The sequence below is a fragment of the Rhodococcus sp. 05-2254-5 genome, assembly GCF_002258575.1.
GTDB lineage: Bacteria > Actinomycetota > Actinomycetes > Mycobacteriales > Mycobacteriaceae > Rhodococcoides > Rhodococcoides fascians.
The window spans coordinates 115,344-156,204 of sequence record NZ_NOZG01000027.1 but is presented as its reverse complement, the minus strand read 5'-3'; the positions used below and the strand labels follow the sequence as shown (position 1 = coordinate 156,204).

Annotated in this window: 35 protein-coding genes, 1 tRNA gene and 1 pseudogene (1 of these 37 running past the window's edge); 23 read left to right on the top strand and 14 right to left on the bottom strand. The window is 65.0% G+C overall.

Annotated elements, in window-relative coordinates:
• Positions 1-111 precede the first annotated feature (111 nt).
• From CH278_RS18645 to dcd, 7 genes are all read right to left on the bottom strand, one after another.
• The gene (locus CH278_RS18645; protein ID WP_032374830.1) at positions 112-1,191 is read right to left on the bottom strand and encodes a fused (3R)-hydroxyacyl-ACP dehydratase subunits HadA/HadB; all 1,080 of its coding nucleotides are present in this window, start codon (positions 1,189-1,191) and stop codon (positions 112-114) included.
• An 83-nt stretch (positions 1,192-1,274) separates the two neighbouring features.
• Complete coding sequence (locus tag CH278_RS18640; protein WP_052053504.1) at positions 1,275-2,219, bottom strand: Hsp70 family protein; 945 nt, start codon at positions 2,217-2,219, stop codon at positions 1,275-1,277.
• Positions 2,220-2,380: 161 nt separating this feature from the next.
• Positions 2,381-2,668: an ANTAR domain-containing protein gene (locus tag CH278_RS18635; RefSeq protein WP_027495414.1), complete on the bottom strand. Its 288-nt coding sequence runs from the start codon at positions 2,666-2,668 to the stop codon at positions 2,381-2,383.
• A gap of 150 nt (positions 2,669-2,818) precedes the next feature.
• Positions 2,819-3,886, bottom strand: a complete 1,068-nt coding sequence (locus CH278_RS27660; protein ID WP_052060397.1) for a hypothetical protein — start codon at positions 3,884-3,886, stop codon at positions 2,819-2,821.
• An 82-nt stretch (positions 3,887-3,968) separates the two neighbouring features.
• Positions 3,969-5,408 carry a CYTH and CHAD domain-containing protein gene (locus CH278_RS18625; RefSeq protein ID WP_094622587.1) on the bottom strand — a complete coding sequence of 480 codons (1,440 nt, stop codon included), beginning with the start codon at positions 5,406-5,408 and terminating at the stop codon, positions 3,969-3,971.
• An 85-nt stretch (positions 5,409-5,493) separates the two neighbouring features.
• Complete coding sequence (locus CH278_RS18620) at positions 5,494-7,023, bottom strand: Hsp70 family protein (RefSeq protein WP_179274548.1); 1,530 nt, start codon at positions 7,021-7,023, stop codon at positions 5,494-5,496.
• Positions 7,024-7,128: 105 nt separating this feature from the next.
• Complete coding sequence (dcd, locus tag CH278_RS18615) at positions 7,129-7,707, bottom strand: dCTP deaminase (RefSeq protein ID WP_027495411.1); 579 nt, start codon at positions 7,705-7,707, stop codon at positions 7,129-7,131.
• Positions 7,708-7,847: 140 nt separating this feature from the next.
• On the opposite strand from dcd, the gene CH278_RS27655 reads away from it, so the two are divergent.
• The 5 genes from CH278_RS27655 (at position 7,848) to CH278_RS18595 (ending at position 13,880) form a co-directional block, all read left to right on the top strand.
• On the top strand, positions 7,848-8,576 hold the full coding sequence (locus CH278_RS27655; protein ID WP_051364987.1) for a hypothetical protein: 729 nt from the start codon (positions 7,848-7,850) through the stop codon (positions 8,574-8,576).
• Positions 8,573-10,687 (top strand): Rv1355c family protein, encoded by a 2,115-nt coding sequence (locus CH278_RS18610; RefSeq protein WP_179274549.1) that lies wholly within the window; start codon positions 8,573-8,575, stop codon positions 10,685-10,687. The genes CH278_RS27655 and CH278_RS18610 overlap by 4 nt, the downstream gene beginning before the upstream one ends.
• 143 nt (positions 10,688-10,830) lie before the next feature.
• The gene (locus CH278_RS18605) at positions 10,831-12,624 is read left to right on the top strand and encodes a putative bifunctional diguanylate cyclase/phosphodiesterase (RefSeq protein WP_094622576.1); all 1,794 of its coding nucleotides are present in this window, start codon (positions 10,831-10,833) and stop codon (positions 12,622-12,624) included.
• Between the two features lie 19 nt (positions 12,625-12,643).
• Positions 12,644-12,717, top strand: a tRNA-Gly gene (locus CH278_RS18600).
• 188 nt (positions 12,718-12,905) lie between these two features.
• The gene (locus CH278_RS18595) at positions 12,906-13,880 is read left to right on the top strand and encodes an esterase/lipase family protein (protein ID WP_094622586.1); all 975 of its coding nucleotides are present in this window, start codon (positions 12,906-12,908) and stop codon (positions 13,878-13,880) included.
• Between the two features lie 4 nt (positions 13,881-13,884).
• Here CH278_RS18595 and CH278_RS18590 read toward each other — a convergent pair whose 3' ends face one another.
• Positions 13,885-15,072, bottom strand: a complete 1,188-nt coding sequence (locus tag CH278_RS18590; protein WP_094622575.1) for a PucR family transcriptional regulator — start codon at positions 15,070-15,072, stop codon at positions 13,885-13,887.
• Positions 15,073-15,260: 188 nt separating this feature from the next.
• Between CH278_RS18590 and CH278_RS18585 the strand changes: the two genes are divergently transcribed.
• From CH278_RS18585 to CH278_RS18565, 5 genes are all read left to right on the top strand, one after another.
• The gene (locus CH278_RS18585) at positions 15,261-16,985 is read left to right on the top strand and encodes an aldehyde dehydrogenase family protein (RefSeq protein ID WP_256991939.1); all 1,725 of its coding nucleotides are present in this window, start codon (positions 15,261-15,263) and stop codon (positions 16,983-16,985) included.
• Between the two features lie 42 nt (positions 16,986-17,027).
• Positions 17,028-18,614: a GMC family oxidoreductase gene (locus tag CH278_RS18580; protein ID WP_032367075.1), complete on the top strand. Its 1,587-nt coding sequence runs from the start codon at positions 17,028-17,030 to the stop codon at positions 18,612-18,614.
• Between the two features lie 155 nt (positions 18,615-18,769).
• A complete protein-coding gene (locus CH278_RS18575; protein WP_094622573.1) occupies positions 18,770-19,468 on the top strand; it encodes a hypothetical protein in 699 nt (232 codons plus the stop codon).
• Positions 19,469-19,569: 101 nt separating this feature from the next.
• Positions 19,570-20,040, top strand: a complete 471-nt coding sequence (locus tag CH278_RS18570; protein WP_094622572.1) for a hypothetical protein — start codon at positions 19,570-19,572, stop codon at positions 20,038-20,040.
• On the top strand, positions 20,037-20,702 hold the full coding sequence (locus tag CH278_RS18565; protein WP_032367078.1) for a methyltransferase domain-containing protein: 666 nt from the start codon (positions 20,037-20,039) through the stop codon (positions 20,700-20,702). Before CH278_RS18570 ends, CH278_RS18565 begins: the two co-directional genes overlap by 4 nt.
• On the opposite strand, the gene CH278_RS18560 is transcribed toward CH278_RS18565, so the two are convergent.
• Positions 20,689-21,972, bottom strand: coding sequence for a hypothetical protein (locus CH278_RS18560; protein WP_230592039.1), 1,284 nt, complete (start codon positions 21,970-21,972; stop codon positions 20,689-20,691). The genes CH278_RS18565 and CH278_RS18560 overlap by 14 nt on opposite strands.
• Before the next feature lie 112 nt (positions 21,973-22,084).
• Here CH278_RS18560 and CH278_RS18555 point away from each other — a divergent pair, with 112 nt between their 5' ends.
• The 5 genes from CH278_RS18555 to CH278_RS27650 all read left to right on the top strand — a co-directional run bounded on the left by CH278_RS18555 (position 22,085) and on the right by CH278_RS27650 (position 25,573).
• A complete protein-coding gene (locus CH278_RS18555; protein ID WP_094622571.1) occupies positions 22,085-22,882 on the top strand; it encodes an S-methyl-5'-thioadenosine phosphorylase in 798 nt (265 codons plus the stop codon).
• Complete coding sequence (locus tag CH278_RS18550; protein WP_094622570.1) at positions 22,879-23,937, top strand: NAD-dependent epimerase/dehydratase family protein; 1,059 nt, start codon at positions 22,879-22,881, stop codon at positions 23,935-23,937. Before CH278_RS18555 ends, CH278_RS18550 begins: the two co-directional genes overlap by 4 nt.
• The gene (locus tag CH278_RS18545; protein WP_032369480.1) at positions 23,930-24,583 is read left to right on the top strand and encodes a glycosyltransferase family 2 protein; all 654 of its coding nucleotides are present in this window, start codon (positions 23,930-23,932) and stop codon (positions 24,581-24,583) included. The genes CH278_RS18550 and CH278_RS18545 overlap by 8 nt, the downstream gene beginning before the upstream one ends.
• Complete coding sequence (locus CH278_RS18540; protein ID WP_032369481.1) at positions 24,580-25,236, top strand: TIGR04282 family arsenosugar biosynthesis glycosyltransferase; 657 nt, start codon at positions 24,580-24,582, stop codon at positions 25,234-25,236. Before CH278_RS18545 ends, CH278_RS18540 begins: the two co-directional genes overlap by 4 nt.
• A 175-nt stretch (positions 25,237-25,411) precedes the next feature.
• Positions 25,412-25,573: a hypothetical protein gene (locus CH278_RS27650; RefSeq protein WP_167328661.1), complete on the top strand. Its 162-nt coding sequence runs from the start codon at positions 25,412-25,414 to the stop codon at positions 25,571-25,573.
• Between the two features lie 5 nt (positions 25,574-25,578).
• On the opposite strand, the gene CH278_RS18535 is transcribed toward CH278_RS27650, so the two are convergent.
• On the bottom strand, positions 25,579-26,013 hold the full coding sequence (locus CH278_RS18535) for a MarR family winged helix-turn-helix transcriptional regulator (RefSeq protein ID WP_032367083.1): 435 nt from the start codon (positions 26,011-26,013) through the stop codon (positions 25,579-25,581).
• A gap of 159 nt (positions 26,014-26,172) precedes the next feature.
• Here CH278_RS18535 and CH278_RS18530 point away from each other — a divergent pair.
• The 3 genes and pseudogenes from CH278_RS18530 (at position 26,173) to CH278_RS18520 (ending at position 29,819) form a co-directional block, all read left to right on the top strand.
• A pseudogene (locus CH278_RS18530) lies at positions 26,173-27,258 on the top strand (DUF4185 domain-containing protein).
• A 22-nt stretch (positions 27,259-27,280) separates the two neighbouring features.
• Complete coding sequence (locus CH278_RS18525; protein WP_094622568.1) at positions 27,281-27,904, top strand: class I SAM-dependent methyltransferase; 624 nt, start codon at positions 27,281-27,283, stop codon at positions 27,902-27,904.
• Between the two features lie 79 nt (positions 27,905-27,983).
• Positions 27,984-29,819, top strand: a complete 1,836-nt coding sequence (locus CH278_RS18520; RefSeq protein WP_027495393.1) for an acyl-CoA dehydrogenase — start codon at positions 27,984-27,986, stop codon at positions 29,817-29,819.
• 370 nt (positions 29,820-30,189) lie between these two features.
• Here CH278_RS18520 and CH278_RS27225 read toward each other — a convergent pair whose 3' ends face one another.
• The 4 genes from CH278_RS27225 to CH278_RS18500 form a co-directional block, all read right to left on the bottom strand.
• A complete protein-coding gene (locus tag CH278_RS27225) occupies positions 30,190-30,801 on the bottom strand; it encodes a hypothetical protein (protein ID WP_143536277.1) in 612 nt (203 codons plus the stop codon).
• A gap of 984 nt (positions 30,802-31,785) precedes the next feature.
• Positions 31,786-32,277: a flavin reductase family protein gene (locus tag CH278_RS18510; protein ID WP_027495391.1), complete on the bottom strand. Its 492-nt coding sequence runs from the start codon at positions 32,275-32,277 to the stop codon at positions 31,786-31,788.
• Between the two features lie 170 nt (positions 32,278-32,447).
• Positions 32,448-34,673 (bottom strand): VanW family protein, encoded by a 2,226-nt coding sequence (locus tag CH278_RS18505; protein WP_179274550.1) that lies wholly within the window; start codon positions 34,671-34,673, stop codon positions 32,448-32,450.
• A gap of 228 nt (positions 34,674-34,901) precedes the next feature.
• Complete coding sequence (locus CH278_RS18500; protein WP_052053499.1) at positions 34,902-36,206, bottom strand: PucR family transcriptional regulator; 1,305 nt, start codon at positions 36,204-36,206, stop codon at positions 34,902-34,904.
• 184 nt (positions 36,207-36,390) lie between these two features.
• On the opposite strand from CH278_RS18500, the gene CH278_RS18495 reads away from it, so the two are divergent.
• The 5 genes in view from CH278_RS18495 to CH278_RS18475 are tightly spaced (at most 26 nt apart) and all read left to right on the top strand, a layout consistent with a single transcriptional unit that may run on beyond the window.
• A complete protein-coding gene (locus tag CH278_RS18495; protein ID WP_052073988.1) occupies positions 36,391-37,176 on the top strand; it encodes an ABC transporter ATP-binding protein in 786 nt (261 codons plus the stop codon).
• Complete coding sequence (locus CH278_RS18490) at positions 37,166-37,888, top strand: ABC transporter ATP-binding protein (RefSeq protein WP_027495389.1); 723 nt, start codon at positions 37,166-37,168, stop codon at positions 37,886-37,888. The genes CH278_RS18495 and CH278_RS18490 overlap by 11 nt, the downstream gene beginning before the upstream one ends.
• A 26-nt stretch (positions 37,889-37,914) precedes the next feature.
• Positions 37,915-38,793: a branched-chain amino acid ABC transporter permease gene (locus CH278_RS18485; RefSeq protein WP_032374817.1), complete on the top strand. Its 879-nt coding sequence runs from the start codon at positions 37,915-37,917 to the stop codon at positions 38,791-38,793.
• Between the two features lies 1 nt (position 38,794).
• Positions 38,795-39,838, top strand: a complete 1,044-nt coding sequence (locus tag CH278_RS18480; RefSeq protein ID WP_032369486.1) for a branched-chain amino acid ABC transporter permease — start codon at positions 38,795-38,797, stop codon at positions 39,836-39,838.
• Positions 39,835-40,861 carry the 5' portion of an ABC transporter substrate-binding protein gene (locus CH278_RS18475; protein WP_094622566.1) on the top strand. The gene runs 293 nt beyond the window's last position, so only the first 1,027 of its 1,320 coding nucleotides appear in the window; the start codon lies at positions 39,835-39,837; the stop codon falls past the right edge of the window. The genes CH278_RS18480 and CH278_RS18475 overlap by 4 nt, the downstream gene beginning before the upstream one ends.

The window sequence follows — 40,861 nt, the reverse complement described above, 5'->3', positions numbered from 1 at the left end:
CCCACCCACACATCCACGCCCCCACCGACACATCAGCTCCCCACATTCGGAAACCCGACGCCGATCGGAGTCAGAAATCCGAAACCGAGGAGCCGATACGCGGCAACAGGCTCAGCCCAATTGCACTGTCGCAGTAGCGCGGTGGCCGAAGATTCGCTTGCCCTCGAAGGTCGCGCCGATCGAGATGACGGCCGTACGGGACTCCTCGTCCTTCGACTTGATCTTGCCGCCGAAAACGATTTCGGCCGGCTTGTGTGTGTCCACCGGGATCGGGGTGGTGAATCGAACGGTGTAGTCCTTCACCGCGCCTGGATCGCCGAGCCACTCGCTGATGAATCCGCCGCCGACACCCATGGTGAGCATCCCGTGCGCCAGGACGTTCTCGAGATCGATCATCTTGGCGAACTTCTCGTCCCAGTGAATCGGGTTCGCGTCACCGGCGACGCCGGCGTAGTTCACCAGATCTCCGCGAGTCAAACGCACAGTGCGCGAGGGCAACTCGTCGCCGACATTCACCTCGTCGAACTTCCGAGTGGGCTGACCCCGGTACTCCTCGACAATGAGCGGCTCGTGCTCCTGGGGAGTGGACAGGGTGTCGTGCTCACTCGCCTCGGCACTGCTGGTGTCGGTCGTCGCACCGAACATCACGATGTTGCGAGCCGCCTCGGAGATGGCCGGGTCGATCTCACCTGAGCGCCCGACGAGCAGCGTGGTGTACGTGGTCTGCACCAGTTCGTTCTTCTGGTTGGACACGACGTTCTTGGTGATCATCATGTCTCGACCCATGACCGTCTTGAACGCGTCGAGGGAAACATCACAGGTCAACTGGTCACCGGCCAGAATCGGCTTCTGGAACACCAGTACCTGATCGGTCTGCAGAATCTGGCTGAGGTCGTAGCCCTCGGCGATGGACTGCAACAGCTTCTTCTGCGCCAGAGTGCCGACCAACGACATGAACGTCAGCGGGGCCACCAGAGCGCTGTGGCCCAGTGCTGCTGCGGCATCGCCGTCCCAGTGGGCGGGGTGGAAATCCTGAACGGCACGGGCGTACTCGCGAACCTTCTCGCGGCCCACCTCGTAGTAGTCCTCGGTGCGGTAGTGATACCCGACCATGCTGCGCGCGTGCTCCGCCGGATCGAATGCTCCCGCATCGGATGCTGCTGCGCCGGACTCCGCTACCTGCTCTGCCACTGTTGCCCCACCGTCTCGTCCCTACTGTTCATCATTACCCGAGCAACCTACCCAACGACGACGCACGTTGGCCAGGAAGGGGCTCAGGCAGAACGGTGCCGCGGGGCGTCCCGGTACCCCACCATGCCCACCATCGCGGCCGGCTGAGTCAGCACCGACGCACTGCTCATCGCGCCGCGCGGACGGTGTTGGCGCGACGCGACCGCATCGATCGCCATCAGGGCAGCCCCGTGCGCAGTGAGGGACTCGGGATTGGCAGGCGCGACGACGGGCAACATCAGATCGCGTCGAAACATCCGACGAAGCGACGGCAGGTTGGCGCATCCGCCCACCATCACCAACGCGTTCACGGCGCAGGGTGCGTCGACGATGATGCTGGCCACCCAATCTTCCAGTGATCGGATACTGCGCTCGAGAACATCGTCGAACGTGTTGCGCCACAACCGGACCGGTCCGCCGACGAACGGCCCGGCGACCTCGGCCACCCGCAGGCGTGACAGCTGTTCGCGTGCCGTGCGAACCGACACCAGCAACTCCGCGCGTGCCCGTTCCGAGGCCAATTCGTCTGCCCCGTAGACGGACAGAAGGTAACGCGAGATCTGGGCGTCACACCCGATCCCGCCGAACAACGTGGTGCGGACCGAACTGTGCACCGCTCCCGTGGCGGGGTCGGCAATGGACACGGTGGTTCCCGACGCCCCGATGTCGCACACGGCCACGGTGCGCGCACCCTCGAGCATCCCCGTGCCGCGTAGATACCGAAGTTGCGCCCCGAGCTCCGACGCCACCAGCAGACGATCGGCCTCGTACGTGGAATACGCCGACGTGCGTCCGCGCGCACCGGGATCGTCCGGAACGGCGAGAACGATGTCCGGTCGATCCACCATCTGATCCCGCGACATCGAATCCAACAGATCGAGCGCGACCTGCAGATGGTCGTCGGGATCGAACGATCGCACGACATGCGCAGAACGTACCGACTCGTCCGACGCATCCAGGGCTACACCCCGGGCAATGGCTGAACCCACCGAGACACCAAGGACAGATCTCATGTTCCCTCGACTCGCCTAGCTACTCCGACCTGGCGATCGTAGCGCCTCGAACCGTCGAGGAGTCGGTAAATGCCCTGTTCTATTCAACTTTCGGTTTGTTTTGGGATTCGTTACAACAACTCGGGCGACGAATTGGGTCAGGCGACGTGCCCGAACCCGTCCCGACGGTCGGCGAGCAACGAGCCCCACTCCTCCTGCGCCGACGACATCGCGGCACAGCCCACGCCGTTGTCGGAGTCCATTCCTCGTGCCGCAGTGACGATGGACCGAGCCGACTGCACGAGAGAAACATCGAAACGGAAACTGTGCGCTGCCAATTCGGCGAACGCCTCATCCGGACTGCAGCCGCGCAAGGCAATGAGGACACCCACCGCCCTGTCGATGGTCGTGCGCGTCACCGGTTCTACTGCGGATTTGTCGGTCATCGAGAACTCACCGTCTACTGGTCGATCACCCGATGGTAGCCAGGCTCGAGCAGAAGTTCAGGTGTCCGAGTCGAATTCACACACCTGTCACACCACGGACTTTTCGAAGTAGCGAACCCGCTCGCTCACAACGGATTATCGACAAAATCGTCACTCGGCCGGATCGATGACAGGTGGTTCCTCCGTCCGAGGCGCGGGATCCGTCGGCCCCGAAGGGTCCGTGGGTTCGGTCGGCTCCGTGGGCTCCACGGGCTCGGTCGGCCCCGTGGGCTCCGTCGGCTCCGTGGGCTCGGTCGGACCCGGTTCCGTGGGATCGGGGACGTCCGTATCGGTGGGAGCTGTGGTTTCGTCGTCGGTCGGCGGAGTCTCGGTCTCGGGCTTCGAGATCTCTGTTTTCGTATCCCGACCGCCGGGGGCGGAATTGCCGCCACCCGAGTTGCCCCGTCCCGTCGACGACGAACTCGGTGCGTTCGACGTCGCACTCGGGGCCGCCGGGACCGCGTCGATCCAGATGTCGCCCGACCCGGAGCCGACGGTCGACACATCCAGAACACCCGCGCCGATCGGTGGAACCGCGGACGGCCCAGCCACAGGAACAACCGGCCCGGCGTTCGACGCCGGCCGACCGGGCGCCGATGGGGCGATGCTGGAATCTGCGGTATCGAGTACTGCGTCCTGAGTCGGCGCGGGCGAGGAGAACGCCCACACGGTTGCCCCACTCAGAGCAGCCAGCACGGCCACACCCAATCCGACCATGGTCCATCGAGATCCCCGCGACGCAGCATCGAATTCTCCGGCCCGATCGTCCAAGCCGGGTTGCCCCGCAGCGATCTCGTCACCCGTCGGGCGGCCCGTCCTGGACGCGGCACCGACGACGGCGGCGGCCACGTCCAACGGGTACTCGTCGGGCAACCGCGGATCGTCCATCGCCAAGACCTCGACGTCGACGACGCGGTGGTCGGCCAGCGCGGCCCGAACGATCTCGCCGTGCAGAAGGTTGTCGCAGACCACGGCGGCACCGTCGACGATCAGGTCTCGTTGAGCTGCCTGTACACGCATGATTCCGAGAACCGTCGCAACGGCGTCACCGATTCCGCCGGGGGCAGCGGCGATCGACACGGGTCGCGAGGTGACCGGGCCCAGACCGGGCAGATCGGTTTCGACCAAGACGGCCGAGATCTCGTCGGTTCCGACGTGAACGCCCAACGCAACGGACATACCCGTCGACCCCCCTACTCGATTCGGCCTCACAGTACACTTCGAGGGCACAAACGGGGAAAACGACGGTTTGTGTGCGGGGTCAGAACTCCAGCTTGCTCGCCTCGTCACGAGCTAGTTCGGCTGCACGGCGCTCACGCTCGAAGAGGAGTCCGAACGTGAACCCGTTCTCGCCGGAGGTGGTTCCCGCTCGAGCCCCGAGGGTGCGCAGAATCTCCGCCGCGATGACGGCATCCTGATGCTCGCCCAGAACTTCTTGAATCTGCTTGTATCTCTTGATATTCGACTTGGACACCTTCTTGTCCACGACGGGTGCCACCAACTCGGCCGCATACCGAGCCCGCTTCGAGGCCTTCCTCGCGCGGTGCAGTTGCTCATCGTCGGTGCCTCGCACAGCCTTCTCGGTGCGGTCTACGGCCTTCTTACCGGCCTTGCGCGCCAGCTTGATCAGCAACCGCTCGCTCACCTCGCCATCGATCGGCAATCCCCTCGACCAGGCAGCCACGGTCGTGAGCAACTCTCGGTAGCGCTCGCCGTCGAGCTCGGCCATCGCGGCTTCGCGGTGTCGAATCTGCTCGGCCAGCAGGTCGTTCTCGATACGCGACGCGACCGGGCCCAGAACCAGTTCCGACGGAAGGTCTCGCAGCGCCGCTGCAAACCGCGCCCGCTGCACCTGCCGATCCCGCACCTCGCCGAGCAGGCTTGCATACCAAGACAATTCGGCTTCGAGTGCGGCCGCGGGCTCGTCCTCGAACACGCTACCGAAGACGCGAAGCGTACTGCGATAGCGCCTGATGGCCACCCGCGTGGAGTGAATCGGATCCAGTCCGCGGCGCAGATACACGTCGCCGGCCACGATGGCCTGCGCTTGCTCGTCGAGATAATCGACGAGCAACCGAAGCCCGTCGTGCGCCGGCTCCTCCCGAACCACCGACAGCGCACGATTCAACTTGGACGGATGCGCCGACGGCGTCGCACCCGACGCGCGAAGCACCTTGCTCGCCTTCTTCAGGAACGATTCCGAGCCGGCGGGCCCGAGCTCGACCTCCACCTCACGCCACTGCGGCCCGGTCGCGCCGCCGATCAAGACGACCGACACCGCGTCGTCGGCGAATTCGGCCACGACGGCTCCGAATGCATCGGTGACGGTACGAATCTTCCGACGCGTCGTCAGGGTGGCGACAGCCGACAACTGCTTGCCCATGACCGCCCCGCGCAGTACGTCGGCCAGCTCGTCGGGCACGACCTGCGGGTCGCCGTGACCGAGTGGAAGCCTGATCTCGGTTCGCGCCTTCTCCGCAGGAACCTTTGCGTGCCAACCGTTGTCGGAGTCTCCGGTGCGTCGCCGAAGGGTGATCCCCCGACGCAGGAGATCGTGACCGGTGGTGTCGAAGTACTCGCTGACCAGTTCGGTGTCGGTCTCCACCGCCGCGCCGTCGGCAGGAACGAGCGAGGTGAGGGCGGGGAACTCGAAGTCTGCATCGACATCGAACTTGTCTTCGCGCTCGGTCTGTGACTCCATACCGACCATCCTGCCTCGAGGACGCTGCCCCGTGGCGGTCGAAACCGTAGATCTATCGCCGCCACGGCGAATCGAACGGCGGTGTCTACGGTCGCCGAGGCGTGGTGATCGTGGGTTTCGTCGGGGTCGAGGCGCGAGTGGTGGTGTGCGGCAACGTCGTTCTGGTCGGCGCAGTGGTTGTCGGCGCAGTGGTGGCCGGCGCAGTGGTGGTCGTGAGGTGAGTCGGAGCCGTCGTGGTGGTCGGAGCCGTGGTCGTCGTCGGAACTCGAGTGCCCTCACGCGCGGGCCGAAGGACAGTGACGTCAGGAATCGTGCGGGTCGGCGGCGGTGACTCGGCACTGCTCGGCGAGGTGGGTGCAGGAGAGGACGTCGAGACTCCAGATGTCGGAGACGTCGAGGACGACGCGGCCACGACCGTGGCCGACACCGAGGGCGGCGTCGACACCGACGGTGAGCCGTCCACCGCAGGCATCACAGCCTGCGATCGGGCGGAGGGCGACGCGTTCTGCGAGGTCGCGATCGACGGCTCGGGGGTGTCATCGGTGGTCCGGGCCGCTGCCGCGACCACGGTTCCGGCCACGCACACCGCAACGAGCGCGGCGAGTGCGCCCCCGACGCGGCGGGACTTCGCTGCCCTGGCCATTCGCCTCGACGGGCTGCCGCTGTGCCGCGGACGACGGGAGGGAACGGCGGTCACGGCGGTCACGGCAGGGGCCGGTGCAGGCCTGGCTCCCACGGTCCGCGCGATCCCGGCTGCCCCACGGGCGGCCAACAATTCCGGTCGTTCCGGAACGTAGACAGGCACCGACACGGCGTCGAACAGTGTCTGCCGAACGATCTGCATGTTGGCACCGCCGCCGACTGCGACGATCGCCTCCACGTGAACGCCGCTCGCTGCGACGGACTCGAGCACGTCGACGGCTGTGGAGACTGCCGCACGAACGGCGTCGCCGATGAGCTCGTCGAGGTCGTGTCGCCACAACGAGGCGCGACCGCCGACGAACGGCCCGACGACGGAGACGCTGCGCAGGATCGACAGCTGGTGTTTGCCGTCTCGCACGTCGTGCACGAGCTGTCGACGAGCTGCCACCGTCAACGCTTCCGCCGCGCCGAACGTCTCGATCAGGTGGTCGCTGAGCACACGGTCGCAGTCGTCGCCGCGGAGTTCTTCGGTGCGACGCGAGGCCAGGACGCGACCGGACTCGACGTCGACCACCGACACGCTGGTGCCGGATGCGCCGACGTCGAACAGCGCGACGCAACGCTCACCGGCGAGCACTCCGGTTTCTCGTAACGCGCCCAGCTGCGCACCCAGTTCGGATACGAGCACGATGCCGTCGGAGAAGTCCTCTCGAAAGGCCGTGTCGGGATCGCTCTCGCGGAGGGCGAGCACCGGGTAGTAGCGAGCGGACGCGTATTCGTCTGCCGTGCTGTGCACCGATGCGACGACGGCATCCCAGGGATCCGGGGCGAGACCGTTGGGCGCGGGCCCGGTGGCAACCGGTTCGAGGACGTGGAGCACCGTGTCGACACCCGAGCTGTCGCTGATCACACTGCGGACGCCACTCGACCCCAAGGAAGCGCCGAGCACGGACGGATCGGGTACCGCGGACACGAGAAACCTCATTCTGGTAGGCCCCAACCCACGTTCGAGCACCAGAATACCGCTACAACCGGGAACTCACCAGGTTTCGTCCAACAAAACAGACCGAATGTTGGTCTATGTCACGTCCGACTGGATGAAGTTCAGATACGCCTTCGACGGAGTGGGACCACGCTGCCCCTGATACTTGGAGCCCACCGCGGCGCTGCCGTACGGATTCTCCGAGGGTGACGACAGCCGGAACAGACACAGCTGCCCGATCTTCATTCCCGGCCACAGCGTGATCGGCAGGTTGGCGACGTTGGACAGCTCCAACGTGATGTGACCGCTGAATCCCGGGTCGATGAATCCTGCCGTCGAGTGGGTGAGCAGTCCCAGCCGGCCCAGAGAGCTCTTCCCCTCGAGTCGACCCGCCAGATAATCCGGCAACGTCGTCAGTTCGAGAGTGGAACCGAGGACGAATTCCCCCGGATGAAGAACGAACGGCTCACCCGCTCGTGGCTCCACCAACGTCGTCAGCTCGTCCTGCTGCTGGGACGGATCGATGTGGGTGTACCGGGTGTTGTTGAACACCCGGAACAGCTTGTCGAGTCGCACATCGACGCTCGACGGCTGCACCATCGACGGATCGAAGGGATCGATCGCCAGGTTGCCCAGGGTCACTTCGGCACGAATGTCACGGTCGGAGAGCAGCACCACTGCAGGCTACTGGTCCTCACGGGCCTTACGCGAAGCACCCGAGTGACCACTTCCACAGGTACGGGCGGACCGAACAGTCGGACAATCGATCGGTCACACCTCTCACATTCGGTGACACTCCCTCAGGAAGAGCCCCTATGTACATTCGACCCAAGCGCATTCGAATCGACGTTCCTTCGTACTTCGATCATCCCTCCCAGTGCCACATTCTGGCCACGACTCCCACCCGAAGTCCCGCTTTGTGGACGCAATTTCTCGACGGTGCCGAAGAAAGCTATCGACGCCACGACGTGACACCAGCGCTCGAGATATCGGCAATTCGCGACGGCGGGACCACCGCATTGTTCTTCGCCGCTCTCGACCGAACCGGAACGATCCTCGGCGGAGTTCGCGTTCAAGGGCCGTATTCTTCGGCCGATCAATCACACGCACTCGTCGAATTCGCCGCGCATCCCGAGGGCCGACACCGCGTTCGTGCGATGCTCGACAGCCGCATCGAGGACGGGGTCGTCGAGATCAAGTCGGCGTGGGTTGCCCCGGGAGCACCCCGAGGCCGCGCCGTCACCACCATGATCGCGCAGTCACCGGCGTACAGCACAGCACTGCTGGGCGCTCGTTACGCGCTGGCCACTGCCGCCTCCCACGTCCGCGCCGCGTGGCTGCGCACCGGAGCAGCGATCGCAACGCACATCGAACCGGTGCCCTACCCCGACGACCGATACCGAACCGAGGTGTTCTGGTGGGACCGAACGACTCTCGCGTTCGATGCCGAACTCGAGACGTGGCGGCGCATGAAACGCAACACGGTCTCGCTGCTCGCACAGCACGGCACGTCGAAGAACCTGCACTCGGCGGTGGCGTCGTGACGATTCCTATCACTGCCGAATACAGCTGGCAGCCTGTGATATTCGACGAGACGGTCGCCACACAGCGGGCCGCCCTGGACGAGCTACGGGGTGACACCTCGATCACCGTTCTCGACGAACGCGCCACCCAGCGAGCCGGACTGCATGCATTGTTGCCGAGCCCTGAGCAGAGCCTTCTCGACGAAAGCGACAGGTGGGTCTATTTCCCGTGGCGCAATACCGTCGTCGCCGTTCTCGGTCCGAATTCGTATCGGCACCTCCGACTGGACCGAAACAGAAACAAGATAACCCTCGAGGAACAGCAGAAATTGGGAGATCTCACGATCGGCGTCATCGGATTGAGCGTCGGACACGCCATTGCGCACACTCTCGCACTCGAGGGAATCTGCGGAACTCTTCGCCTCGCGGATTTCGACGAGATAGAACTGTCGAACCTCAACAGGATTCCGGCGTCGATCATCGATCTGGGTGTCAACAAAGCGATCGTCGCCGCCCGGCGAATCGCCGAAATAGATCCGTATCTGACGGTGGAGGTCTTTCGGAACGGGATCGACGAGACCACGATCGACGAGTTCTTCGACGGACTCGACCTGCTCGTCGAGGAATGCGACTCCCTCGACATCAAGGTCCGCGCACGAGAGGCGGCCAGGTCGCGTCGAATCCCCGTACTGATGGAGACCTCCGATCGAGGTCTGCTGGACGTCGAGCGATTCGACCTCGAACCACAGCGGCCGGTGTTTCATGGCGTACTCGGCGACATCGAGTCCGCCGGTCTGCACGGACTCGGAACCCGCGACAAGATTCCCATCGTGCTCGATCAGCTCGACGCCTCCCTGCTCTCGGCTCGGATGGCGGCCTCGATGGTGGAGGTGGGCGAAACGATCGAGACGTGGCCCCAGCTGGGCGGCGACGTCCAACTCGGGGGTGCCACCATCGCCGCGGCGGTCCGACGCTTCGGGACCGGAGCGCACCTACCGTCCGGCCGTATCCGCATCGATCTCGAGGTGCACCTCGACGGGCTGAACACGCCGGCCCCCACCCGCAGACAGGTCTCGGGTGATGCGGCCGGTCCGCAGAGCGTGGATTCCCGAGACTCGATACTCGAAGCGGCACGACGAGCGCCTTCCGGCGGAAACAGTCAGCCGTGGACCTTCTTCTCGAACGGCCGGACCTTCCGGGTCGACGTCGATCGATCCCGAACGTCCACCCTCGATATCGCGTACCGCGGCAGCTTCGTCGCTGTGGGCGCAGCCGGATTCAACGCGCGCGTGGCCGCCACCGCACAGGGCATGCTCGCCGGCATCGAGATCACCGACGAGGCGGTCGAGCTGTCGTTGCGCGACGGTACCGCCGGACCGATCACCGATCGATGCCTCCTCGACGCCGTGCTCACCCGATCCACGGACCGCGAGCTCGGGTCACCGTCGACGCTGGACGATGCGGTGGTCGCCGATCTCGTTGCGGCCGCAGCCGCCGAAGGCGGACGTGCCGTGCTGTTGACGACGCGCGAGTCCATCACCGCGGCAGCGGACATTCTCGCGGCCGCCGACCGGATTCGGTATCTCACGCCGCATCTGCACCGCGAGATGTTCTCCGAACTGCGCTGGGCAGGCGATCCGGACCCGGATCGGGGCATCGACGTCGCCAGCCTCGGCATCGACGCCGCAGACCTGTCCACGCTGGACATCATCGGGCGGCCCGACGTCATGGCGCTCGTGTCTGCCTGGAACGCAGGCGCTGCTCTGGCCACCGACATGCGCGATCGGGTATCGGCGAGCTCCGCGCTCGCAGTGGTCGTGGTGCCCGGATCGACTCCGGCGCATTACATCCGGGGTGGATTTGCAACGGAGAACGTTTGGGTGACTTCACATCTGCACGCACTGGCAGTTCAACCCGTCTCACCACCGTTCCTCTACGCGCGCACGATGGACGAGCACCGAGAATTGTCTCCGACCCACGCAGAGACGTTGCAGCAGTTGAACTTCGAGCTGCGGACGTTGGCGGAACTGGACGAGGCCGAGTCGATCGCTCTGGTGTTGCGGCTCGGCACTGCGCCACGAGGCGCGATATACAGTCGCAGAGTCGCGGTTTCGGCGTCCTTACCGGGGTAGAGTCCGGCATAGACCAGGGGGAACAGTCCTGCACTGCGTCTACAGGAGCGGTTCACGAGACCGCGTCGACGAGAGGCGGGAGTAGGGCCCTGGAGAACAGTCGGACACTCGAGGTCCTCGTCACCGGCGTCGCCACCGAACTCATGGGCGTCGACGCGGCGACGGTGCGAGAAGCATACCTGTCGGTACTGCGTCAGCTCGTGGACTACCTCGGCATCGATTTCAGCTTTCTCCGGCACCACGATTTCGATGCCCGGGCAACCAGACTCACCGCGGAATGGCCACCGCGCCTGAGCGTGCCCGATCCCGACCCCCTGGCCGTCGTCTACTTCGACGAGGCCGACTCGGTCTTCGCGATGGCCGAAACACTGTCCGAACCGGCAGTGTTTCGGCCCGACCCGGAGCAGGAGGACTATCGCCGACGCGTCGAGACCGCCTCGGGATTGAGCGCCACCTCGATGGCCGTCGTGCCGCTGCTGCACTCCGAACGCACCACCGGGATTCTGGGCTTCATCAAAGTGGGAGACCGAAGTTGGTCCCAGGCAGAACTGAACGCCCTCAAAGCAATTGCTGCTCTGCTGTCGCAGTTGCAGGCGCGAGTCAGTGCCGAGGAACAGATCAGGTTCTCGGCCTTGCACGACGGTCTCACCTCACTCCCGAACCGCACCGCACTCACGCAGCACCTCCGTGACCGACTCGATCCGTCGATGCCCGGTCCGGTGGCGGTGTTGCACATCGACCTGGACCGCACCAAGGCGCTGAACGACTTTCTCGGACACCTCGCCGGCGACCAGTATCTCCAGGCTGTCGCCGAACGCCTGCAGGCGTTCGTCGACGAATCGGCGAGTCTCGCGGCCCGCCTGAGCGGCGACGAGTTCGTCGTGGTCCTGGCGGGCCCGTGCTCGCACCGCGTCGCCACCGACCATGCCCGCACGATCGCCGAGTCGATACAGGCACCGGTCACTCTCGGTGTCGAGAGAATCGGTCGCAGCGCCAGCATCGGAATCGCCTTCGGCGTGCCCGGCACCCACACCGCCGACTCCCTGCTCCGACAAGCAGGGCAAGCCGCTCTGGTGGCCAAGCGTGCTGGTGGACATCACATCTCGCTGTTCACCGACGAGATGCACGCGCAATCCGAACTCCGCAACGACGTCGAGATCCATCTGCGTGACGCCATTGCAGGCGACTCGCTGACGTTGCACTTCCAACCCGAGGTCGACCTCGTCACCGGGCGCATCACTGCGGTGGAGGCACTGGTTCGGTGGCGTCACCCCACCCGCGGGTTGCTACCACCGTCGGCCTTCATTCCGGTGGCGGAGGAGACGAACCTCGCCGGCGAGCTCGGTCGGTGGGTTCTCGACCACGCGTGCCGGACCTTGGCTGCGTGGCAACGGGACATCCCCGGCCTCGACATCGTGATGCGCGTGAACATCTCGCCCGTACAGCTGGTCACCACCGGTTTTGCGGCCACCGTGGCGAGCGCCCTCGAGGAATTCTCGATCGCGGGCTGCAACCTGTGCCTGGAGATCACCGAAGTGGCCGTCGTACAGGATCTTTCGCGCACCCGAGTGACGCTCCGGGAACTGCGGGAGCTCGGCGTGCAGGTGGCGATCGACGACTTCGGAACCGGATACAGCTCGCTGTCACACCTCAAGGAACTGCCCGTCGACGCGCTCAAGATCGACCGCGCGTTCGTCACCGACCTCGGATCGGGGGCGACCGACGACCTCGCGATCGTCCAGTCGATCATCGGGCTCGCGCACGCCTTCGGCCTGAGCATCATCGCCGAGGGCGTCGAAACCGAGAGTGCCAGGAGCACATTGGTGGCCTTGGGCTGCACCCGCGCTCAGGGCTACCTCTTCTCCGAACCGGTGCCTGCCGAGGACGCCCAGGCCCTGCTGCACGGTGTACGCATCGACGTCGGGCCACCCTGCTAATCTGGACGCCGCACCACACGCCGGTGTAGTTCATTGGTAGAACGCGACCTTCCCAAGGTTGAGAGGCGGGTTCGATTCCCGTCACCGGCTCCACGTTCCCGTTGTCGGCGGTAAACCCGTCTTTCGATCGATCCCCGCGTCTGCACCCTCGCCGTCACCGGTAGCTCGGTCGGCAATCGGCATGCGACACAATAATCGCTACAGAACTATTGTTGTGACTTTTATGCGTTCATGTCCGAATTCGTAGGGACATTTCACAACTGCAGGAATACCGTGTGATCATGCGCGGACCACGCCGAAGTCTGATTCTTCTCGTCGTCGCACTCACCGCTGCACTGTCGGTCTTGTCGACCCAAGCGGCACCACTCGCACATGCCGGCCCACTCATGCCCATCGCCGCTGCACCGCCTCAACCCGATCACGCCGATGCCATTCGGTACGCGTCGACCAACCGCGACGCCGCCCCGCCCGGGGCCAACGACATGAGCTGCGTGCCCTCTGCCGAGCACCCCAATCCTGTCGTTCTCGTCCACGGCACCGACGCCACCGCCTACTCCGATTGGGCCGGCTTCTCCCCCATCCTGCGCGCCGCAGGCTTCTGTGTCTTCGCCATCAACTACGGCGCGTCGCCGGACGGTAAGTCCAACGGCTACGGCGTCATCGAAGACAGTGCAGCACAATTGAAATCGATGACGGCGACCATCCTCGACGCGACCGGCGCCGCGGCGGTGGACGTGGTGGGCTACTCGCAGGGTGCTGCCGTCGCCCGATACTTCGTCAACAGGCTCGGCGGGGCCGATGTCGTCGACCGATGGGTGGGAATCGCGTCACCGACCTACGGCGGCACCATGTACGGAGTCGCCCCCGTCGTACAAGCCGTGCCCGGCGCGACCGGTCTGGTGGCCGACGAATTCGGACCGGGCCTCGCCCAGTTGATGGCCGGATCGCACTTTCTCGAGAACCTCAACGCCGGCGGCGACACCGTCCCCGGCGTCGACTACACCTCGATCGCCACCAAGGTCGACGAGGTGATTCAGCCGTATACCAATGCGCTGCTGCGAGATCCGGGAGCGCACAACATCGTGATCCAGGACGTGTGCCCCGACACCGAGGTCGCCCACTTCACGTTCACCTACGACCCGACCGCGCTGCGTCTGGCGCTCAACGCACTCGACCCCGCGAATGCGCGTCAGCCGTCCTGCGTTCCGGTACCGCTGGGAACGGGAATCCTCGACGTCGTGCTGGCCAGCCACTGACCCGTCAGGTCAGTAGCTGATGGGCTCGAAGCCCGACATAGAGTTCGGCGGCCTGCACGGGATCACGAAAGTCGCGACCGGTGAGGTCGGCGATACGCCGCAATCGGTACAACACCGTATTGCGGTGGTAGTGCAGCTGTTCCGCGGCATCCTTGGTGGAGCCACCGCACGAGAACCACGCATCGAGAGTGGCGAGCAGACTCGTCCGCTCGGCGCGGGGCAACGCCAACAGATCGCCGAGGATCTGACGAGCCGCGATACGGCCGGATTTCGGGTCGCGCGCGAGCAGTAACGGCACCGGAACCGAGTCGTAGCGCACCGGCGTCGACGGCACAGAATCGGGAAAGCTGCACGACCGGGCCAGACGGGCCTGCCCCACGGCGTCACCGATTCCCGACGGCGACCGGAACACCGAACTGACGCCGATCCGCCCCGGGCACAGTTCTCCGAAAGTGGCCAGTGCCGTATCGATGTCGGATTCCCGAGCGGCACAGAACAATCCGATGCTGCCGTCCACCTCGGCATCCCACACCGACTCGGTTCCCGCGGCCCGCAACCGAGCGACGACGCCTTCGATACCGAGTCCCGTCGACGAGGGTTCCTGGGATACCACCGCAAAAAAGCCGCGATCCGGAATTCGGAACGCACGCAGGGCATCCGCCGCCGCGGCCGGATTCGCGGCGTGATCGGCGAACAGCACCCGAATCAGCCGGCCGCGGGCTTCGGCGCTCTCGCGGGCTCGCATATCGGCACTCTCTCGATACGCCTCGGCCGCCTCGTCGGAATACACGTCGACCAGTGCCCACACCTGCGCCGCCATGTCCAGCAGCGCGTGGCTGGCCCGGCCGTGCGAACGCACCATCAACTCGTCCCAGACCAGCCGACCACCGAGCCGGAACGCGTGCAGCAATGCCGCCAGCGGTACACCTTGCTCGGCCTTGAGCCTGCCCGCCTGCTGCGCCGACTCGAGCCGAACCGGCGCGCGCCCGGACAGCTTGCCCAACATCGAGGCCAGATTGCTGCGAGATGCTTCGTGGAGTTGATCCGCGGTGAGCAGCGTCGCCTCCAGATACGCGTGCTCGGCTCCCAGGATGCGCCGGACCAGTTCGCTCGCCAGCTCGTCGACGTCGTCGAGCATCGCCGCCGCCAGCTCGGTCGGTGACGGATGCAGAGCGGACTCGGTGGTGGTCATGACTGAACCATAGCCCGGCCGATGTAAGCCACACCACACCGAATCTGTGCGACGGCACAATCCGCTGCGCTCGATTGACAGCGGCGGCCCATAGCCTGCCGCCCCGAATGCGACCAGAATCACACTCGAAGCCGTGTATCCGAACGACGAGTGGAGACGAAAAGTTGACCAGCGAAGTCACCCCGCATCTGCAGCCTGTACCGACGAACGGACCGGACGCCTCCCAGGCGGTCGATACCGCTCTTGCCGACCTAGACGCAGGCGAGCAGACCTGGGGCAGGCTCGGCCTGGCCGACCGCCGGGCGCTGCTCGAGCGCATGCACGCCCTCACCACGACGCATGCGCAGGAGTGGGTCACCGCCGCCGCGTCGGTCAAGGGCCTCGACCCCTCGTCCAACCTGCTCGGTGAGGAATGGCTCTCCGGCCCGTACTCGCTTCTCGGCGGTCTCGGCACGCTCGCGCACACCCTCTCGGCGCTCGAGGCAGGCGGCAGCCCGCTGGCCGGAGCGAAGTTCGGAACAGCCCCGGGCGGACGAACGACCGTATCGGTGTTGCCGCTCAACAACTTCGAGAAGCTACTGCTCAACGGGTTCAGTGCCGAGGTGTGGCTCCGGCCGGGAATCGACCGTGCCACCGCACAGCGCACCGCAGGCCTCGCCCAACTCGACCCGACGCGCACCGCGGGCGTCGGCGTCGTCCTGGGCGCGGGCAACATCACCTCGATCGCCCCGCTCGACGCCTTGTACGAACTGATCGCCTTCAACCGCGTCGTCGCGCTCAAGCTCAACCCCATCATGGACCCACTGCTGCCGGTCTTCGAGAAGATCCTCGCCCCACTGGTGGACATCGGCGCGCTGCGTCTGCTCACCGGTGGAGCCGACGTCGGCACCTACCTGGTCAACCACGATCGCGTCGACCACGTCCATATGACGGGCAGCGCAATCACCCACGACGCCATCGTCTTCGGCCCGGGACCCGACGGTGCCGCCCGTAAGGCGGCGAACCGGCCGATCCTGACCAAGGAGATCTCCAGTGAACTCGGTGGCGTCTCACCCACCATCGTGTTGCCGGGCGAGTGGAGTCGCGCGGACATCGAGTTCCAAGCCGAACACGTAGCCACCCAGCGACTGCACAACAGCGGATACAACTGTGTCGCTTCGCAGGTCGTCGTGCTGTCCTCGGAATGGAAGCAGCGCGACGAGTTCATCGCAGCCCTGCGCGCCGCACTCGACCGGGCACCGGCCCGCGCCCCGTACTACCCGGGCAGCGACAGACGCGTGTCCGACGCCACCGCCACGTACCCGTCGGCCGAACGGCTCGGCGACGGCGGTGGCCGGGTGCTCATCACCGACCTCGATCCGGGCGAGTACGCACCGCTCCTGCAGACCGAGTACTTCGCACCCGTCATGGGCGTCATCGAGCTGCCTTACAGCGGAGCAGCATTCGCCGCCAAGGCCGTCCAGACGGCCAACGAGGAGTTCACCGGCACCCTCGGCATCAACATCATCGGCACGCCGAGCACCATCAAGGAACTCGGTGAGAAGTTCGACTCCATGCTTGCAGACCTGCGGTACGGCACCATTGCCGTCAATGCCTGGACCGCCCTCGGATTCCTCACCGCATCGGCCACCTGGGGCGCGTTCCCCGGCCACACCGTCGACGATGTGCAGAGCGGAATCGGCATCGTGCACAACGCATTACTGATCGACGGTGCCGAACGGACCGTGGTACGCGGACCCTTCCGCCCACTGTCGAGGTCGCTGATCAGCGGAGAGATGTCCATCTCCCCCAAGCCGCCGTGGTTCGTCACCAACAAAACCGCAGCATCGACCGGGAAACTGCTCACCGCATTCGCCGGAGCACCGTCCTGGACCAGACTTCCGGCAATATTCGCCTCCGCCCTGCGCGGCTGAGCAGCGTCCAACGACAGCTGCCGACGAACCCGAAGGACAATCATGAGCACACAGAACACAACCGCCGACTACATCGTCGTGGGCGCGGGCTCGGCCGGCGCAGTGGTGGCCAACCGGCTCAGCGCCGATCCCCGCAACAGCGTGATCCTGCTCGAGGCAGGCCCGGAAGACAAGAACAAGTTCGCCCACATCCCCGCCGCGTTCTCCAAACTCTTTCGTACCGAGGTCGATTGGGACTACCTCACCGAACCCCAGCCGGGGCTACGCGACCGCAGCATCTACTGGCCGCGCGGCAAGATGCTCGGCGGCTCGTCGTCGATGAACGCCATGATGTGGGTACGCGGATTCGCCGCCGACTACGACGAGTGGGCGGCCAATTCCGACGACTCGTGGTCGTTCCGCAACCTCGTCGGATACTTCCGCAAGATCGAGAACATCGAGGGCACAACAGAACTGGACGCCGGAACCGGCGGGCCGCTGATCGTCTCCCACCAGCGCAGCTCACGCCCGCTCACCTCGTCCTTCCTCTCCGCCGTCGAGGAAGCCGGCTACTCGGTGGAAACCCCCAACCTGCCCGAACCCACGGGCTTCAGCCGCACCATGGTCAACCAGAAACGCGGCGCCCGCTGGAGCACCGCCGACGCCTACCTTCGCCCGGCTAAGAAGCGCACCAACCTCACCGTCCTCACCGAGGCACAGGCCACCCGGGTTCTCTTCGAGGGCAGCGCCGCCGTCGGCGTCGAATACACCTCCGACGGCGTCACCCATACGGTGCGCGCACACAAGGAAGTCGTTCTGTCCGGCGGAGCCATCAACACACCGCAGCTGCTGATGCTCTCCGGCATCGGAGACAAGGAGCAGCTCGCAGCCCACGGCATCACCGTCCGGCACCACTCGCCGGACGTCGGGCAGAACCTCCTCGACCACCTGGCCGCCCTCATCGGATGGAAGACCGAGAAGGACTCCCTCTTCCATGCCGAGAAGATTCCCGAACTCATCAACTATCTCGCGCGCCGACGCGGCATGCTCACCTCCAACGTCGCGGAGGCATACGGCTTCATCCGGAGTCGCGAAGATCTGCCGCTGCCGGACCTCGAACTCATCTTCGGACCGGCCCCGTTCTTCGACGAAGGCCTGATCGCCGCCGACGCACACGCCGCGGTCATCGGCACCGTCCTGCTGCAACCCAAGAGCAGAGGCGAGATCACGCTCCGGTCCGCCGACCCTCTGGCCAAGCCCATCGTCGAGCCGCGTTACCTCAGCGACCCCGACGGCATGGACCGCAAGGCCATGATCGAGGGACTGCGCGTATGCGTCGCGCTGTCGGAAACCCCGTCCTTGAAGGGCCAGCTCGGGGACGTCGTACGCCCCAGGGTGGCGTCGAACATCTCCCCGGCGGATCTGCTCACCGAGGCCCTCGAGCAGAACGCGCACACTCTGTACCACCCGGTGGGCACCGCGCGGATGGGCAGCGATGCCGGCAGCGTCGTCGATGCCGCGCTGCGGGTTCGGGGTGTCGACCGACTCCGGGTCGCCGACGCATCGATCATGCCCAGCATCATCCGCGGCCACACCCATGCACCGTCGGTGATCATCGGCGAACGAGCCGCGGATCTGATCCTGGGCTGAGCCGAACGTGAACATGTCTGGTTTGACCGTTCACACCGTGGGGTAACAGGTCGGCACCGCTTCAATGCAGGCATCGCGATGAAGACCCATCCGATCGGCAAGCAGCGCCGAATAACCCACAACGCTCGAGAGACGAGCACGGAAGGTTGACCGACATGTTCACTGTTCGTAAAGCTTTGGCCGCCACCGCAATCGGTGCACTCACCATCGTCCCGCTCGCCGCGTGCTCCAGCGACGACGCATCCAGCACCACCGACGCAGCCACCTCCTCGGAGTCGTCGGCCATGGAGACCACCGAGAGCACTCCCGAGCCCGCAGCCGAGGTCGACGACCTCAGCAACGGCGTCGACACCGCAGTTGCTCTCGACCCCGGCTTCCTGGGCGCGCTGACCACCCTCGGCCTCACGCCGGGCGTAGTCGGAACCGCAACTCTCGCAGACGGTTCCATTCGCTTTCCGATCACCGGTGGCGACGTGAAGTACTGGGAGCCCGGCACGGTCGACCCCTACGTGCAGGGCGAGATCAACCACGACGGCAGCGGATTGTCGCTGACCGCAGGCGAGACCGTGGTCGAGCTGACCAACTTCGACATCGATCCGGGCACGTCGCTGCTCACCGGTGACGTCACGGTCAACGGCGAAGAGGCTGCTGCCGACGCCGTGCTGTTCGACCTCGACGGCCGCACCCTGCAGCCGTTGGCAACCGGCCCCGAGAACACCGCCATCCTGCAGGGCACGCAGGTGAAGATCTCGGAGACCGCAGCCGGACTGCTCAACGACACGTTCAAGACCGACGCTGTCACCCCGGGACTGCTCGTCGGCGTTGCGACCATCACGGTCAAGACCGCCGCATAATCAGCTCCTGAACCCGTGCGCGGGCAGTCACCGACGACGTCGGTGCTGCTCGCGCTCTGGTGCTTTCACAGACGTTTCGTAAAACGCGACAGGGGACCGACATGAGAGTCTTCCGACGGATATACGGTGGGCACCCTCTGCATGCCGTCGGCCTGCTGCTCTCTTTCGCTCTGGTCGGCTACGTCGTTCACATCGCCGGGCCGAAAACGTTGTGGAACAGCGACATCTGGTGGCATTCCATCGCCGTCTGGTTCTTCGGATCGGTACTGCTGCACGACGCGGTCCTGTTCCCGCTGTACTCGGCGGCCGATCGCCTTCTCACCGGGCTCGGACGACTGCAGCTGACCGTCTCGCCCGTCAACTACATTCGCGTCCCGGCCCTCGGCACAGCGCTGACGTTCTTGATGTTCTTCCCCGGAATACTGTCCCAGGGCGCGGAAACCTATCGTGCGGCAACAGGTTTGACCCAAGACCCCTTCTTGGAACGATGGCTGGTTCTGACAACGGTGTTGTTCGCCGCCAGCGCCGTCGTCTACTTCATTCGCCTCACCGTGGTACGGAGCCGAACATGAGCGTCACCGCAGACACCCTTTTCCACCGCGCCGCCGCTGGATTGCCTTGCTGGATCGGCGATTCCGACGGCTCGAGAGAACGTCTGCCCACGGCCCGCTGGATGGGCGGAAGCGCATCCTCGGAAGAGGATCGCCGAGCCGACCACGCCATGATCAGCCGATGTACCGGGTCCACCATCGATCTCGGATGCGGACCCGGCCGGCTGACCGAAGCTCTTGCCCGCCGAGGACTCTCGGCGCTCGGCGTCGACACGTCGAAGGCTGCCGTCGACCTGACCATCGGCCGCGGCGGAAACGCCGTTCTCCGTGACCTGTTCGAGCCTCTGCCCGGCACCGGCACGTGGTCGTGTGTGCTGCTCGCCGACGGCAACATCGGCATCGGCGGGGATCCGGTGCGCCTGCTACGCCGAGCCGCCGATCTGCTGGCACCACACGGAGCCATCATCGCCGAGGTGGACGAACCGAGTGACTCCGGTATTCGGCACCGCACCGTTCGCTGGGAAACCGACACCATGGTCGGCGATTGGTTCGCCTGGTCGAGTGTCAGCGCCGACGCCACCGCCGACCTCGCCCGCGCCGCCGGCTTGCAGATGGTGGACGTGGCTCCGATCGACGGCCGTTGGTTCGCGCAGATGACTCCGGCTCCACTCACCAATTCGTGAACAGCAGATGATTGACGGCCAAGGCCCCGATCACCTGCAGCGCCAACCAGAATCGATGTGTTCGACGCGGCAGCACCGCCGGGGCGATCAACATCCACATCGCGAACGGCAGCCAGATCCGCTCCGTCTCCGCTTTGCTCAGCTGACTCAGATCGGCCATCACCACCGCCGCGAGGCCGCCGAGCACCAACAGGTTGATCGGCTGCACCCGCGCGGCGATGCGTGGGAAGGCCGCGGGCACAGCGACGCCGAGCGCGCAGAACAGTGCAGCGAAGTTCGCCCAGCCCCAGTACTCGAACGGACGATCCTTGGCGATGCCCTGGTAGTACCGCTCCTGTACCAGCTCGTAACCGTCGTACCACCAGAATCCGTACGCCGTGAAGATCCCCGCAACGAGCAGGGCACCGATCACTGCACCGACGAACGGCAGAACCTTTCGGCCCGCTATCAGCACCGCGACCGCGGGCAGACCCATCAACACCAGGCCGTAGTTCAAATAGATTCCGAACCCGAGAAGCACTCCCGCACCGATGGATGCGGGCCACAGCCAGCGCTTCGTCGAGACCGCCAGCAGCGCGATACCCCACGCCGCGACCCCGGCATAGAACGCGTCGGCGGAGACGGCGATCCAGATCGCTGCCGGTGCGATCGCCACGAACGGTGCTGCGCGCCTGGCCATGTCCTCGTCGCCCAGAACACCCAGCGTGAGAACCACGGCAACTGCGGCACTGGTTCCCACCAACACGCACAGCGTTGCCGCCCAGGCCCCGCCGCTCAAACCGAGACGGTCGAGCCAGACGAACGTCAGCAGCGCACCGGGAGGATGGCCCGAGACGTGAGTGGTCCACGAATCCGCCTGGTAATCCAGAATGCGCTCGGAGAATCCGCGCAGTGTCGCGGGGATGTCGGTGATGCCGGGCACCTCGTGCAGGTACTCGTCCGTCGAGGCCAACCGGTCGACGAACCCACGCTTCCATCCGTCGACCATCGCCAGCGCCATCGTCCACGCCGCCGACGCACCCCAGACGACGAACAACAGCCGCGTCCAGGACAGGCGTCGAGCCACGGTCGGTCCCCACAGCACGGTCGCCACCGCAATGAGGACGGCGAACGGCGTTCCCCATCCGACATGAACCTCACGAAAACCGAACAGCGGTGCGGCGTCGGCGAAATCGCGCACCTGCTGCGGTGTTCTGTTGATGATCGGGGTGACGATCTCGTTGCCCAGATACGGAACGACGAACGCGACGGCAACGAGCACGACGGCCAGCGCACCGGCGACGGCTTCTCTCCAGTAACGGATAGTGTTTTCTCCCTGCGGACTTGAAGACGAACACGGTTTCGGACCAGCATATCGACCGACGGTGATGGAGGATGGGTAGATGAACACGCACGCGGGGTTACAGGCCGAGATCGCGGTGATCGGCGGCAGTGGCTTCTACTCGTTCTTCGCCGACGACGCCGAAGAGATCGAGCTGGACACGCCCTACGGATCACCGAGCGCACCGATCACCGTCGGCGAGGTGGAAGGACGACGAGTTGCCTTTCTACCTCGACACGGCCGCGCTCACGAATACTCGCCGCACACCCTGCCGTATCGGGCCAACATGTGGGCGCTGCGCATGCTCGGTGTCAGCCGCGTGTTCGCCCCGTGTGCCGTGGGATCGTTGGTGGCCGAATACGGTCCGGGAACCGTCGTGATTCCGGATCAACTCGTCGATCGGACGTCCGGCCGTACCCAGACCTACTTCGACAACGGCGGCATCCACGTCGAATTCGCCGATCCCTACTGCGGGGAGTTACGCAGCGCGGCCGTCCAGGGGTCCGCGGTCGACGGCGGTGTCATGGTGGTCGTCGAGGGTCCCCGGTTCTCCACTCGCGCCGAGAGCCAGTGGTTCGCGCGCCAAGGTTGGACACTGGTGAACATGACCGGTCATCCCGAAGCCGTCCTGGCCCGCGAACTCGAACTCTGTTACGCGCCGATAGCGTTGGTGACCGACCTCGACGCCGGGATCGAATCCGGTCAGGGAGTCAAAGCAGTGGACGTGTTCGCCGAATTCCAGAAGAACATCGAACCGCTCAAGGCGCTCGTCCGATCCGCGGTGCGCGACGCACCGACCGGCGAGTGCCCCCACTGCCGGGTGCACGCCGGAGTCACACTGCCGGTCGAGCTGCCATGACTCGCGTACTGCTCACCGGCGCAGCCGGATTCATCGGGGGCCACATCCTCGACGCAGCGCGCGACACCGATCTCGAGATGGTCGCCGTCGACGCCATGTTGGGTTCCGCCCACGGACCCGGCGCGACAGCCGAGGGCATCACCGATCTGGATGTGCGAGACAAGGATTTACTCGTCGAAGCGCTACGCGGTGTGGATGTCGTGTGCCACCAGGCTGCTGTCGTCGGCGCAGGCGTCGACGCCGCGGACGCGCCGGCATACGCCAGCCACAACGACTTCGGAACCGCAGTCCTGCTCGCGGCGATGTACGAGGCAGGGTGTTCCCGCCTGGTACTGGCATCGTCGATGGTGGTCTACGGCGAAGGGCGCTACCTCAATTCCTCCGGCGAGACCGTCGTCCCCCGACCGCGTACCCGAGCCGATCTGGACGCCGGGCTGTTCGACAACCGCGACCCCGCGTCCGGCGAGCCGCTCGATTGGCTACTGGTCGAGGAGGATTCACCGCTGCAACCGCGCAGCACCTACGCGGCGAGCAAACTGGCGCAGGAGAACTACGCCTCCGCGTGGGCACTGTCGACCGGTGGTTCCGTCGTCGCGCTGCGCTACCACAACGTGTACGGCCCGCACATGCCGCGCAACACCCCGTATTCAGGTGTGGCGGCAATGTTCCGGTCCTCGCTCGAACTCGGGAAGCCGCCCACGGTCTACGAGGACGGCAAGCAGGCCCGCGATTTCGTCCACGTGCACGACGTGGCAGCAGCCAACATCGCGTCCATCTCCGCCGAACTGGACGGCTTCACCGCGCTCAACGTGTGCTCGGGTCATCCGATCACCATCGGAGAGGTGGCGTCCGTTCTCGCCGACGCGAGGGGTGGACCAGCCCCCGAGGTCACCGGCCAGTACCGAGCCGGGGACGTACGGCACATCGTGGCCAGTCCACAGCGGGCAGAACAGGTTCTGGGATTTCGCGCGCAGATCCTGCCGCAGGACGGTCTCACCGCGTTCGCCGATGCACCGTTGCGCGACGCCGAGGGAACGGGCCCACCCCGTGTCTGAGCCCGGATCGGTCACCGTCGTCATTCCCTGCATGAACGAAGCCGAATCGCTTCCGGCCGTGCTGGATTCGATCCCGCTGGGATATCGAACGATCGTCGTGGACAACAATTCGACCGACGACACCGCCGCGGTGGCAGCCGCCCACGGCGCTGCAGTGGTAGCGGAAACCGTGCCCGGATACGGAGCCGCCGTGCACGCGGGCGTCCTCGCCGCCGACACCGATATCGTCTGCGTGCTCGACGGAGACGGCTCGATGGATCCACGCGACCTGCCCACCCTGGTGGCTGCACTGAACAGCGCAGACCTGGCCGTCGGCCGTCGCCGGCCCGCCAAGGGAAGCTCCCCGCTGCACGCAAAAATCGGCAATGCCGTTCTGTCCCTTCGACTTCGAACCAAGTACAAGTTGCCCGTACACGACCTCGGTGCCATCCGAGCGGTCCGCCGACAAGCACTACTCGACCTCGATGTCACCGACCGACGCTCCGGCTACCCGCTGCAGCTGCTCGTGCTCGCGGCCGAGGCCGGCTGGACCGTCGTCGAACACGACGTGGACTACCGACCACGAACCGCAGGCACGTCCAAGGTCTCCGGCTCGGTCCGCGGCACCATCGTGGCCGTGCGCGACTTCTGGAAGGTGCTCTCGTGACCGTCACCGCCCTCGTCGTGGCCAAAGCGCCCGTTCCAGGACTTGCCAAGACTCGTCTCGCCGCCACGATCGGCGACGCGGCCGCCGCCGAGGTGGCAGCCGCCGCACTGCTGGACACCCTCGACGCCGTCGCGGCAGCGGACGTCGACCACCGCGTCGTAGCCCTCACCGGCCATCTTCACGACGCGGCCCGCGCCGAGGAACTCACCCGAGCCCTCGCGTCGTTCACCGTGATCCCGCAGCGCGGCGACGGACTGGGCGAACGGCTGGCGAATGCGCACGCCGACGCCGCGCCCGCAGGTGCGGTACTTCAGATCGGAATGGACACCCCGCAGGTCACCGGGCGACTGCTCAGCGACGCAGCCGCGTTGCTGGCCGACACCGATCTACTCGGTGCCGCCGAGGACGGCGGTTGGTGGATCCTGGGTCTACGGAATCCTGCTCAGGCCCGGGCATTGCTGGACGTACCGATGTCTGCACCGTCGACGGGCGACGACACTCGGGTGGCACTGACCGCTGCGGGTGCCGAGGTGACCATGGTGTCGCAATTGCGAGATGTGGATTTCGAATCCGATCTCGATGTGGTGTCGAATATATGCACACCGAACAGTCGCTTTCGCCGAGTCGTCGAACAATTACGCAAAACTCATTGATTTTTGTGCTCGAGAAGGACACGAAAAACAATCCGTCGGGTCTCTACATCTGTTGGGGAACAAGAAGCTTCACTTTGTCGCATTTGCCGGACCGCACGCGATGTATATCGAACAGCAACACTTCATAACCACCGTTTCACGGCGATTTCTCAGACATCAGTGCTACAAAGTGTCCATGACCGGGTTGCTGATAGGCGTAGTCGTCTGGATGGTGTGCGCTGCAATAGTCGCCACCGTCCTCGGCCGCGTCGCGCACCGAGGAGATTCCGAGGAACTCGGATCCACCATCGAGTGGAATATCGACGGTCTCGATCGCGAAGTTCAACACGAGAACTGACGGTCTCAGTCGACTCGATCGACCAATTCGATCAGGATTGCCGACGCTGCGGCCAACGTTTCCCGCTGCCGAGCCGACAACTCGTCCAACTGTTCGGCGAGAGCGATTTCGCGAGACGCCACTTCGTCGCGAGCAGTCGCAACGCCCGCCTCGGTCAACTGCAGCACCACCTGCCTGCCGTCGGTCGGGTGCGGCTCACGGACAATCAGGCCGGCCTCGACCAACTGATGCGACGACCGCGACACCGACGGCGGCTTGATTCGCTCCCGAGAAGCCAGTTCACCGGTCGTCATCGGGCCCTCACGAAGCAACGTCGTCAGAATCGACAACTGAGCCACCGGCAACCGGTCGCTCGAATGCCGCAGACGCAGTCTCCGATTCAGCCGCATCGCACTGACGGACAGATCCCGCGCCAGTTGGGAATCGGGTAGATCACTCACGGTGTCCAGATTACGACACGGAGGTGCATTCGCCCGATTCGCGAAACCGGGCTCGAGTCGATTTACCCCACCTATAACAAACCGCTGCTACGGTTCCGAGGCGTTATCGGGGAAACTCCATGAAACGGGGCAATTTTGACACGCGTGGGATCCAGAGTCCTGACAGTCGCAGCACTGACGGTGACCACATCGGTGCTGGTCACAGGACCAACGGCCCTCGCCGACCCCAACGCGATCAACCCCATCGCCGGTCTCAACGGAACATTCGGATTACCGCAACTGCACGGCCGCGCACAGGCCGTCGCCCAGGTGACCGGAATGTCGAGCCCGAACATGACCCAGAACGTCAACATGATCGGCACCGACCTCGGCATCATGTGGGACAACGGCCGAGGCGAGGTCCTGACCGCCTTCGGCGACACCGCAGGCGTCGGCGTCCCCAACCTCCTGCAAGGCAGCCTCTGGTCCTGGCGCAGCAACGCCATCGTCCGCAGCAACGACCGAAACCTCGCCGACGGCATGAACTTCGACAGCGTCGTCAAGGACGCCGTCGGACAGACCAAAGAAGTCGTCCCCAGCCCCAAGATCCCCTTCGTCGAAATCAGCCGAATCCCCACCGCCGGAGTCGCCGTGGGCGACACCCAGTACCTCAACCTCATGTCGGTCAAGAACTGGGGACCCGCAGGTACCTGGGACACCAACTTCTCCGGCCTCGCCGCCTCGACCGACAACGGAGAGAACTGGGCCGCACTACCCGAGACCCACAGGCCCAGCGCCGGCGGAGATCGAAACTTCCAGCAAAGCGCCTACCTGAAGGACAACGGATACATCTACCAGTACGGCACACCGCCGGGTCGCTCCACACTCGGCCACGTCGCTCGCGTCAGAGAAGCGGACATCACGAGGCTCGGCGAATACGAATATTGGACGGGTAAGGACTGAAAGAAGGGCGATCCCGCTGCGGCCGCCCCCATCGTCGACGGCGTCGGCGAACTATCGGTTGCATACAACGCCGCGGTGGGCCAGTACCTGATGATGACCACCGACAACGCCAATTCCATTGTGCTGCGGCGCTCTTCATCGCCCGTCGGACCGTGGAGCCCACCCGAGGTACTGGTCGACACTCGCGAGATCAGCTCGATCTACGCCCCGTACATCCACCCGTTCTCGACGGGCCGCGACCTCTACTTCTTGGCGACGGTGTTCCAGAACTACAACGTGCTGTTGCTGCGGGCCACGCTGTAGCAGTTCCCATTAGGCTTCCGGCGTGGACGCTTCCGAATGGGATCGCAAGTACGAACGCCGAGAACTCGTCTACGGCGAGGCTCCGAATGCCACTTTGGTCGAAGTCGCGACGACAATCCCGCGCGGTCGAGCCCTCGATCTGGCGGCCGGCCAAGGTCGCAACGCCATCTGGCTCGCGACGCGCGGCTGGACCGTGGACGCCGTCGACTTCTCGTCGGTGGCATTGACGCGGGCGAGTCGAGTGGCCGAGTCGGCCCCGCGGTCGGTGCGCGAGCGCCTGACCTGGATACACGCCGATGTGACGAAGCTGGCAACCGAGCCCAACTATGACCTGGCGCTCATGTTCTACCTCCATTTGCCTCCGGACGAGCGACGCCGAGCCGTATCGGCTGCGGTGTCGGCGTTGAAACCTGATGGAATCCTCATGATTCTCGGCCATCACTCGTCGAACATCACCGACGGCGTCGGCGGTCCACAGGAGCCCGAGATCCTGTACACGCCAGAGGATCTGGCGGCGGACGTCGGGGACCGACTCACCGTCACCACGGCCGAGAACCGGTATCGAGACGTGACCGGCGGCACAGCGATCGACGCTCTATTACTGGCGAGTAGGTCCGCCCTTGGCAGCGGAACCGATCGGGGGTAATATCCGTTAAGTTACCGACGAGTAGCTAACTTGGGCGGTACTCACGAGACCGCACCACCGACTGGAGAGCGAACGAGCAATGGGCCATTACAAGAGCAACCTCCGGGACCTCGAATTCAATCTCTTCGAGCTGTTCGGACTCGACGAGACCCTCGAGGGCGACAACTTCGGCGACATGGACGGTGAAGTAGCCCGTGACATGCTGCGCGAGGTAGTACGCCTGGCCGAGGGCCCCCTGGCGGAATCCTTCGCGGACGCCGACCGCAACCCCCCGGTCTTCGATCCCGAGACCCACAGCCTGAAGCTGCCCGAATCCTTCAAGAAGTCCTACAAGGCCCTCGCCGACGGTGAGTGGTGGCGCGTCGGCCTCGACGAAGAGGTCGGCGGCATGGCAGCGCCTCGCAACCTCTTGTGGGGCATCAACGAGATGCTCCTCGGCTCGCAGCCCGCCGCCTTCATGTACTCCGCAGGCCCCGGATTCGCAAACATCCTGTACCACAACGGAACCGACGAGCAGAAGGAATGGGCCAAGGTCGCCGTCGAGCGCCAGTGGGGTGCCACCATGGTCCTCACCGAGCCCGACGCCGGATCCGACGTCGGCGCAGGACGCACCAAGGCGATCAAGCAGGACGACGGCTCCTGGCACATCGAGGGCGTCAAGCGCTTCATCACCTCGGCTGTCTCCGACGACCTCTTCGAGAACATCTTCCACCTCGTGCTCGCCCGTCCCGAAGGTGCCGGACCGGGCACCAAGGGCCTGAGCCTGTTCTTCGTTCCGTCCATCCTCTTCGACTTCGAGAAGGGTGAACTGGGGGAGCGCAACGGTGCCTTCGTCACCGGCGTCGAGCACAAGATGGGCCTCAAGGCCTCCGCCACCTGTGAGCTCACCTTCGGTGGCCACGGCGTCCCCGCCAAGGGCTGGCTCGTCGGCGAGGTCCACAAGGGCATCGCGCAGATGTTCGACGTCATCGAGCACGCTCGAATGATGGTGGGCACCAAGGCAATCGGTACCCTCTCCACCGGCTACCTCAACGCACTCGAGTACGCCAAGGAACGCGTCCAGGGTGCCGACCTGACGCAGATGACCGACAAGACCGCACCGCGCGTCACCATCACGCACCACCCCGACGTGCGCCGCAGCCTCATGATGCAGAAGGCGTACTCCGAGGGCCTGCGCGCGGTGTACCTCTACACCGCCGCACACCAGGACCCGATCACCGCCAAGCAGGTCTCGGACGCCGACGAAGACATCGCCTACCGCGTCAACGATCTGCTGCTGCCCATCGTCAAGGGCGTCGGCTCGGAGATCGCCTACCAGGTGCTCGCCGAATCGCTCCAGACCTTCGGTGGCTCCGGCTTCCTGCAGGACTACCCCGTCGAGCAGTACATCCGCGACGCCAAGATCGACTCGCTGTACGAGGGCACCACCGCCATCCAGGCGCAGGACTTCTTCTTCCGCAAGATCGCCCGCGACCGCGGCGTAGCCCTGGCTCACGTTGCCGGACAGATCAAGTCGTTCATCGACAGCGAAGCAGGCAACGGACGACTCAAGGCCGAGCGCGCACTGCTCGCCACCGCCCTCGAAGACGTCCAGGCCATCGTCACCTCGATGACCCAGCACCTCATGGGCGCACAGGACCAGCCCACCGAGCTGTACAAGGTCGGCCTGGCATCGGTGCGCTTCCTCATGGGCTTCGGCGACCTGCTCATCGGCTGGCTGCTGCTGCGTCAGTCCGAAATCGCCATCGCCGCACTCGACAACGGCGCAGAGGGCAAGGACAAGGCGTTCTACGAGGGCAAGATCGCAGTGGCCTCGTTCTTCGCCAAGAACATCCTGCCGCAGCTCACCGCCACGCGCGCCATCCTCACCAACATCGACAACGACATCATGGAACTGGACGAAGCAGCATTCTGATTCCCTGAAACCTTCGACGGCCGCACCTGTTCACGGGTGCGGCCGTTGTTGTTTGTGCGCCGTCGGTCTCGCCTCGGCTGACGGCCTGCGTAGCGGCGCAAACGCGCGCGCGTTTGTCAGATGCGCGCGGATTCTGCGGAATACTTAGGCAATTCCGCGCGCGTTCGGCAAATGCGCGCGCGTTTGCGACCTAGCCGGGGCCGATGGACTTCACGCGCCACGGTCACCGAACCCGACCCACGTAGACGCTCCCCCGTAGACGCTTCCCCCTAGCCCCTGGCGACGCTTCCCCCTAGCCCTGGCGACGCTTCCCCCACCCTGGCGCAAACGCGCGCGCGTTTGTCAGATGCGCGCGGATTCTACGAAATACTTAGGCGATTTCGCGCGCGTTCGGCAAATGCGTGCGCGTTTGCTCCCGACTCGATGTAATTCGCACGCTGCCTCGCGGTGGCGGCAAGGCAGCGGCCCGTTCTACAGCTCGGGCAACGCGCGCCACCAACTCTGCTGGATTCGCCAGGTCCGCCCAGGTCCAGCGCACCACCGGATATCCGAGATCGCGCACCGCGTCCTCCCGTACCTTCTCCCTGAACACCACGTCGCCGGGGTTCTCATCTTGTCGCAAGTATTTGGTGTACTTGGCTTTACCGTCGAACTCGCATGCGACGAGGCCATTGACCATCCAATCGATCCGTGCCACCGATCGCCCACTTGGATCCAGGATCTCCACCTGAGACTCGACGTCGAATCCACCCTGGCGCAGTATGATTCGACTCTGCGATTCCCCCGGGTTCTCGCTGCGCCCGTCCATGAGATTCACGGCTCGTCGCGCCTGCGCCACACCTTTCCAGCCCCGAGCCCGCTGCAACTCCGCGTCGAGCTCCCTCTCGTCACAGCACTTCAAAGCCGTGTCACCTGCGATTACCGCAGACAGCAGCGTCTCGGTTCGAGCAAGGTCGACCACTGTCCGAGCCAGCGAGGTCACCGAGACTCCGTCGACCGTCACGCTCGATAAGGACGGTGCACAGTGCACGGTCACAGCCGTATTCGTACGACCGCCGCCGCGGCGGTGTCGGGTGATGTGAACCTTGTCCAATCCGCCAGTGGGTAAAGGTAATCCGTGCAGTAGTGCAGCCGAACGGTGACTGACGACGTAACCACCGGACAAGATCGGCAAAATCGCATCGATCAACAGTCTGTGCCGCTCCTGTTCTGTCAGCCCGGCCAATCTCGACGACGGAACGTAGACGCCATTCACAAAACGCTCCCAGCCACCCCGCTCATACATTGCGCGCAACTCGTGATCGGCGCTCCCGTCTGCCAGCGCCTCGGAGCGTCGAATCATTCGGTCGTCCTTCATGCTCCGAGTCTCGGCCATGCGTCGACGGAGTCGAGCTCGAAAGCTGACGACTGTGCACAACTCCGGGCTTGTGGATGAATACAGGTACCGGCGTGCCAGTTCGCCTAGCTGTCAGTCCCGCAAACGCGCGCGCATTTGTCAGGTGCGCGCAGAATTGTCGACTATTCGGCCACTATTTCGCGCGCGTTCAGCACGTGCGCGCGCGTTTGCGAAGCAGACGGAGCCGAAACAGGTGGACGAGCAAACGAGGCCGCACCGAGCGAAGCGCAGCTGCACCACCAGGAGAACCGGCTCGGCAAAGCGTCGCTGGCCGACTTCACGAGACCGATCCGACAAACGCGCGCGCATTTGTCAGATGCGCGCAGAATTGCCCACGATTGGGCCACTATTTCGCGCGCGTTCAGCAAGTGCGCGCGCGTTTGCGAAAACCGGAGGGCGAACCGAACAGGCCGAAGGTGGGCGGACAGGGCCGAACCGGAGGGCGAACCGAACAAGCCGAAGGTGGGCGGACAGGGCCGAACCGGTGGGCGGGCCGAAGGTGGGCGGACAGGGCCCAACCGGTGGGCGGGCCGAACAGGTTGAAGGGGGCCGAACCAAGTCGAAGCGAGACTACTGCTGAAGTTTGCGGAACTTGCTGCCGTGGAAGACGATTGGATTGACTTCACTCTGCACTTCGAGGGAATGGATGCGTAGCAACACTATTGCGTGATCGCCCGCTGGGATTTGTTGCTCGACGGTGGTGTCGAGCCAGGCGGTGGCACCGACGATGAAGGCCGCGCCTCCGTCGGTGACGGTGAGGTCGAGACCGGCGAAGCGGTCACCGGTCTTCGCAGCCAGAGTGCGGACGGCATCGTTGTGTGCTTCCCCGAGCACGCTGACGCCGATGTTCGGCGCAACTTCCAGCTTCGGCCACGTGGTCGACGTGTTCTGGATGCACACCGCTACCAACGGCGGATCGATCGACACCGACACGAAGCTACTGGCCGCCAAGCCCACCAGGACACCGTCGATTTTCGCAGCGATCGCCACGACGCCGCTGGGGAACTGCGCGTACGCCTCACGAAGTGTCTGTTGATCGAGGACGGTGCGTGTGAGCGTCATGGAGGATGCTCCCTTTCGATCGTGCGGTGCCGAGCGCACCTCTACTGTTGCAACCTCGTCGCGGCGGCATTCGTTCCGGGCATACGTCTACATCCAGCAAACACCCGATCGAGCGTCGGCGCCACAGTCCGAATCCGCGTGATTCGAAGTGACACGTCGAGCACAGGACGTCACTCGTCGTCGTTCGGGCGCGGGGGGTCGTCGGGTTCGGGGGTCCGAGCCGGACGATCGGGCTGGACGCATTTCACGATCGGGATGGGGTCGTATTTCACGGTTCTGGTGTTGCGCGAGATCTCCCTGCCCGACGCGGCGTCGCTGATCACCCGGGTGTCACTGGCGGTGAATCCCGGTCCCCCGCCGGATGCGACGCAGCCGGCACCGGCCGGCAATGTCACGGTGTTGGGCGAGGTGGGTCGCGTCCGGGGCCCGGTGATCGACTCGACGTCGACGGTTTTGGTGCCCCACAGCCGGACGGTGACGCTGGACGAATCCGCGAACGACTCGATCACCACGCCGGTGTCGTTGGGGTTGGTGAACTTCAGGTCGATGGCACCTTCGAAGACCGTCGCTTCCCGGGCCTCGGGGTATCGACTGATGTAGTAGCTGTGCTCGGTGTGATCGGTGTCTTCCATGCCCGCGAAGTACGACGCGTTGTACAGCGTCGTCGCGAATTGGCTGATGCCGCCGCCGACGGCACGATCGGGTCGACCGTTGTCGATGATTCCCGATTCGACGAAGCCCTGAGCGGTCCCGCGCGGACCGGTGTACCCGTTGAGCGAGAACGTCTCCTTCGGCTTGACCAGCGCGCCGTTGACGATCTGCGCGGTGAGCCCGATGTTCACGCCCGACGCGTACTCGAAACCTCCGGTCGTGTACTCCGCGACCACCTCTCGCACGCCGAGATTCTCAGCCGCTTCGGTGGTGAGGGCAGGCGGCGCCGGTTCGTAGACGGCCTCGGTCGAGCGCGGACCGTCCGCAGCCAGCAGGGCGGGAAGCTGCTCGAGGGTCTTGTTCCACTCGACCAGCTCACCCATCACCCCGGGAACAACAGTGGGAGCTCCGCCGGAGAACGTGAACGACGCATCCTTGGGCGGAACTTCGGTGCGGACCAGTTGCGGAGCAAGAATGCCGGTGGCGATACCGGTGTCGTAGATCGGCGTGAGACCGCCCTGCCCGTCCGGGTCGAAGCGCAACACCTCACCCACACGGTCCACCGGCAACGTCGCATCGACGTTCTGTCGGCCTTCGATGACCACCGGCTCCGACACTGCGGGGACCGCGACGTTCGACAGAGCCTGATCGACCGCATCCTGCGTCACGGTGACAGGCGTGGATTCGTATACGACCTCGGTCGCACCCGTCGACCACTCGGTCTGCAGATTTCGACGCGTCCCGTCAGCGTCCAGAACTCGCCCGGCCAGCGGTTCGACGGCTACCGGGGTGGCACCTTCGAAGACGACGTCGCCTTCGACGGGCGCACGGTCCGTCTCCGCTCGCAGGCCGTCGATGGCAACCGAGAGTGCCTGCTCGTCGGTGGTCGAGACGACGCCGATCTCCCGGCTTCCGAACAGCGACGTCAGACGTGTGATCGGGTTGATGGGCTGCGTACCCGCGCGATCGAGCGTCGCGTTCCAATCGACTCCGAGCCCGGCCGCGGCAGGCAACACCTCGACCTGCCGGTCGTCGATGCCCACCTGAATCGGTTCCTCCGCCCGAGGTCCCAATTCGGCACGCAGTACGGCCTCGGCGTCGGAATGACTCTTGCCGCCCACCTCGATGCCGGCAACGGTCACACCGCGCGGAACCCGATCGCTGGAGGCAATCCAGTCCGCCGCGTACAGCAACCCGAGGACGGCAACCACCGCGCCGGTACCGATGGCAATCTTCTTCCACGGCGGCGTGGACCCGGATCCGTCGTGCTCCGCCGAACCGTTCTCAGGGGGACTAGAGGGAGGTTCGGCCGGTGGCTGAGGCTGCCCGGCGTCAGGAGAGGACGGTAGAACAACGGGCTGCGCCACCGTCGGTGATTCGTCCGCCACCGGTGCGGGCTGCGCGTCTGCGCCGGGTGCAGCAGACTTGCCGTTTTCGATCTGGTCGACGTCCGGATCACCGGCGGTATCGAGGTCGGCAGCCGGCTCGGATCGGTCGACCTCGGCGGTGCCATCGGCTTCGGTTCCCTGGGCCAGCGTCGGCTCCGCATCATTCACGTCGGCATCGTTCGCCTGGGATTCCGTGGCGTCCTGGCCCTCGGAGACCGGCTGCTCTGCGTGCTTCGGCTCCTCGGCATCGTCGCGGATGGCCCCGAACACCTCGGTCGGCGTGTCGTACGGCGGTACGTGGGGGCGGGGCTCGGCACCTTTCGGCGCGTCACCCGACCTACTGTTGCCCTCGCTCACATTCGACCCTTCCAGGACCGTCGATTCATATTCCGGCCTGCTGCGCGGCGTACCCCGCGGACGAGCTTACGCAAACCGCACAGCACCGCTCGTTCCGAGACCCTCGCGTGCGCCGTACGCAAAAGGCCCCGCACTGCTGCCGGGTCGGGGGTCAGGCAGCAGTACGGAGCCACACGGAATATATGCAGACTTCAACCACTCGTTACAGCGAGTTCGGAATTGCCATCGTCATTTCATTCGATTGAATGAACCGTGGGTCGTCGAACCGTCGTCCTGCTCCACGGCCCGCGCCCAATGTCCCGTCCTGACCAGCGCAAGAGTGAGCAGGAGCCGGTCGCGTGCATCCGTCAGATCACGCCCGGTCAACTCCTCGATTCGACGCACCCTGTAGATGACGGTGTTGCGATGGCAGTAGAGCGCCTTCGCAGCGTTGGTGGGCGAACCGTCCGAAGCGAGCATGTGCGCCAACGTGTCGAGCAACGTTTCTCGGTGGGGCTCCGGGTGTGTGAACAGCGCGCCGAGCGCATGGCGAACCAACAGTTCCGACGACTGATCGTCGGCGGCCATGATCACCCTCGGCAGTCGGTCCGTCGCCAACGCGACGCCACTGTCTTCGGTGATGGTCTCGGCCGTCAGTGCCGCCAGGCGATACGCCGCAGCGAACGACGCCACGCCCTCGGGCGAATGCGCGACACCGACCGGGCCGACCGCCCGCGCGGCTAGGGCGTCGATGACCGATCTCCACGATCCGGTCCCGAGTGCCACGAGCGCGAATTGGTGCCCGTCCCGAGTGTTCCAGTGGGACACTGCGCCGATCTGGTCCATCGCGTCCTCGGGCGCGGGGAGCGGAGGCGACCCCTGATCGTCGAGCGGGCCGACCACGCAGGCGATCTGCTGTGAGGCCGAAAGGCCAAGGGTCGCGCGGGCCTCGATCACGAAAGCCGGATCGCCGCCTCGGCCCGACCGGAGACCGTCCAAGATCACCAGCACATTGGCGAGATCACGCTGCTGCATACGCGCGCTCTCCTGGCGGTACGCCTCGACGAGAGTTTCGTACTGACTGTCCAGCGCTCTCCACAACTGCTGACCGGCGACGAGCAGTAGATGCTCGTCGATCACGGATCTGCATTGTTCACGCTCGAGCATCAACTCTTCCCACAGCGTCCGACTCCCGAGCGTATACGCCTTCAGCACCAACTCCATCGGAATACCTTGGCGCGCACGCTCTCTCCCGGTGCGACGCCATACCTCTCGGGCGTTGTCGCCCGCGGCCGCAAGACCGGACAGTGTGCGTAGGCCCTGGCTGATATGCGCGCGAGTACTGCGACGAATTTCGCCGGCGATGTCAGGAGTGGTGCTTGCCAGGTAGGCGGGTTCCTGCTCTATCAGCGCCAGCGTGATCGAGTCGGCAATCGCGTCCGCCCGCGGCAACAGCGCGGCCCACGCACCGCGAATCTTCTCCTGGTCGGAGGGCTTCACAGCGCCGCGCGCAGCGGATCGCGACGTCGCGCGACGCACCCCGGGAGAAGCCATCCGCCCATTTTTGCGCACAGAGCCCACATCACAGGGTGATTTGACCGTTACTGGTGCCCAGACACCCAAACATTCTGTGCGGAGCGCCCATACCGCGCGTTGTGCTGGACGCCCCATAGTGGACCCAACAGATTGTGAGGTGCATCACTTGAACTCTCTCGACACGATGGATCCGGTCCTCACCATGACGGACGTCGACGTGTCCTTCGGCGGCATCGTCGCGCTCTCCGGAGTGACCATCGAGGTGCGCCCCGGCGAAGTCCTCGGCGTCATCGGACCCAACGGGGCAGGCAAGACCACACTGTTCAACGTTGCGTGCGGTCTCGTTCGACCCCAATCGGGAACCCTGGGCAGACACGGCGAAACCTTGAGCCGCCTGCGCCCACACGACCTGCCCCGGCTCGGTATGAGCCGAACGCTGCAGGGACTGGGCCTGTTCGATCGAATGACCGTGCTGGACAACGTCATGGTCGGGGCCGACCGAACGGCACGCACCGGAATCCTCAGCGGCCTCCTGGGCCTTCCCTCGAGCGCGGCCGACGACGCGGCGGTCCGCTCGACCGCGATGAACACCCTGGAACGACTGCGCATCGACGGCTACGCGCACCGGCTGCCACCGAGCCTGCCCTACGCGGTGCGCAAGCGCGTGGCCCTCGCGCGCGCGCTGGTGAGCGAACCGTCGTTGATCCTGCTCGACGAACCCGCCTCGGGCCTGTCCAACGACGAAATGAGCGAACTCGGTGACGAGATCCGCTCTCTCACATCAGCAAACAAGGATTCCCAGCCGGACCGACCGGCAACATCGGTCATGCTCGTCGAACACCACATGGACCTCGTCATGACCGTGTGCGACCGGATCTACGTCCTCGACTTCGGCAAGGTCATCGCCCAGGGCACACCGGATCGGATTCGCGAGGATCCGGCCGTACTGGCCGCATATCTCGGAAACGAGGTGGCACATGACAACTGACGCGACACACCTGAAGATCACCGACCTCACCGTGCACTACGGGCCGGTCACCGCCCTCGATTCGGTGTCGATGACCGTCACCGCGGGCACGATCACCGCCGTACTCGGAGCGAACGGTGCCGGAAAGACCACGCTGCTGCGCACTGTCTCCGGCCTCCTGAAGCCGACGTCGGGACGCATCGAGCTCGCCGGCGTCGACATCGTCGGCATACCTCCGGATCGCATGTCCCGTAAAGGGCTTGCACACGTGCCCGAAGGCCGGGGCGTGATAGCAGAATTGACCGTCGACGAGAACCTTCGCCTCGGTGCGTTGGGACGCAACAGAAGTCACGACGCCGTGACCCTCGATCGGATCTACGACATGTTCCCGCCGCTGACCGGACGCCGAACCTCGTCGGCGCACACGCTGTCGGGCGGAGAACGGCAGATGTTGGTGATCGGTCGAGCACTGATGGCAACACCGTCGGTTCTCCTCCTCGACGAACCGTCGCTCGGGTTGGCTCCGAAAGTCGCCGCACAGATCTTCGAAACGCTGCGCGCACTCGTCGATTCAGAATCGATGACCGTCGTGCTCGTCGAACAGAACGCGCGCAGTGCACTGTCCATCGCCGAACATGCCGTCGTCCTCGATCTGGGCAAGGTCGCGGTGGAAGGCCCGGCCGACACCTTGGCCGGGGACGACGCCCTCCGACACGCCTATCTCGGGTTCTAGAGCAAGCCGAAAGGACGCCAGCCACAGTGCAACAACTGCTCACCATCCTCATCAACGGCGTGACGACAGGCATGGTCTATGCCGCGTTCGCCCTCGCTCTCGTCCTCATCTGGCGATCGACCCGCATCGTCAACTTCGCCCAGGCACCGATGGCCATGATCACCACGTACGTCGCACTGGTCGTCATCGACGCCGGTTACTCGTACTGGTTGGGCTTCGGAGTCGCGCTGCTCAGCGGACTGCTGTTGGGAGCGTTGATCGAACGACTCGTCATTCGGTTCGTCGACAGCTCCTCGCACATCAACCCGGTGATTCTGACGCTCGGGTTGTTCATCATCATCCACGCGGTTGCGGCCATCATCTTCGGGAACCAATTTCGTTCGTTCCCAGCACCGTTCGGTCTCACCGGCCAGAAGGTCGGGGAGATCAACGTGGCCCTGACCGGATACGACGTGTTCAAGATCGTCGCCGTTCTCGTGGTCCTGGGCTTGCTGATTCTGCTGTTCCGGTTCACCGATCTGGGACTGAAGATGCGCGCCAGCGCATTCGAGCAGGAGGTGGCCAAGCTGCTCGGAGTCCGGGTGAGTCGAATGCTCACGCTCGGTTGGGCTTTGGCCGCAGTCGTCGGATCGCTGGCCGGGCTGCTCATTGCCGGTGGCTCGCTGGTGCACCCCGGGTACATGGACTCGATCGTCGTCTTCGGTTTCGTCGCAGCCGTTCTCGGCGGTCTCGACAGCCCGGCAGGCGCAGTGGTCGGAGGCCTGCTGATGGGAGTCGGGCTCAGTTTCGTCAGCGGCTACCTCGGCCAGGACCTCGTGTCGAGCGCGGCGTTGATCATTCTGATCGTCGTTCTCCTCGTCCGCCCGAGCGGGTTGTTCGCCAGCGCAGCAGCCAGGAGGGTATGACGTGAACGCAACTCTCACTCGAATCACGGCCACCCCGGTACGACGCCACTTCCTCTGCGCTGTCATCGGACTCGTCGTCATCGTGCTGGCGCTCGAATCACTGAGCACCTTCCGTCAGAGTCAGCTGACCTCGGTCGCGTACCTGGCGATCGCAGCCGGCGGATTGACCGTGCTGACCGGTCTGAGCGGGCAGCTCTCACTCGGGCACGGTGCGTTCATGGCCGTCGGTGCGTACACCGCGGCATTGATGCTGCGGGCCAACGATTCCGGATGGTCGGTGCCCCTCGTACTACTGGCCGCCACCGTGATCTCTGCCCTGGTGGGCGTGGTCGTGGGAGTGGCCGCCGCCCGACTGCACGGCCCGTACCTGGCCGGTGCGACGCTGGCGCTCGCCGTCGCCGTACCGGGACTGGCTCTGTACTTCTCGGACTACCTCGGCGGTGAACAGGGTCTCGTCGTCCCGGCTCCTAAAGTGCCGGACCTGATCGACGACATGATGTTCTTCGTCACCGGAAACGAGCTCAGCGGAACCAAATTCGTCGCCTACGTCAGCTGGGTGCTGCTCGTCGTCGTGTTCTTCCTGTTGGCGAACGTCTCGTCGAGCCGGATCGGCCGTCGCTGGCGGGCCGTTCGGGACGACGAAGTAGCCGCCGAGCTGTCCGGGATCGATCTCGGGCGGGCACGCATCCTGGCGTTCGTCGTCAGCGCCGCATGCGCGGGTGCCGGAGGTGCCGTCCTCGCGATGTCGGCGCGGATCGCGGCCCCGAGCGGGTTCACTCTGACGCTCTCCCTGACATTGCTCTCCGCCGTCGTCATCGGCGGGCTCGGCACTCTGTCCGGGGCACTGATCGGGGCGCTGCTGCTCACCTACATCCCACCGGTGGTCACCAACCTCGGGCTCGATCTGGGGCTGAGCAGTCTGCAATCCGCCGAACTCGCACCACTGGTGACCGGCATCTTCACCGTCCTGGTCATCCTGTTCGCCCCACTGGGTCTGGTGGGCACGTTTCGAAGGTTGCGTTCAACCAGAAAAGAGATGAAATGAAGAAGTTCGGATCGGTGGCGGTCAGAACGACCGCACTCGTCGCCGTCGTCTCGTTGGCCGCAGCGTGCGGTGCAGGCGGTAGAGACGAGGCAACAGAATCCTCGGAAGGTTCGACGATCGGCATCACCGACACCTCGGTGAAGATCGGAGCCCACTTCCCCCTGACCGGGGTCGCAGCACCGGGATACAGCGAAATACCCACGGGCGCAAAGGCTTACTTCGACTACGTCAATGCCGCGGGCGGCGTCAAGGGCAGGCAGATCGAGTACGTCGTTCGTGACGACTCCTATGACCCGACGACCACCACCCAGGTCGTCAACGAACTCGTCCTCCAGGACGAAGTGTTCGCCGTCGTCGGTGGACTCGGCACGGCGACGCACAGCGCAGTCATCGACTTCCTGAACGAGGAGGGTGTGCCGGATCTCTTCGTCTCCTCCGGCGCCATCATGTGGGGCAACGACCCCGAGAAGTACCCGAATACCTTCGGCTGGCAGCCCGACTACCAGGTCGAGGGCAAGATCATCGGCGACTGGGTGACGAAGAACCGGCCCGACGCCAAGGTCGGGCTGTTCCTCCAGGACGACGATCTCGGCAGGGACAGCGAAGCCGCGGTACGCCAGTATCTCGACGACCAGATCGTCGAGGTCGTGCGCTACACCTCCGGCAACACCGATGTCGCACCACAGATCGCCGCTCTACAGGGTGCCGGAGCCGACCTCGTGCTCGGCTTCAACGTCCCGTCGTACACCGCACTGAGCCAACTGACCGCGATGCGGCTCAACTACGATCCCGAGTGGTTCTACAGTTCGATCGGCTCCGACGTCGACCTGGTCGGTTCTCTGCTCGGACGCTTCTCCCAGGGCGCGGTCACCAACGGTGCCCAGTCCCTCGAAGGCATGATTTCGCTCGAATACATCCCCGGCGTCGACTCCCCCGAGAATCCGTGGACGCAACTGTGGCAGAAGGTCTGGGCTCAGAACGGAACAGGTGACCCACTGACCAACTACCGCATCTACGGACTCA

Excerpts from the sequence above, each read along its gene's own strand:
- CH278_RS18635 (WP_027495414.1), bottom strand. The coding sequence starts at position 2,668 with ATGACCGACAAATCCGCAGTAGAACCGGTGACGCGCACGACCATCGAC.
- CH278_RS27660 (WP_052060397.1), bottom strand. The coding sequence starts at position 3,886 with ATGTCCGTTGCGTTGGGCGTTCACGTCGGAACCGACGAGATCTCGGCC.
- CH278_RS18625 (WP_094622587.1), bottom strand. The coding sequence starts at position 5,408 with ATGGAGTCACAGACCGAGCGCGAAGACAAGTTCGATGTCGATGCAGAC.
- CH278_RS27655 (WP_051364987.1), top strand. The coding sequence starts at position 7,848 with ATGTACATTCGACCCAAGCGCATTCGAATCGACGTTCCTTCGTACTTC.
- CH278_RS18605 (WP_094622576.1), top strand. The coding sequence starts at position 10,831 with ATGGGCGTCGACGCGGCGACGGTGCGAGAAGCATACCTGTCGGTACTG.
- CH278_RS18595 (WP_094622586.1), top strand. The coding sequence starts at position 12,906 with ATGCGCGGACCACGCCGAAGTCTGATTCTTCTCGTCGTCGCACTCACC.
- CH278_RS18590 (WP_094622575.1), bottom strand. The coding sequence starts at position 15,072 with ATGACCACCACCGAGTCCGCTCTGCATCCGTCACCGACCGAGCTGGCG.
- CH278_RS18580 (WP_032367075.1), top strand. The coding sequence starts at position 17,028 with ATGAGCACACAGAACACAACCGCCGACTACATCGTCGTGGGCGCGGGC.
- CH278_RS18575 (WP_094622573.1), top strand. The coding sequence starts at position 18,770 with ATGTTCACTGTTCGTAAAGCTTTGGCCGCCACCGCAATCGGTGCACTC.
- CH278_RS18570 (WP_094622572.1), top strand. The coding sequence starts at position 19,570 with ATGAGAGTCTTCCGACGGATATACGGTGGGCACCCTCTGCATGCCGTC.
- CH278_RS18565 (WP_032367078.1), top strand. The coding sequence starts at position 20,037 with ATGAGCGTCACCGCAGACACCCTTTTCCACCGCGCCGCCGCTGGATTG.
- CH278_RS18555 (WP_094622571.1), top strand. The coding sequence starts at position 22,085 with ATGAACACGCACGCGGGGTTACAGGCCGAGATCGCGGTGATCGGCGGC.
- CH278_RS18550 (WP_094622570.1), top strand. The coding sequence starts at position 22,879 with ATGACTCGCGTACTGCTCACCGGCGCAGCCGGATTCATCGGGGGCCAC.
- CH278_RS27650 (WP_167328661.1), top strand. The coding sequence starts at position 25,412 with ATGACCGGGTTGCTGATAGGCGTAGTCGTCTGGATGGTGTGCGCTGCA.
- CH278_RS18520 (WP_027495393.1), top strand. The coding sequence starts at position 27,984 with ATGGGCCATTACAAGAGCAACCTCCGGGACCTCGAATTCAATCTCTTC.
- CH278_RS18510 (WP_027495391.1), bottom strand. The coding sequence starts at position 32,277 with ATGACGCTCACACGCACCGTCCTCGATCAACAGACACTTCGTGAGGCG.
- CH278_RS18500 (WP_052053499.1), bottom strand. The coding sequence starts at position 36,206 with ATGGCTTCTCCCGGGGTGCGTCGCGCGACGTCGCGATCCGCTGCGCGC.
- CH278_RS18495 (WP_052073988.1), top strand. The coding sequence starts at position 36,391 with ATGACGGACGTCGACGTGTCCTTCGGCGGCATCGTCGCGCTCTCCGGA.
- CH278_RS18490 (WP_027495389.1), top strand. The coding sequence starts at position 37,166 with ATGACAACTGACGCGACACACCTGAAGATCACCGACCTCACCGTGCAC.